Origin of the sequence: Streptomyces sp. NPDC059003 (assembly GCF_042740445.1) — a bacterium.
Taxonomy (GTDB): Bacteria; Actinomycetota; Actinomycetes; order Streptomycetales; family Streptomycetaceae; genus Streptomyces.
Map to the genome: position 1 here is coordinate 1 of NZ_JBHYJH010000036.1, position 57671 is coordinate 57671.

Genomic DNA, 57671 nt, shown 5'->3' on the forward strand with positions numbered 1-57671 from the left:
GACCCGCCCCGCCCGCGACGCCACCGGCGGGGGCGTCAGCCGATGGCCGCCCACTGCTTCCAGTAGGGCGCCTCGCCGAACTGCTTGCGGCCCGCGAAGGTGCCTGTGCCCGAACCCGGGTTCAGCCACAGGCGGTTGGAGGTGTCGCGGGACACCAGGTCGTGCTTGCCGTCGCCGTCGACGTCACCGGCGCCGATGACGTCCTTGTAGGAGGCGCCCCAGTCCTTGAAGACCCGGACGCGGTCCCCCAGCCGACCCGTGCGGGTGCCGTTGAACCGCCACAGACTGCCGGACCCGTCGAGGGCGAGGACGTCGCCGATGCCGTCGCCGTTGAGGTCGCCCGCGCCGATGAGGCGCTTGTACCCGGTCATGCCGGAGCGGATCTTCACCCGCGGCGCGAAGCCGTCCTTGTCCTTGTAGGCGTACAGGTAGACGTCGCCGGTGGCCTTGTCGCGGGCCAGGAAGTCCGGGCGGCCGTTGCCCGTCTGGTCGCCGCTCGCCAGGATCGTGTCGTACTTGGACCAGTCGCGCGCCAGCTTCCTGTACGGGGACTCCGGGGTCGGCATGCCGCCGAGGACCGGCGTGTACAGGCGGGTCTCGCCGTCGGGCAGCCGCAGGATCAGGTCGTTGACGCGGTCGCCGTCGAAGTCGCCGAACGGCACGACCCGGGTCTTCACCGGCCAGTCCCTGAGCTGGAAGGGGCGCTGCGCGCCGTCCTGCGTGAACAGGTTCAGGGCGCCGGTCGTGGAGATGCCGACGAGGTCGCCGCGGGTGTCGTGGGAGTAGTCGTGCCACTTGGGCAGGGCGCGCTCGGCGGCGGTCGCGGTGAACGAGGTGCGGGTGCGCCAGTCGTCGGACACCTGCGTCCAGGCCGTCGTCGGGCGGCCCCGGCCGTCGAGGGCGATCCGGCCGTAGCTCGCGGTGCCCTTCGTCGGCGCGTTCAGGGTCCCCGGCCGGGCGATGCCGTTCGCGGCGACGGTCGTCGTGACGAAGTCGACGCGGCTCTTCTGCCCCAGCTCGTAACGGTTCTGCGCGTACCCGACGACCACCTCTCCCGCCGGGCTCTGCGCGGCGCTCAGGGAGCCGTCCGCTGCGGAGCGCGCCAGCTCGCGGGCGGGGCCCCAGGCCCCGTCGGCGGCGGGCCGCCGGGCGACGGCGATCCGGCCGCCGGTCTGCCAACCGACTGCCGTGACGTCGCCGTTCGGGGCCGTCAGGAGCTCCGCGGGAGCGGACTTGCCCGCGCCGATCCCGGTCTTCTGGGTCGGCCCCCACTGGGCCACGCCGGCGGGCTTCCAGGCGTACACGCCGTCGGAGAGCAGGTGGAACCCGCCCTTCGGGTGCGCGGCGAAGCTGACGTTCTTGGGCTTGTCGCCGAGCAGCGGCAGGTCGCGCGGCGCGGTCCAGGAATCGGCGCCCGCGGCCTTCTCCAGGTACTTGTAGTGCCACTTGTACGCGGTCGGGTCCGGGTCGACGCCGTCGCCCTGGTAGTCGCTGTTGCCGCCCCAGAGCACGCCGACGGTGCCGTCCTCGGCCACGGCGACGCGCAGGTCGTACAGCCGGTAGTCGTAGGTGTGGTCGTCGCGGACGATCGGCTCGGGGAGCTGGTCGAGGGTGACGAGCCGGGACCAGCCGACGTCCGGGCTCAGGCGCTCCCTGACGGTCAGCTTGCGGTCCTTGTCCATCCAGGCGAGGACCTGGTGGCCCGAGGCGTCGGCGGCGAGCGTGGGGCGGTGGAACGCCTCGCCCTTGGCGACCTCCTCCGCGGGCCCGAAGGCGGTGCCGTCCGGCGCGAGGCGCGCCAGGCTCAGCGTGTTCAGCTGTCCGCTGCCGAGCTGCGTCGACGACAGGAGCGAGACCGCGCCGTCGTCGGTGCGCTGCAGCCAGGCTCCGGACACGGGCTTCGCGGGCCCCCACGTGGCGCTGCCCGCGGGCCGCACCGCGAGGACCCGCTCGTCGCCCCGGTCGAACAGGCCGGCCACGGTGCCGTCGCGGTTCGCCTTCAGGTCGACGACGTCGGTGACGCCGGGCAGTTCCTTCGGCGCGGTCCACGGGCCGTGCCCGGCCGGGGCCGCCTGGGCGGCGGCCGGGGCCTTGGCCGCCGGGAGCGCCTGCGCGTCCGGCGCGACGACGGCGAGCGCGAGCACGGGTATGAACGCGCTCCCCACGAGCGCGCGTGACGGCACGTTCGACTGCTTGATCTTCGACTGCTTGATCATGGGAAAAAGTCCCCCCCGGGATGTGAATGCCATGAAAACAGGCGAAGCGTATATCAGCCAAGATCACGGTGCTCAGTGGGTTTCGTCCCCGGTCGGCTCGGGTGCCGACGCCCGCAGCACCCACAGGCGGTGCCCCCAGCCGACGCCCTCGCACGACGCGGTCGTCAGGCCCGCCCGGGCGGCGAGCGCGGTGACCTCGTCCGCCGTCCGCAGGCCCGAGCCGAAGGCGCACTTCAGGCGCAGATGGCGGAGGACGGCGCCGGGGTCCGCGGCCGGGCCGCCGTCGGCGTCGGCGTCGCCGACATGCGTGCCGTCGCTGACGTACTCGACCAGGAGCAGGGCGCCCGTGCCCCGCACCGCCAGGGTCGTCGCCGCCTCCGCGAGGGCGCCCACCGCCTCGTCGTCCGAAAGGCGGTCCAGGAAGCGGGCGAGGAGCAGCAGGCCGCCGTCGCCGCGCGGGCACCGCTCCAGCTGCGGGAGCACTTCGACGCGCGGCAGGACGTCGGCGTCGAGGATCTCCTCCTCGACCACCCGCCACTCCGACGGCAGCACCTCGATCCGCGCGTGGAGCGCCGGGAACTCCTTGACCAGCGCGTTGACGAGGGTGGCGGCGCCGTGCCCACCGGCGGTCAGATACGGCACCGTGGACCAGTCGTAGCCCGCGACGAGGCCCGGGGCGACCCAGCGCGCCTCGTCCTCGACCAGCGCGCGGGCCGGTCCGCCGAGCCGGGACGCCTGGGCGAGGGACTCGCCCAGGGGCCTGGCGGCGGCGCCGGTGCGCGCCGTGTGGGGCAGGTTCGTCAGGGCCAGGTCGAGCGCGGCCTGGACGCCCATCAGGTCGTACTCGGCGGCGGAGTGGCCGTCCTCGACGAGCTCGTCGCCGACGGCCGCGAGCCGGTAGCCCTTGTCGGCGTCGTACGCGAAGACGTCCAGGGACACCAGGTAGGACAGCAGCGCCGAGAGGGTGCGGGGGTCGCAGTCGGCGCAGCGCGCCAGTTCGCCGGGGTCGCTGACGCCGCCGTAGACGAGGTCGACCAGGCCGAGCGTGGCGGCGGCGCGGATCGCGAACGCCGGTCCCACGTCGGTGAGTCGGTGCAGCCGCTCGTGCGCGTCCGGCTGTGCCGTGTGCGTGCCCGCGGGCCCCGCCGTCTGCGGTGCGGGCTCCGCGCGGCGCCAGTAGCCGGTGATGTGGGTCTGCTCGCGGGGCACTCCGCGGTCGACGGTGAGATGGCGCCGGATGCCCTTGAGCGTCCGGGTCTCGCCCGCCGCCCACACGAACACCGTGCCGGGCAGCCAGGTCATCTTCCGTACGGCCTGCTCCAGGAGGTCGGTGGTGCCGGGCGCGGCGCCGTCGCGGGAGAGCCAGGTGATCTCCGCGTCCGCGCGCGTCTTCAGGTCCTGGCGGTGGCTGTCCTCGCCGACCTCGACGAACACGCGCGCCGTGGTGCCCTCGGGCATCTCCGCGAGCCAGCGGCCGATCGCGGGCAGCGCCGTCTCGTCGCCGACGACGAGCAGCCAGTCGGCGCCCTCCGGGTGGCCGCCCGACGACTTCGGCCCGGCGATCCAGGCGGTGTCGCCCGGTGCGGCGTGCTCGGCCCAGGAGGAGGCGACGCCGCCCTCGTGGCGTACGAAGTCGAAGTCGACCTCGCCGTGCTCGCCCGCGTCCGGGTCGAAGCGGACCGGCGTGTAGTCCTTGCCGAGGGGGCGGGCGTGCTCGGGCCACTCGAGGTTCGTGGCGTTCTGCCGGGGCAGCACGATGTCGCGGTCGCCGTCGGCGAAGAAGAACTTCACGTGGTCGTCGAAGCCCTCGGTGCGCAGGGCGGGCAGGTCGAGGCCGTCCCGGTGGAAGGCGCGCAGCTGCGCGCCGCCGAGGGTCACGCGCCGCATGCCCGGGGTCACGTCGGCGACGCGCAGCACGCTCAGCTCCCTGAGCACGATGGGGAAGGTGACGAGCGGTCGGGGGTTTCGGCTGGACATCGCTGGGGCTCCTCGTGCTGGCGCGTACGTCGTCTCGTACGGGCTTGTGGTACGTCGTCTCGTACGGGTTCTGGTACGGGGTTCCGTACGGGTTCTGGTACGGGGTTCCGTACGGGTTCCTGGTAGGGGGTGCCGCACGGGGCGTCGCGCGGCTCGCCTCGGGCTTCGGCAGGGCGGGGACGCGTACGGCAGGGCCCGTCACGCTAGGCGCGGCGCGGGGCGTGCGATCCAACCAGCCGGCCACGGCGGTGCCACCCGCCGGTCCGTCACGGCGGCCCGGCGGGTGGCGCCTTGCGCCCGGGCCGTGACCGGCCGCGCGGTTGGACCGCGCGGGCCGCCCGCTTCGACGGCGTCCGCGCGGCCGCTCCTACGGTGACGCCGGTGATCTCCCCTCCTCCCGGCTCCCCCGCCCCGCCGCCCCCCGACCTCGCCGCACGCCTGCTGCGGGACTGTCTGCGCCAGGAGCGCCCGCAGCTCGTCCGCTCCGTGGCCTGGGCCGTGCTCAGGCAGTGCGCGTTCCTGGCGCTCCCGTGGGTGCTCGGGCGTGCGGTGGACTCCGGGGTGCGGGGCGGCGACCCCGCCGTGGCGGCCGCCTGGGCGGGCGCGTTCGTGGTGGTCGCGGCCGTCGAGTACGCGGGGATGCGCGGCTGGCAGCTGTGGGCCGCCGTCGCCCGGGCCCGCACCGGGGTCCGGCTGCGGGCCCGGCTGCTGCGGGCGGTCCTCGCCGTCGACACCGCCACGATGCGGGGCGCGGCGGGCGGGTTCGGCGACCTCACCACCCGGGCCACGCGTGATGTCGACGCCGTGCTCGTCTGGGTGCACGGCCTGACGGCCTGGGTGGTCATCGCCGTCACCGGGCTCGTCCTCACCCCGGCCATGGCGGGCCTCGACCCGCTGCTCCTGCTCGTGGCGGCGCTCACCCTGCCGGTGCTCCTGCTGGTCAGCCGGGTCTTCCCGCCGCTGTACGGGCGGCGGGCCGCGGAGCTCTCCCGTGCGCACGCCGGGCGCGCGGCGGCCGTACAGCAGTTGCTGTCCGCCCTGCTGCCGCTGCGCGGCGTCGGCGCGGACCGGCTCATGGTCGAACGGCACCGGCGCCACAGCGCCGCCGTCACCCGGCACACCCTGCGCCTCGCGGTGGTCGGCGCGGCCTGGGAGGCGGTGGCGTACGTCGTCCCCCTGCTCGCCGTCACCGCGGGCCTCCTCGTCGGCGGCCACGCGGTACTCGACGGCCGGATCACGGTCGGCCAACTCACCACGTTCGTCCTGTGGATGAGCACGGTCGCCCACGCCACCGCCGTACTGACGGCCCGCCTCGGCGACCACACGGAGGCCCGAGTCGCCGCCGAGCGCATCGCCGGGGTCCTTCATCTGGCGGGGGTGCGTGGTGACTCGGCGGGGTGGGGTGGCGAGCGGGAGGGTGATGTGGGGGCGCGGGGTGCGGTGGGGCGGGGTGTTGCGGCGGGACACGGTGGCGCGGTCGGGTCACCTCACGTGGCGGGGCAACGCGCTGCGGCCGGAGCGCGGCCCGTGGCAGGGCAGCGGGACATGGCCGAGCCGAGTGACGTGGGCGGGGCTCGGGGCGTGACGGGGCGATGGGGTGCGGCGGAGCACCATGAGGTGGCCGGGCAGCGGGGCACGGCGAGGCATCACGCCGTGGCCGGGCCACGTGACAAGGTGGAGCCGCGCGACGCAGCCGGGCAGCACAGCATGACGGAGCAACACGACGTGCCGCAGCCGTGCAAGGCGGCCGAACCCCAAGACGCGGCCGAGCCCCACGGCCTCGCCGAGCCCCACGACATGGCAGAGCCACACCACGCCGCCGTTCGACGCGGCGTGGCAGCGTCGCGCGACGCGGCCGGGCCGTGGGACGGGGCCGAGGGGCGGGGCATGGACGGGTCGCGTGGCCCGGTAGGGGCGTGTGTTGTGGCGGGGCACCGGCACGTGGGCGGGCTGTGGCGGCGTGGCGGCGCGGAGCGGCGTGACGCGGTGGAGCCCCGGGGGCCCGGGGGTCTGCCGCGGTACGGCGTGCTGCGGGTCCGGGGGCTCGCGGTGCGTCGTGTGGGGCGGTCGGTCATCGGGCCGTTGGATCTCACGGCCGCGCCGGGTGAGTGGGTGGCGCTCACCGGGGCCACCGGTTCCGGCAAGAGCACGCTGCTGCGCGCCATGGCGCAGCTCGTGCCCGCGTCCGGGACCGTCGAGTTCGGCGGCGGTGATCCGGAGGACGTACACCGTGCCGTGGGCCTCGTCACCGAGAACCCGCTGCTCCTGCACGGGACCATCACCGAGAACCTGCTCCTGTCGGGCGACCACGGCGCCGCGGACCTGGCGTGGGCGGGCCGGGTCGCCGGACTCGACCTCGCGCTGGCCCCGCTCGCCGACGGGCTCGACACGCAGGTCGGCGAGGGCGGGCGCGCCCTGTCCGGCGGGCAGCGCCAACTCGTCACCCTGGCCCGTACGTTGCTGCGCGACTGCGCCGTGCTGCTGCTCGACGACGTCACGTCCGCCCTCGACTCCGCGACCGAGGCGCAGGTGCTGGCGCGGCTGCGCGCCGCCACCGCCGACCGTGTCGTGGTCCTCGCCACCCACTCCCCCGCCGCCCGCGCCCTTGCCGACCACGAGGTGACCCTGCATGCCTGAGCCCGCGCCGACCGTGCGCCTGCTCGACGAACTGCCCGCGCAGCGCGCCGTGTTCCGCCGCGCCGCCCCCTTCCTGCGCGGCCACCGCGCGGCCCTCGGCGTGACCGCGGCCCTCAACCTCGCGGGCGCGGGGCTCGCCGTCGGCGTGACGGCCGCGACGGGCCGGGTCGTGGACGCGGCGGCCGGAGGGGACCGGGAGGCGCTGGTGCGCCGGGTCCTGGCCGTGCTGCTGCTCGTCGCCGTCGGCGGCGTCCTGACCTTCCTGTCGCGCTCCTGTCTGGTCCGGGTCGGCGGGCGCGCGCTCGCGGGCCTGCGGGAGCGGGCCGCGGCGGCGGTCGGCGGCGCGCCGCTGCGGTTCGTGGAGGCCCATCGCGGCGGCGAGTTGCTGCGCCGCCTCACCGGCGAGATCAACGGCCTCGCCGCGTTCGTCGGCGGCACGCTGCCCGACCTGGCGACGGCCGTGACGGTGCTCGCCTGCACCGTTGTGATGCTGGCCGCGCACTCGCTGCCGCTGACCCTCGCGTTCCTGCTCGCGTTCGCGCCGCCCGCCGTCCTGGTGGTGCGCGACTTCCGCAGGCGCGCGGGGCCCGCGTACGGCGAGGTGGCCGCGGCCGAGGCGGCGGTGGCGGCGCGGTTCGCCGAGTCCCTGCCCGCGCAGGAGCAGCTGCGCACCAGCGGCGCCGTACCGCGCTGGCTCGACCGGTTCGACGCCGACAACGAACGGCTGCTCCGCGCGGAGCGCGCGAAGGCCCGCGCCGAGCTGCGCCTGAACCGGCTCGCCCTGGTCCAGGGGGCCTGCGTGGCCGTCCTGCTGGTGGCGGGGGCGGCGCTCGTGGGCCGCGGGGTTCTGAGCGTCGGGGTGACCGTCGTGTTCCTGATGGCCACGCGGGACGTCTTCCGGCGCTTCGAGGGTCTCGCGGGGGCCGTCGGCGAGGCGCGCGAGGCCCATGTCCGCCTCGCCCGGGTCCTCGACCTCCTGGGGGCGGCGGGGTCACCGGCCGGTGACGGGGGCGGCGCGCCGCTGCCCGAGCGCGGCGAGCTGACGCTGCGCGGCGTCGGATTCTCGTACGGGCCCGGACTCGGCGACGTCGTGGCGGACCTGTCCCTGACCGTCGAGCGCGGGGACCGCCTGGTGATCGCGGGCCCGACGGGTTCGGGCAAGTCGACGCTCGGCAAGCTCGTCGCCGGGCTCTACGCCCCCGACCGCGGGACGGTCGCGTTCGCGGGGCACGACCTCGCGGCGGTGGCGCAGGCCCGGGTGCGGGAGCGGATCGTGCTCGTGCCGCAGGACGTGGTCCTGGTCGACGGCACGCTCCTTCAGAACCTGACGATGGTGAGCACGGGCGCGGGCCGCCGCGAGGCCGAGCGCGCCGTCGCCCGGCTCGGCCTCACGGCGTGGGTGTCCTCGCTGCCCGACGGCCTGGACACCCGGGTGGGCACGTACGGACTCTCCGCCGGGGAGCGGCAGTTGGCGGCGCTCGTACGGGCCGTGCTCGCCCGCCCCGCGGTCCTCGTCCTCGACGAGGCGACGGCGGGGGTGGACCGGGCGACCGCCGCGCGGATCGAGGCGGCGCTCTCCACCGCGGCCGGGGACGCGGCACTCGTGGTGATCGCGCACCGCAAGGAGACCATCGCTCGCGCGCGCCGTGTCCTCACCCTGCCCTCGGGAGAGATGGCCCTCCGGTCCTCCGATGACCGGGACGGCCGGCGGGCTACTTGCCCTTGAGCGCCTTGGCGAGCAGCGGCGTGAGCTTCTCGACCACCCACGGCGCGCTCAGCGCGTTCGGGTAGGCGATGGCGGAGGCCAGGCCGTTGTCGGACGGCACCACCGCGAAGTGGCCGCCGCGCACGGCCTTCAGGGACCGGAAGAGCTTGTTGCCGCTGAGCTCCGACCTGCTGATGACGCCCTCGTCGCCGAAGGGGTACGTCATGAGGAGCACGTCCGCCTCCAGCTGGTCCAGGTTCTCCAGGCTCACGCCGTTGCGGTCGGGCGCGTAGTTCTTCGCCTTGGCGCTCTTGCGCAGGCCGAGCTCCTCGAAGACACCCGGATCCTGGTCGGCGTACGACATGTAGCTGATCTGCTCCGGGTGCACCACGGCGTACGTGTACGTGGCGCCCCTGAGCTCGGAGAACGCGGCGGCGTGGGTCGCCGTGACCTTCCGGTTGTGGGCGATGACCCCCTCCGCCTCGGCACTCAGGCCGAGGGCCCTGGCGGCGGTCTTCAGGCGGTCCTGCCAGGTCATGGTGTTGGTCTGCTTCTTGTCGGTGAAGGTGACGACGGGCGCGATCGGGGTGAGCTTGTCGTAGTCGGTGTCCATCTCCCAGGTGTTCACGCCGAGGATGACGTCGGGCTCCTCGGCGGCGATGGCCTCGTAGTCGGTGCCGTCCGTGTCGTCGTACGTCTTCAGCTTCTTCGCGCCCAGCTTGTCGAGGGCGCGGCGCTTGTACGCGGCCATCTTCTTGCCGTCCTCCACGTCCGGGGTGATCACCGGCACGATGCCGAGCGCGAGGGCGATGGCGGTGTCGCCGTCGGACACGGTCGCCACCTTGACGGGCCGCTTCGGCACCTTCGTCGTGCCCCAGGCGTTGGCGAGGGAGACGGGGAAGCCGCCGGAACTCCCCTTGTCCGAGGCGCCCTTGGCGTCGTCACCCCCGCCCGGGGCGCTGCAGGCGGTGACGAGGCCGAGGCAGACGGCGGCGGCCAGGAACAGGCGGGCGGCACGGCGGTGGCGTACGGGGCGGGTCTTCACGGGCTGGGTTCTCCTCATGACTTCAGTGGTCCTCGGGGACAGTCGGGAGCGTGCGGCGGCCCAGCGGGAAGATCTGGGGGCGCGCGGTGCGGGGATGGGGGACGACGAGGCAGTCGAGGCCGAACACGTCGCGGACGGTGCGCTCGGTGAGGACCTCGTCGGGCGGGCCCTGGCGGACGATCCGGCCGTCGCGCATCGCGACGATCGTGTCGGCGTACAGGGCGGCCTGGTTGAGGTCGTGCGAGACCAGGACGATCGTCTTGCCCGACGCGTCGTTGAGCTCGGCGAGCAGGTCCATGACCTCGATCTGGTGGGCGACGTCCAGATAGGTGGTGGGCTCGTCGAGCAGCAGCGTCGGGGTGTCCTGCGCCAACGCCAGGGCGATCCACACGCGTTGGCGCTGGCCGCCGGAGAGCTGGTCGACGGGCCTGTCGATGAGGTCGGCGGTGCCGGTGGCCGTCAGGGCGTCGACGATGGCGGCCTCGTCGCCGGCCGCCCGGCGCCGCCCGAACCGCTGGTGCGGATGGCGGCCCCGCCACACGAGGTCGCCGACGGTGATGCTCTCCGGCGCGACGGGGGTCTGCGGCAGGATGCCGAGCCTCCGGGCGACCTCCCGGGTCGGCAGGGCGTGCAGGTCCGCGCCGTCGAGCAGGACCGCGCCGGACGCGAGCGGGAGGAGGCGGGCGAGGGACTTCAGGAGCGTGGACTTGCCGCAGGCGTTGGGGCCGACGAGGGCGGTGATCGCGCCGGTCTCGATGCCGAGGGACAGGCCGTCGATGATCCGGGTCCTGCCGTAACCGGCGCTGACGGTGCGCGCTTCGAGGCTCAACTGCCGGTTAGCCACGTCCTGTTGGGGATCGCCGCGCGGGTCGCGCCGGTCGGGTGCGGTGAGTGTCTTGCGTGGTGTCACGAGGTGGCTCCCTGTCCGCGCCGAAGGATCAGCCGGACGAAGTAGGGCGCGCCGATGAGCGCGGTGAGGACGCCGGTGGGGACCGGGCTGACGACCGGCGCGTGCTGGGCGAGGACGTCCGCGCCGAGGACGAGGACCGCGCCGACGGGCGGGGCCAGGGCGAGCGCGCGTTCAACGCCGGCGACACGGGCCGCGATCGGCCCGCTGACCAGCGACACGAAGCCGATGGGCCCGACGACGCTGGTCGCGAGGGCGGCCGCGGCGGCGCCGACGAGGAGCGCCGCGACCCGGGTGCGGCCCACGCGGGTGCCGAGCCCGGTGGCGAGCTGGTCCCCGAGGGTGAGCCCGGACAGGGACCGGCCGAGCGCCAGGGCCCCGGCCGCGCAGACGGCGAGGGCCAGGGCGAGGATCCGTACGCCTTCCCAGGTCGCGCCGTTGACGCTGCCGACGAGCCAGCGCAGCACCAGGGCCATGCTGTGCTGGTCGGCGAGGCTGAACAGATAGTTCGTGTACGCGGTGCAGAGTCCGCTCATGCCGATGCCGACGAGCACGAGGCGGTACGTGTCGACGCCCTGCCGCCAGCTCAGGGCCTGCACGACCGCGACGAGCAGGAAGGAGCCCGCGAGCGCCGCGACCGCGGCGAGCGGGGCGGAGCCGGACGGGATCGCCGGGAAGAGGACGAGGACCGTGGCGGCCCCGGCGCCCGCGCCCGCGGAGATCCCGACGATGTCGGGCGTGGCCAGCGGATTGCGGATGAGGCGCTGGTAGAGCGCGCCGGACAGGCCGAAGAGGGCGCCGGAGAGCAGCGCGGCCAGGGCGCGGGGAAGCCGGATGCGGAAGATGGTGTAGTCGGCGAGCCCGGTGCGCAGGCCGAACGCGGCGGGCAGCACGTCGGAGGGGTCGACGCGGCGCAGCCCGGTCAGGACGGAGGCGGCGAGCAGGGCGAGCAGGGCCGCGCCGAGGACGGTGGCGGTGAGGGCGGTGCGCCGGTTGCGGGCGCGGCGGTTCGCGCGCAGGCGGGCGAGCGTCGTGGCGCGTGCGGCGGGTCCCGGCTGCGGGGCGGGCGGGACGGGTGCGCCGCGTTCCCCATGCTTGCCGGGGTCATCGAGTCGGCCGTGGGCATCAGGTCGGCCGTGTTCCCCGAGCCGGCCGTGGTCGCCGAACTGGCCGTCGTGGACGTCGAGCATCTGCGGAACCCCTCAGACCCGCGCCAGGTCGCCGCGGCGGGCGAGCCATACGAAGAAAGGGGTGCCGACGACGGCGGTCATCACGGAGACCTGCACCTCGCCGTGGGCGAGGACCAGGCGTCCCGCGGTGTCGGCGGCGAGCAGCAGGACGGCGCCCAGGACCATGGCGAGGGGCAGCGACCAGCGGTGGTCGGCGCCCACCAGCATGCGGGCGCAGTGCGCGGCGACCAGGCCGACGAACGCCACCGGGCCGACCGCGGCGGTGGCGGTGGCGCACAGCAGCACCGCGACGGCGGCGCTCGCGAGCCGGGCCCGCTCCACCTTGACGCCGAGCCCGCGGGCCGTCTCGTCGCCCATGCCGAGGATGTTGAGGGTGCGGCCGAGCGGCAGCGCGAGCAGCAGCCCGACGGCCGCGAACGGCGTGATGTCGTCCAGGGCCCGGGAGCGCCCGGCGAGCTGGCCGACCGACCAGAAGCGCAGATGGGCGTAGACGGCCTCGTCGCGTACGACGAGGAGGGTGCTCAGGGACGCGAGGACGGCGGCGACGGCGACCCCGGCGAGGACCAGGCCGATCGTGGAGCTGCCCGCGTTGGTGCGGGTGCCGATCAGGTAGACCAGGACCGCGGTGACCGCCGACCCCGCGAGGGCCAGCCAGAAGTACCCGCTCACGCCGGTGACGTCCAGGAAGAGGATGCCGAGGACGACCGCGAAGGCGGCGCCCTGCTGCACGCCGAGGACGCCCGGGTCGGACAGCGGGTTGAGGGTGAGGGCCTGCATGATCAGGCCGGAGCCGCCGAGCGCCGCGCCGACGAGGAGGCCGAGGAAGGTGCGCGGGATGCGTTCCGTCCACAGGACGTCGGAGTCGTAGCCGTCGCCGCCCGCGTGCAGCAGGATGCGCACGACGTCCAGCGGTGAGATGTCGCGCGCGCCGAGCCCGACGCTGGCGACGACCGCGGCGGCGAGGGCGAGTCCGGCGAGGGCCAACGCCGTCGCGCCGCGCGAGGAGCGGGTCCTCGCGAGCGGCGCTGACGGTGCCGACTCCACCGGCGGGGACGTGTCAATCATGGCGGTTCTGGGCTCCTCACCTGGGAAAATTCCGGGTTAGGCTACCCTTACTGACCGCGCGGACAGTCCAATGACGGAGGCGCGCCGCTCACAATCAGGGGTCAACCGCGACCCCGGGGGAGGTTTGCCATGACCGTGACCACCACCGCCTCGTGGGACCGGGCCTGCGCGGCCCGGAACGCCGAGGGGCAGGACCTGGTGACCGGCGAACAGGTCCTCGCCGACGACGAGTTCATCGCCGCGGGCGGGCACCCCCCGCACGTGCACGACTTCCACCAGTTCCTGTACGTCCCGCTCGGCCGGGTCGTGATCACCGCGGGCGGCCGCGAGCACGCGCTCTCGGCGTCCGTCGCGCTGTGGCTGCCCGCCGGGGTGGTGCACAGCGGCCGCTTCGAGCCCGATTCGATCGTCGTCCCTGAGACCTTCGACGCGGCCCGCCACCACCTGCCGTACCGGGACGCCACCACCGTCAACGTCACCGACGCCCAACGGCGGCTGCTGCTCGGCCGGATCCGCAGCTCGGAGGCGGCGCACGACGATCCGGCCGTGTTCGCCGCGCTGTGCGCCGGGCACCAGGACAGCCTGCCGCTGCCCCGGCCCACGAGCCGGGCCGCCGCGGCGGTGGCCCAGGAGCTGAGCCGGGCGCCGCACGACCAGCGGACGGCGACCCAGTGGGCGCGGGACCTCTACACCAGCTCGACGAGCCTGCGCCGGGCGTTCCGCGCCGAGACGGGGCTCGCCTTCTCCGAGTGGCGCACCCGGCTCCGCCTGAACCACTCGCTCGACCTGCTCCGCCAGGGGCACATGGTGAGCACGGTGGCCACCCGCGTGGGCTTCGTGAGCGCGAACGGCTACATCCTGGCGTTCCGCCGCTACTTCGACCGGACGCCGGGGGCGTACATGAAGGAGACGGCCGGCGTGCGGGGGACGGCCGCGTAACTTCCTTCCGCCGCGCGGCACTTCGGCCGCGCGGCGCCCGCCCATCGCGCGGCGCCCCCACGCGCGCAGCACCCCCACCCGCACGACGGCGGCACCCCACCCCCTCCGACACCCCACACTCCCCACCCACCTCAATGCCCCGCGCATTCAGGCCAATTGGGCACAACTCAACACACACAGGCACCTTGACACCTCCGATTGGTATAGGCCAATATCCGCCTCGTTCGCTCCGCCTCAGCCGCGGTCGGCCGAGCCGCCGCGCCCCGCCCCTCCGGAGGTCCTCATGGCAAGCACCAGCCACCCGCAGCTCACCCGCCTTGCCAACTCCGTGCTCCAGCCGGGGTTCGTGGGCACCACCGCGCCGGACTGGGTGCGCCGCAGGATCGCCGACGGGCTCGCCTCCGTCGTCCTCTTCGGGCGCAACATCGAGAGCCCCGAGCAGGTCGCCGCGCTCACCGCGGCCCTGCGCGCCGAGAACCCCGACCTGATCGTCGCCATCGACGAGGAGGCGGGCGACGTGACCCGCATCGACGCGCGCACCGGCGCGTCCTGGCCGGGCAACCTCGCCCTCGGGGCCATCGACGACGCCGCCCTGACCGAGCGGGTGGCCCGCGACATCGGCCGCCAGCTGCGCGAGATCGGCGTCTCGCTTGACTACGCCCCGAGCGCCGACGTGAACTCCAACCCGATGAACCCGGTGATCGGCGTCCGCTCCTTCGGCGCGCACACGGACGTGGTCGCACGGCAGACCGCCGCCTGGGTCCGCGGCCTGCAGTCCGCCGGAGTGGCCGCCTGCGCCAAGCACTTCCCCGGCCACGGCGACACCAACGTGGACTCCCACCACGGCCTGCCGCGGTTCACCGCCGACGCCGACGAGATCGCGCGCACCGCCCTGCCGCCGTTCACGGCCGCCATGGAGGCGGGCGTACGCGCCGTCATGACCGCCCACATGCTCGTCCCCGCGCACGACGGCGAGCTGCCCGCGACGCTCAGCCGCCCGATCGTGCACGACCTGCTGCGCGGTGAGCTCGGCTTCACCGGGCTCGTCGTCACCGACGGTATCGAGATGGGCGCCGTGAGCGGCCCCTACGGCATCGACGGCGCCACCGTCCGGGCGGTCGCCGCCGGGGTGGACGCGGTGTGCGTCGGCGGTGAGAACGCCGAGGAGTCCACCACCGTCGACCTCGCCGACGCCCTCGTGCGCGCGGTCGTCGACGGCACGCTGCCCGAGGAGCGCCTCGCCGACGCCGCCACGCGCGTACGGGAGTTCGCCGCCTGGTCCTCCACCCTCACGCGCCAGCCCGAGCCCGCGGCGGACCCCTCCGACATCGGCCTGGTCGCCGCCCGCCGCGCCGTCCGCGTCCACCGGGCGGGCACCGGCGCCGACCTGCCGCTCACCGCCGACCCGCACGTCGTCGAGCTGTCCGCGACGATGAGCCTCGCCGTCGACGGCGCCACCCCCTGGGGCGTGGCCGAGCCGCTGCGCGCCCTGCGCCCCGGCACGACGTCCGTGCGCGTCTCCGAGTCCGACCTCACCGCCGAGCCCGGCCTGCTGGACCGGGTCGCCCTCGCGCCCGCGACCGGCCGCCAGCTGGTCGTCGTCGTGCGGGACGCGGCCCGGCAACCCTGGATGTCCCAGGCCCTCGCGGGCCTGGTGCGCCGCCGCCCGGACGCGCTGGTCGTCGAGATGGGCGTCCCGGCGGGCGAGCACGTGGGCGCGATCCACCTCACCACGTACGGCGCGACCCGCGTCTCCGGAATCGCCGCCGCGGAGGTCCTCGTCGGCACCGCCTGAGCACGGCCCGCGCGGGCACGCGGCACCACGGCCAGGGGCGGCCGTCACGGAGCCGCGTCGCCCGCTGACACACCGCGACGCACCCGCGCGGTGCGGCGCGACACGCCAACACTCCGGAGTTGGACACGAGTTGACTTCACTGTTGGTCTAGTCCATCTTGGTTGAAACCGAACCTGGTCTAGTCCACCGGGAGTTCATCCCGACGCGCGCCCATCCCGATCCGCCGCCCGCTCCGCACGCGAGGCCACCACCGTGGCCCGTGCGGAGCGCGCGGCCCGGTCCCACCCGCTCCCGTACCGCCACCCGCACCGCACCCTCACCCTCGTGCCGATTCCGGCCCGCGACGACGGCAGCCCCACGCCGTGCTCGTCGCCGCCTCCCCTCCGAGGCCTCCCCCCACGCGCGGACCTGCGATGCAGCGGTCGCTCCTGCCCACCCACCTCACGACCGTCCACAGCGCACCCGAGCCCTGGAGGAGCCCCGTGTCCACCCCACCCAGCCCGCCCGCACCCCCCTACCTGTACCGCGCCGCTTGTGAGCTCCCCTACTTCAGCGCGGACGGCGACACGTACCTGGCGCAGTTCCCGCTGAAGGACATCGAGAAGTCCCGGCCCCTGCGGGTCCTGACCGACGAGCAGTTCGCCTCCTGGCAGGCGTACGGCTACGTCGTGGTCAAGGAGGCGATACCCGCCGACCACGCCCGCCGCCTCCTCGACTTCACCTGGGAGTTCCAGGGCCTCGACCGGGAGCGCCCCGACACCTGGTACGAGGAGCGGGAGTTCCGTACGGATCTGGAGCGGGACCTGTACGTCTACGGGTTCGTCGAGGCGTACCACCACCAGCTGATCTGGGACAGCCGCCAGACGCAGCGCGTCTACGACGCGTTCGTGGACGTCTGGGACTGCGAGGAGCTGTGGGTGACCCTGGACCGGCTCAACCTCAACCCGCCGAACGTCAGGAACCGGTCGCGCTCGCTGATCGAGCCCACCGACGAGGGCTTCGACATCGAGCTGCACTGGGACGTCGACTCCACGCGCAGCGTCCTGCCGCAGCGGGTCCAGGGCATCATCGCGCTGCACGACACCGAGGCGGAGCTCGGCGGCTTCCAGTGCTCCCCCGAGCTGTTCCACCGCTTCGACCGGTGGAAGCTCGACCAGCCCGCCGACCGCGACCCGGTGCGCCCGAACACCGACCGGGCCGAGTTCCCCGTGGTCCGGCCCGAGCTCGAAGCGGGCGACCTGCTGATCTGGAACGGCATGCTGGCGCACGGCGTGGCGCCCAACACCTCGGCGGACGGCGTCCGTTCGGTGCAGTACCTGTCGATGATGCCCGCCCTCGAGGAGCACCACGCGCTGCGCAAGTCGCGCGTCGAGTCCTGGCGCCACCTCTCGACGCCCGACTGGAACGTGACCCTGGTCGGCGACGCCCGCAAGCACGAGTCCGAGCGCTACGGCACGGCCACGCTCACCGAGCTCGGCGAGAAGCTGCTCGGCCTGAAGTCCTGGCACACGGAAGCCGCCGAGCGGTGAGCCGGGCGGACGCGATGCGCAGGATCTGCCTGACCCTGCCCACCAACAGGGCGTGCGCCCCCATGGTCTCGGCCCTCGGCCGGGAGGCGCTGTACGCGGCCCGGCACTTCGACGTCGAGGTGCACCTGCTCATCCTCGACTCCTCGGCGCCGGCCGACTTCGCCGAGCACGCCCGCGCCGCGCGCGCGGTCCAGGGGGCGCCGAACGTGGTCGTCCACCACTTCGACGAGGACCGGCAGCGGGACGTCCTGCGGCAGGTGGTCCACCGGGCCGACGTCCTCAAGCCGGACCTCGTGCTCGACCTGATGCTGCCGTCGGCGCTGTCCTACGGCGCCTGCACCAACCGGGCGTTCCTCATCGCGGCGGCGCTCGGCTGCGCGTCGGTGCACCGCAGGGACTCGGACAGCGCGTACCAGGAGCTCGACGGCGAGCCCGTGTACCCGATCCACCACGAGCTGATGTCGCTCGGCAAGCGGGCGGCCGACGCGGCGCCCGGTGTGACCGAGACCGTCCTCGACCCGGCGCACGACGACAAGCCGGTCGTCCTGGTCGGCAGCTCCTTCATCGGCGAACTGTCCGTGGACATCTCCGAGATCCAGGAGCTCGACCGCGAGGTCTACTACGACGTGGTCAGCCTCTGGGCGCCCCCGCACTGGCCGGAGGCGAAGAAGCGGGACCTGGTCGACGAGTCGTTCAAGGGCGCGGGCCTCGACCCGTTCACCGCGGACCAGGCGGTCCTCACCCGTGTCGACCCGATGCGGATCGACATGTGCAACATCGCCTTCCACCGCGTGCACGAACTGATCCCGCTGCCGCCCGCGACCGACACCATCGGCAGCGACTACTTCCTCATGCACGTGGTGTACGACGCAACGCTGCCGGGCGTCCTGCACAACCGCAACATCGTGAACTTCTACACCGGCGAGCGCAGGACCGACGCCGGCTTCGTCGCGTACCAGAACCGGTTCACGAAGTTCTTCCTCTCCATGCTGTATCTGAACTTCGTCTACGAGGAGATGGAGCGCGCCGGGGCGGAGCTGCTCGACGAGCGCCACGACGTCCGCGCCGCGCGGATCGCCCGGCTCGTCCGGGACAGCACGCGCCTGGACACCGCCGAGAACGAGCAGCGCCTCGACGTCCTGGAGCGCTCCTACCGCAGGCTCGGCGGCAAGTACGCCGCGTTCGCCGACGCCCTCGGTCCCCGCAGACGGCGGCTCATCGACGAGGCGCGCCAGGACATGGAGGACTTCGCGCTGCTCATCGAGGTCTGGGCGGCGCTCATCGAGGCCGCGGGCGCGGGCCTGCCGGCCACGACAGCCGTGTCTTCGCGTCTCCGGTAACGGAACAGGGCATTCAATCATGTACGTCACGCCACACCTGCGGGCTGCCCTGGAGGCCGCCACGGAGGACCGACTCGTCTACGACCTGCTCGGCATCGAGGAGCGCTACGACTCGCTCCTGCGCGAACTGCCGGGTGTCGCCGTCCGGTTCGCGATGAAGGCCTGCCCGGTGGCCGAGGTGCTCAGCTGCCTCGCCGAGCGCGGCTGCGGCTTCGACGCGGCCAGCCCGCACGAGATCGCGACGGCCCTCGCCACCGGCGCGCCGGCCAGCAGGATCCACTACGGCAACACCATCAAGTCCGACCAGCACATCGCCGAGGCGTACCGCCGCGGCATCCGGGACTTCGCGACCGACAGCGTCGAGGACGTACGGGCCGTCGCGGCCCTCGCGCCCGGGTCCCGCGTGTTCTGCCGCCTCGCCACCGACGGGGACGGCGCCCTGTGGGGGCTCAGCCACAAGTTCGGCTGCTCCCCCGCCGACGCGCTCCTCGTCCTGGGGACCGCCCGCTCCCTGGGCCTGACCCCGTCGGGCCTGTCCGTGCACGTCGGCTCCCAGCAGATGACGGCCGGCGCCTGGCGCGCCGCCCTCGACCGGATGGCCGACGTGCTCGTGGCCCTCGGCCGGCGCGGCATCCACCTGGACCACATCAACCTGGGCGGCGGCCTGCCCGCCCTCGGCTACCGCGACCGGCACGGCAGGCCGCTCGACCCGCCCCTCGACAAGATCTTCGCGGTGATCCGCGAGGGCATGCAGCGGCTCAGGGCGGTGTCGGCGACCGAGCTGGACTTCGTCGTCGAGCCGGGCCGGTACCTGGTCGCCGACCACGGCGCGGTGCGGGCCCATGTGTCACGCCTGTCCGCGCGGCGGGGACCCGACGGGGAGCGCCGGCACTGGCTGTACCTCAGCTGCGGCAAGTTCAACGGCCTGTACGAGATGGACGCGCTCCAGTACACGCTGGTGTTCCCCTCGCACCGCGGCACCGACTACGTGCCCGCCGTCGTCGCGGGGCCCACCTGCGACAGCGACGACGCGTACAGCCACGAGGGCAGCTTGGTCCACGTGCCCAGGGCGGCCGCGTCCGGCGACCCGGTGTGGATCCTCTCCTGCGGGGCGTACGCCACCAGTTACACCACCCAGGGCTTCAACGGCTTCGGTCCGCTGCCGTACACGTGGATACGCGGCGAGCGGGACCGGACGCCCGCCGCACCGGGAGGGGTGCGGTAGATGGGCGACACCATGCGCCCGCGGCCCGACGTGCGGATCCGGTCGATCGCCGACGGCGACTGGGACGGCATCGCGGCCCTGGAGGCCGAGGTGTACACCCGCCTCGGCCTGTCCGAGGGGCGGGCGGCCCTGGAGTCCCGTGCCCGCGCCTCGCCCGGCACGTGCTTCGTCCTGGCCAGCGGGCGGCGGACGGCGGGCTACGTCCTGGCGCTGCCCTACCCGCCGTTCCAGAGCCCCGATCTGGCGCGGACGGAGCGGGCCGCCCACTCCTCGCGGAATCTGCATCTGCACGACCTCGTCGTCGCCGAGGACTTCCGCGGCCGGGGCCTGGCCCGGCGCCTCCTGCGCCACCTCACGGCGACCGCGCGGGCGGGCGCCTACGAGCGGATGTCCCTGGTCGCCATCGGGGGCAGCGAGACCTTCTGGTCGGCGCAGGGATTCCAGGGCCACCGGGAGGTTCCCCTCCCGGACGGCTACGGCACGGACGCGCTGTACATGAGCGCGCCGGTGCCGGAACGACACAGCGGCGCCGGAAAGACAGAGCCGGAAAGACGAAGAGGCTGAAGACCTGATGCACACCTTGCGTGCCCGCGATGAGTTCCGCCGAGCACAGCTCGCCATCGCGGCGTTGTTCTGCGTCCTGGGATTCCAGTACGCCACCTGGGCCGCGCGGCTCCCCGCGCTGAAGTCGCGGCACGACCTGAGCGAGGCCGAGGTCGGGCTGCTCCTCATGGCGGCCGGCGTCGGCGCCGCGGCGTCGTTCCCGCTCGTCGCCGCCCTGACGCGGCGCTGGGGGTCGCGGCGCCTCGCGTTCGTCTCGGCCCTGTTCCTCGGCCTGCTCCTTCTCGCCCTGGCCGCGGCGCCGAACTACCCGATCGCGCTGGCCGTCATGTGCGCCGACGGCGTGGGCGTGGGCTGTCTGAACGTCGCCATGAACGCGCAGGGCGCCGCCCTCGAATCCCGGCACGGGCGCACCGCCATGGCCAAGCTGCACGCCACGTTCAGCGCCGGGTCGCTGGGTGCCGCGCTGCTCGCCTCCGGCACGAGCGCGCTGACGTCGTCCGTGGCGCTGCACTTCGGCGTGGCGACGGTCCTCATTCTGCTGCTCGCGATGTACGCGGAGCCGGCGCTCCTGACGGAGGAACAGCCCACGGACTCAGCCGCCGAGAAGTCGGCCGAGGAGTCCGCCGATCAGTCCGCGGGGAAGAAGCGGCGCACATGGGCCCTGCCCGCCGCCGTGACGCTCTGGATGGGCGGCGCCATGGTGTTCGGCACCGTCGCGGAGGGCGCCATGAACGACTGGTCGGCGCTGTACATGAAGGACGTCGCCGACGCCTCGGCGCGGGTGGCGCCCCTGGGCATCGCCGTCGTCTCCGTGATGATGGTGCTCGCGCGGCTCTTCGCCGACGGCTGGCGCACCCGCTGGGGCGACGGCCGCGTGGTGCGCGCCGGCAGCGTCCTGGCCGCCGCGGGCCTGGCCTGCGCGCTCCTCGCGGGCGGGGTCGTACCGGCCCTGATCGGCTTCGCGTTCATGGGGCTCGGCCTCGCGGCCGTCACCCCGTGCGTGTACGTGGCGGCGGCCGGGCAGGGGTCGGACGCGCTCGCTCTGGTCGCCGCGATGGGCACGACGGGTCTGCTGGCCGGGCCGCCGGTCATCGGGTTCATCGCGAGCGGCAGCAGCCTGGTCTGGGGCATGGCCGCCGTCGCCGGGTCGGCCCTCCTCGTCTCCCTGTGCGCCACCCGCATCCGCTGGCCGCAGGCGGCCGCCGCGGAGGAGGCGAAGGTGTGAGCCGTACAAGAGCGGCGTGAGACGCACAGGAACAACGTGAGGCGTACGAGCGCGAGGTGAGCGGCTCACAAGCAGCTCACAGCATCAGGCAACCCCTGAACGTCAGTTCACATCCTCTTTACAGGGGCCCGTGACGCACCGGGGCCCACGGGGGAACTGACGACTAGGAGAAGTGTCTTGATCCGTGTCCCGCGCTTGGCGACTGCCGCATCCGTGGCACTCGCACTGGCGGTGGGGTTGCCGGAGCTGGCGCACGCGGCGCCCGGACGGCCGCACGCACAGCCCGCCGACGACCTCATATCCACCACCCCTGTGGGGAGCCCCGACGACCGGCTTCCCAAGGGGTGGGACCTCACCGGCGACGGCCCCGACCAGCATCTGGTCTGGCGCGCGCCCGAGCAGGTGCCGATGGGCGACGCCCGCGTCGAGTTCTACGCGGGTGACCGCCTCATCGGCCGGCCCACGGCGACCGACGACCAGCGCACGTTCCGGCTCCGGCTCGACGGCAACGGCGTGCGCGCGCTGGACGACCTGAAGGACCTTCAGGCGGTGGCGGGGGGACGCCGCCTCGACAAGCCCGAGCCCGCCGCGCCGTCCCGGGCCGCCGCGCCCGCCCCCGCGCAGGCGCCCGCGGCCGATGTCGACCCGGGCAAACCGGGTGCGTACCGCACCGTCAAGGGCGAGTACGACCTGCCGGGGGTCAAGCTGCCCGGCTTCCCCAAGAAGGTCGAGATGCGGGCCACGGTGGTGGGTCCCGTCAACGCGCCCGGGAAGCGGCCCCTCGCCCTGTTCCTGCACGGCCGCCACCTCACGTGCTACAAGCCCGGCGGCGACGCGGACGGCGGCTGGCCCTGCAAGTCGGGCATGAAGCCGATCCCGAGCTACCAGGGCTATCTGCACGACCAGAAGCTCCTGGCCTCGCAGGGCTATGTGACGGTGTCGATCTCCGCCAACGGCATCAACGCCCAGGACGACTCCGCCGCCGACGGCGGCGCGCAGGCCCGCTCGTCCCTGGTGCGCCAGCACCTGGGCCGCTTCGCCGACTGGTCCGCCGACCCGGCGCAGGCCCCGGCCGCCGTGCGCGCCACCGCTCCGGCCGACCTGTCGCGCGTCCTGCTCGTGGGCCACTCCCGGGGCGGCGACGGCGTCAACCGCGCCGCGCTCGACAGCCGTTACAAGACGCCCGCCGACCAGGAGGGCTACCCCGGTAAGACGCGCTGGCAGATCCGCGGCACCGTCCTGATCGGCCCCACGGTCTTCGGGCACAACCCCGACCCGGACGTGCCGTCCATGACGATCCTGCCGGGCTGCGACGGCGACGTCTCCGACCTCCAGGGCCAGCTCTACGTGGACAACACCCGCGGTGTGGGCAACGGCTCGGCCCTGCACAGCGCGGTCTTCATGAACGGCGCCAACCACAACTTCTTCAACACCGAGTGGACGCCGGGGCAGGCGAAGGCGCCGGCCAGCGACGACTTCTACGGCGGCGGCCCGCGGCCCGACCCGGTGTGCTCGCCCGGCCACGGCCCCCGGCTCAAGGCCAAGCAGCAGCAGAAGGCGGGCTCCACCTACATCGCGGCCGCGGCCCGGCTCTTCGTCGAGGGTGACGACAAGGTGCGCCCGCTGCTCGACGGCTCCGGCAAGAGCGCGCCGTCGGCGAACCCGGCGCGGGTGCTCAGCCACGCCGTCGGCGGCAACCGCACGCCCGCCGTGATCCCGGACCCCTCGCTCAAGGTGACCGGCGGCAAGCTGTGCGACCAGACCGACGACCGCACGGCCGCCGGCTGCCTCAAGACCGGCAAGACGGGCTGGTCCCCGCACAACGCGCGCTTCCGGGTGGAGCCCGACCCCGGTCGGCACGCCCTGGTCATGCGCTGGACGCGGGCGGGCGCCACGATGTCCGTCACGCCCAAGAGCCCGGTCTCCCTTGCGGACGCCGAGTCGCTCGCGCTGCGCGTGATCGTGCCGCCCAACAGCACCGGCACCAAGCTGGACGTGACGGCCGTCGACGCCTCGGGCCACCGCGCGAAGCTCGGCGGGGCGACGCTCAACGGCCTTCCGGGCAGCGAATCCACGGCCTCGTACTGGGGCCAGGAGGTGCGCGTGCCGCTGGCGGCCGCCACCCGCGCGGGGCTCGACCTCAAGCAGATCACGTCCCTGGAGCTGACCTCGCGCAGCCGGTCGGGGAAGGCCTGGCTGGTCGACGCCTGGGGCTGGCGCCCCGGCACGCCGGAGGTCCGTCCTTCGGCCCTGGCGCGCGTCGACATCGGGCAACTGACGGTCAAGGAAGGCGACTCCGGGGTCCGGACGTACCGTGCTCCGGTCCGCGTGAGCGGCGAGGGCCCCGGCAAGGTGCGCCTGTTCGTGCCGAGCGCGGACCCCGAGAAGTTCACGGTCAAGACGGTCACGGTGCGCCCCGGTGACACCTCGCTCGATGTGCCGTTCAAGGTCAAGGGCAACAAGCGCTACGGCTATCGGATCGTGCACGACGTGTTCGCCAAGACGGTCGGCAACGCGGTCGTCGGCGCCTACAACGGCGGGGTCGTCGTGGAGGAGGACGACCCGATGCCGAAGGTGACCGTGAAGCCGGTCGCCGACAAGGTCACCGAGGGCAAGCCGCTCAAGTGGCGCGTCTCGCTGTCGGAGGCCGCCGGCGTCGAGATGGTGGTCGCGTTCCGCTTCGAGCGCGTCAGCGGCGGCAAGGAGCTGTCCACCAAGGACGTCGACAAGCGGTGGCTCAAGAAGGAGCTCTTCGCCAAGCCGAACCCGGAGCGCCCGCTGTCCAAGGCGTCGCCGGACCCGTACATGTCGGTGACCGTCAAGGCGGGCAAGCGGAGCGTCGACTTCAGTATCCCCACCGTCAAGGACCGGGTCCGTGAGGGCACGGAGTCGGTGCGGCTGCGGCAGTACACCTACGACAACGACGACTGGGAGGAACACCGGGGTCCGGTGTTCACCGGCCGGGTGCGCAACGCGTCGTAGCGACAACGGGCGTACGGGCTCGTAGCGACAACGGGCGCACAAGCTAGTAGCCACTGCGGGCGTACGTGACAGGGCGGGCGGTTCCGTACGGGGCCGCCCGCCCTCGCGCGTGGGGCGCCGCTCAGTCCCAGGGGTTGGCCGGCTGGTCGTTGATGGCCGTCCAGAAGCGCGTGCCCACGGGCACGTCGCCGTAGGCCCAGAAGCTCCAGCCGCCGGAACTCCCCAGGTCCGGACCGTACTTGCCGTCGTGGAACTCGGCCATGCGCCAGCCCGCGCCGAAGGTGTTCGCGCAGACGCCGTCCGCGGCGGCGCGGCTGGTGAGCCGGGTCCCGCGCACCGGGTTGCTGGCGGCGACGGTGCCCTGGGACCAGCCCGCGTAGAAGTCCGGCGTGATGCCCGCGGGGACGGCGCTGCCGTCGACCTTCAGACACAGGACGGGCAGGGCGGTGCTCGTGGCGGTGTCGCCCTGGTACGGGTTGCTCAGCGGGCCGCCGCCGACGCGCACGGTGCCGCTCGGCCCGTCGGCGAGGAACGTCCACGTCATGGCTTTGGTGTTGGTGGCGCCCGCGGGGGCCGCGGCCGCCGGGGTCACGGTTCCTGCCGCGACGGCCAGGGCGGCGACGGCGGCGGACGCCAGGGACAGGGACAACTTGAGGGACGGCTTGAGGGACGACGTGATCGAGCGCAAGGCTTTCTCCTCACGGCTGACGCTGGATGAATCCCTTGAAGTAGTCGTGGATTCTTCACGTCCTTCACACCGCCTCCAAGAGGCATAACCAGACATCCACGCCCCATGGGCACCGCGGCGGAAAGGCCGGAAGCAGCGCCTGAATCCGCCCCTCCGGAAGACAGCGGAATCGATGGGCATGACCCCGGGGCCAACGGGTACCAGAGACGTGGACCCCACCGCGCTCCCCCGTCGCGGTGGGGTCTCCGCATTCCTGATTCCGGAAGCGGACCATAACGGTCTTTGTTCGCAAGACTTTCGCGGGAAATGGGTCAGAACCGAACTATTCCTCGGCCGTTGACACCTCGGTCCGATCACGCGCACATTGTCCAGACGATACGGTCCGGCCTCACGAACACTAAAACGATGTGATCGTCATGGTGTTACGGAACGAGTACTGGAGCGAAAGTAAGTCCTCCGTTTCCTTGTCGTTAACCGGCTCGGGAAAGGGGGACTTCGCCACACTGGTCGACATACTGCGCTGGCGGGCGTGCGAGCGCCCCGAGCGGCGCACGTGCACGTTCCTCGTGGACGGCGAGCGCCGCGAGGAGAGCGTCACCGACGGGGAACTGGACGCCCGAGCGCGGGCCGTCGCCTGTGCGCTGCGCGAGCGCGGGCTGCGCGGCGAGCGGGTGCTGCTGCTCCACCCTCCGGGCATCGAGCTGATCACCGCGCTCTTCGGGTGCCTGTACGCCGGTGCCGTCGCCGTCCCCGCCTATCCGCCGGATCCGGGGCGGCTCGACCGCACCCTGCCCCGGCTCCTCTCCATGGTCGACGACGCACGGCCGGGCGCGCTGCTCACGACGTCGGAGCTCGCGGAGTACAGCGGCCCTGCCTTCGCCGCCGTCCCGCGGCTCGGCGCCCTGCCCCGGCTCACGACCGACGGCGTCGACCCCGCGGGGGCCGCGGCCTGGCGCGATCCGGGTCCGCGCCCGGACGACCTGGCGCTGCTGCAGTACACCTCGGGCTCCACCAAGGCGCCGCGCGGCGTGATGCTCACGCACGCCAACCTGACCCACAACCTGGAGTGCGACCGGACGTACCTCGGGATCACGCCCGAAAGCCACGCGGTCATCTGGCTGCCGCCGTACCACGACATGGGCCTGATCGCCGGCATCTTCGAGTGGTTCTACGCCGGCACCACGGCCACCCTGATGTCGCCCCTGGCGTTCCTGCAGCGGCCCGCGCGCTGGCTGCGCGCCGTCTCGCGGACGCGGGCCTCGCTCAGCGGCGGGCCCAACTTCGCCTACGACCTGTGCACCCGCAAGATATCGCCCGACGAAATCGCCGGGGTGGACCTCAGCACCTGGACGTTCGCCTGGAACGGCGCCGAGACCGTGCGCCCCGAAACACTGGCGCGGTTCGCCGGGAAATTCCGGAGCCATGGCTTCCGTGCCGAGGCGTTCCGGCCGTGCTACGGCCTCGCGGAGGCGACGCTCATGGTGAGCGGCTGGGCGCCGCGGGCGGCGGGCGACCGGATTCCGGTCGCGCCCGGGGGCTTCATGAGCTGCGGGCGCCCGGTCGGCGGGCAGCGGGTCGTCATCGTGGACCCGGAGCTCCGCACGCCGCGCGCGCCCGGCGAGGTCGGTGAGATCTGGGTGGCGGGGCCGAGCGTGGCCGACGGGTACTGGGGCCGCCCCGAGGAGACCGCCGCGACCTTCGGCGCGACGCTGGCCGACGGCGACGGGCCGTTCCTGCGCACCGGCGACCTCGGTTTCCTCCGGGCCGGCGAGCTCTATGTCACCTGCCGGATGAAGGACCTGATCATCGTCCGGGGCCGCAACATCCACCCGCAGGACGTGGAGCTGACGGCCGAGACCAGCCACCCCGCGCTGCGGCCGGGGTCGGGGGCCGCGTTCGGGGTCGACCTGGACGGCGCCGAACGCCTCGTCGTGGTGCAGGAGATGCGCCCGGACCGCGCCGGAACGCCCGCCGAGGCCGCCGACGCGATCCGCCGCGCCGTCGCCGCCGCGCACGACGTGCGGCCGTACGCCGTCGTCCTGATCGAGCCGCGCTCCGTCCCGAAGACATCGAGCGGCAAGATCCAGCGCGGCCGGACGCGGGACGCGTACCTCGCGGGGACGCTCCCGGTCCTGACCGAGCTGCGCGACACCGCCGGGCCGGAGCGGTCGGTGGCGCCGGTGGTGCCGGGCCGGGAGCGCATGAGCAGGCAGGCCATCGAGGACTGGCTCGTCACCGAGACGGCCCGCGAGGCCGGGGTCGCGCCGGAGCGGATCGACGTGGCCGCGCCCTTCACCGACCACGGCCTCGACTCCGTGCAGGGCGTCGCGCTGGCCGGTGGCCTCGGGACGCTCCTCGGCATCGAACTGCCGGAAACCCTCGTATGGGATCACCCCAGCATCGCGGCGCTCGCCGAGCACCTCGCGCTGCTCGCCGCGGACCTGCCCGGCCGTTGTCCCCCTTCCTCGGGCGCCCTAGGGAGCTGAGAGTCGCATGGAGCCTGTCGCGATCATCGGGATCGGATGCCGTTTCCCCGGTGCCAACGGTCCCGACGAGTTCTGGCGGCTCCTGCGCGACGGGGTCGACGCGATCACGGAAGTGCCGCCCGACCGCTGGCACGCCGACGACTTCTACGACCCCGACGGGACGGCCCCCGGCAGGACCAACACGCGCTGGGGCGGCTTCCTGCGCGACGTCGACCGCTTCGACCGCGAGTTCTTCGGCATCGCGCCGCGCGAGGCGAGCGCCGTCGACCCGCAGCAGCGGCTGCTGCTCGAAGTCACCTGGGAGGCCTTCGAGGACGCGGGCCAGGTGCCCAGCGCCCTCGCCGGCAGCGACACCGCCGTGTGCGTCGGCATCAGCACCTACGACTACGCCCTGCTCCAGGCGCCCCGCCTCGGCGGCGTCGACGCCTACTGGGGCACGGGCAACGCCCTCAGCATCGCCGCGAACCGCATCTCGTACGTGTTCGACCTGCGGGGCCCGAGCCTCGCCGTCGACACCGCCTGCTCGTCGTCCCTCGTGGCCGCCCACTTGGCGTGCCGGAGCCTGTGGAACGGCGACGCGGAACTCGCCGTGGCCGGTGGCGTCAACGTGATCCTGTCCCCCGCCGCCGCGATCAACTTCACCAAGGCCGGGGTCATGGCGCCCGACGGGCGGTGCAAGACGTTCGACGCCCGGGCCGACGGCTATGTACGCGGCGAGGGCGCGGGCGTCGTCGTCCTGAAGCCGCTGCGGCGGGCCCTCGCCGACGGCGACCCGGTGCGGGCCGTGATCCGGGGCAGCGCGGTCGCGCACGACGGCCGCACCAACGGCCTGATGGCCCCCCACCGACCGTCGCAGGAGGCCCTGCTGCGCGCGGCGTACCGGCACAGCGGCGTCGCCACCGAGGACGTCGACTACGTGGAGGCGCACGGCACCGGCACGCTCCTCGGGGACCAGATGGAGGCTCAGGCCCTGGGCAACGTCCTCGGGCACGGCCGCCCGCAGGACCGCCCGTGCGTCGTCGGCGCGCTCAAGTCGAACATCGGCCACCTGGAGGCCGCCGCCGGTGTCGCGGGCCTGATCAAGACGGCGCTGATGCTCGAACACCGGCAGATCCCGCCGAGCCTGCACGTCGAGCACCCCAGTCCGCGCATCGACTTCGACGGTCTGCGGCTGCGGGTGGCGCGGGCGAACGAGCCCTGGCCGCGGCGCGAAGGGCCCGCGCGGGCCGGTGTCAGCTCGTTCGGGTTCGGCGGTGCGAACGCGCACCTCGTCCTCGAAGAGGCGCCGCCCGTCGCCCCGGAACGCAACCGCCCGCCGTCGTCCCCGGAGCCGACCCGGCTGCTCCCCGTCTCGGCCCGGAGCCCCGAGGCGCTGCGGCAGGCGGCGGAACGGCTCCTGGACGTGCTCTCCCCTGGCGGCTCACCTGAATCTGATGGTGACGCACCCGACCTCGACGCGCTCGCCTACACCGCCGGTGTCCGCCGGGCCCAGCACCGGCACCGCCTCGCGCTCGTCGCCGCCGACCGGGAAGGGGCGGCCGACCGGATCCGCGCCTTCCTGGCGGGTGGGCGGCCGGCCGGGACGGCCGTGGGCGACGCCGGTCCGCGGCGCAGGCGCCGGCTGGTCTTCGTCTGCCCGGGGCAGGGCCCGCGCTGGTGGCCGCTGCCCCGGGCCCTGCGCGCGGAACCTGCGCTGCTCGCCACGTTGGAGGAGTGCGACCGCCTCGTGCGGGCGCGGGCCGACTGGTCGCTGCTCGACCAGCTCTGGGGCGACGCGGCGGCGTGCCGACTCGACGAGCCGGACGTCTGCCAGCCCGCGCTGTTCGCGCTGCACGTCGCCCTCGCGAACCTGTGGCGGTCCTGGGGCATCACGCCGGACGCCGTGGTGGGCCACAGCATGGGCGAGGTCGCCGCCGCGCACATCGCGGGGGCGCTCGGCCTGGACGACGCCCTGGACGTCATCCGCCACCGGGGCCGCCTGATCGGCACCGTCGCGGGCAGCGGCCGCATGGCGGTCGTCGAGCTGTCCGCCGATGCCACCGGCGAGGCCCTGCGCGGCTACGAGGGCCGGCTCTCGCTCGCCGCGGTCAACGCGCCGACGTCGAGCGTGATTTCCGGGGACGCGGCGGCGGTCGACGAGGTCGTCGGCCGGCTCAGCGGCGACGGCGTCTTCTGCCGCGTCCTCGAATCCGTCGGCTTCGCCTCCCACAGCCCGCACATGGAACCGCTCAGGGCCGAGCTCGCCCAGGCCCTGCGCGACGTGAAGCCGGCCCCGACACAGGTGCCGATGTACTCCACGGTGACCGGCACGGTCGCGGACGGCGGCACCCTCGACGGCGGCTACTGGGCCCGGAACCTGCGCGCGCCGGTGCTGTTCGACACCGCCGTCGCGGGGCTGCTCGACGCCGACCACGACGTGTTCGTCGAGCTGTCGCCGCACCCCATGCTGCTCCCCGCCCTCACCCAGCGGGCGCGCGGGCGCGCACGGGAGGCGGTGGTCCTGGCCTCGCTCCGCCGCGACGCGCCGCCGCGCGACACCCTGCTGGCCTCGCTCGGCACGCTGTACGCGACGGGCTTCGACCCCGCGTGGCACTCCCTGCACCCCGCGCCCCGCCGCCCCGTCCGCCTGCCGTCCTACCCCTGGCAGCGCGAGCGCTGCTGGTTCGACCCGCAACGCGGCTTGCCCTCCGCCTACTTGGCCGCGGAGACCGGGAGGCGGCCCGAAGGGCACCCCCTCCTCGGCCGTCACGTGGAGCTCGCGGACCCGGAGGGCGGCCACGTCTGGCAGGGCGCCCTGGCCGCCGACGCCCCGGCGTTCCTCGACGGTCATCGCGTGGACGGCACCGTGGTGGTACCGGCCGCCGCCTGGCTCGCGGCGGCCCGTGCCGCCGCGACACAGGCGTACGGCGATCCGGTGACCGTACTCACCTCGGTCACGTTCTCCCGCATGCTCACGCTGGACGACGCGGCCACGGTCGCGACCCAGGTCCGGCTCTCCCCGACGGACGCGGACGGCGCGGCCTTCCACGCCTACGCCCGCCCCATGCAGGACGTGAACGGCCCGGATGCCACCCGCGACCGGCCGGCGTGGACGCCGTGTGTGACGGGCGACCTCACACCCGGCGCGGCGGCCGAGCACTCCCCGCACGACGACCTCGACGTCGTCCGCGGGCGGTGCGGCAAGCCCGTCGCCGTCGCGGACCACTATCGCGCGCTGCGGGCGCGGGGACTCGACTACGGCCCCGCCTTCCAGGCCGTCGAGCAGCTGTGGCGGGGCGAGCGGGAGGCCGTCGCCGCGCTCGCCGCGCCGCCCGAACTCGTCCCCGACCTGGCCTTGTACGACCTCCATCCGGCGCTCATCGACGCCGCCCTGCAAGTCCTCACGGCCGCCGATCCCGACGACGTCGACGGCGGGGACTCCCGTCCGTACGTGCCGGTCGGAATCGACCGCGTCGTGCTGTGTCCCGGCGGTCCCGGCGCCGGCGCGCGGGACCGGCTCTGGGCGCACGCCCGCGTGCGGCCGGACGACGGGGCCGCGTCCTCCGAGCCGGTCGGTGACGTCTGGCTGGCCGACGGCGACGGCCGGACCGTCGCGGTGCTGGAGGGCGTGCACGCGCGGCGACTCGACGGCACGGGCGTCCGGGCGCCGCGGGCGGCCGGGCTCGATCGTGCGCTGTACGAGGTGCGGTGGCGGCGGCAGGACCGCCCGGCTCAGGGAACGATCACCGTCGATGGGGGCTGGCTGCTGTTCGCCGACAGCCGCGGCGTGGCGGCGGGCCTCGCGGCGCGTCTCACCGAGGGCGGCGCCCGGACCCTCCTGGTGAGCCCCGGTGACGACTACGACGAATCGCGGCGGGACCAGGTCAGGATCCGTCCTGATCACGGTGCCGACGTGCGCCGTGCGGTGGCTGCGGCGCGGGCACGGCTCGGGCCGGTGCGCGGCGTCGTCCACCTCGCGAGCCTGGACGCTCCCTCGCCCGAACGGTCCGGTTCCAACGGTCTCCGCGCCGCACAGACCTGTGGCGTGGTCGGCGTCCTCCACCTGATCCACGCACTCACCGAGAGCGCCCCCGCCGATGCGCCCGCTACCCCTCGTACGCCCGATGCACCTCGTACTCCTGACGCACCGCCGCCGCGGCTGTGGCTGGTGACCAGCGGCGTCCAGCGCGTCGGCGCCTCCCCCGCCCCCGTGTCCGTGGCCCAGGCGCCGGTCTGGGGCCTGGGCGGCGTGGCCGCGTACGAACACCCGGAGCTGCGCCCGGTGCTGGTGGACCTCGACCCGGAGCCGGGCCCGGCGACGGTGGCGTGGCTCGCGGACGAGCTGTGCGCCGCCGCGGGCACGGAGGACGCCGAGAACCAGCTGGCCTGCCGCGGCGGCGAGCGCTACGTCGCCCGCCTCGCGCCCGCCGATCCCCCCGGCCCCGTACCCGCCGACGCCCTGCGCCAGGACGCGAGTTACCTCGTCACCGGCGGCATGGGAGCCGTCGGCCTGCACCTGGCCGAGTGGCTCGTCGGGCACGGCGCGCGCCATCTCGTGCTGGTCGGCCGACGCGGCCCGGACGCCGACGCCGAACAGCGCCTGCGGTCCTTGCGCGACGCGGGCGCCGAGGTCCGCGTGGCCCGCGCCGACGTGGCCGACGAGGAGGCGCTCGCCCGCGCCCTCACGGAGGCGACGGCGTCCCTGCCACCGCTGCGCGGGGTCGTCCACGCGGCCGGTGTGCTCGACGACGCCACCCTGCGCACGCTCGACACGGAGCGGCTGCTGGCCGTACTCGGCCCCAAGGTCGCCGGTGCGTGGAACGTGCACCGCCACACGGCCCACCTGCCGCTCGACTTCTTCGTCCTGTTCTCGTCTGCGGCCGCGCTCCTCGGGTCGCCGGGGCAGGGCAACTACGCCGCGGCCAACGCGTTCCTGGACGCCCTGGCCTCCTTGCGCGGGTCGCAGGGGCGGCCGGGCCTGAGCGTCGCCTGGGGCCCGTGGGCGGGCACGGGGCTGTCGGTCCGGGCCGGGGGCGTCGACCGGCTGCTCGCGCTCGCGGGCGTCCAGGGCATCGAACCGGCCGACGGCGTCGAGATGTTCGGCCGGCTCATCGGCTTGGCGGTGCCGCGGGTCGCGGTGGTCGACGTCGACTGGCGCCGCTGGGCGCGGTCCGCACCGGCCGCCGCGAGGTCGCCGCTCGTCGCCGAGCTGACCGCGGCCGACGACGGCACAGCACCGCACGACAAGGGCGGCGGCCTCACCGTCGACGAGCTGCTGGCCGCGGATCCGGCCGACCGGCACCGGCTCCTCGAGTCCTACCTCCACGTCGAGATCGCGCGGGCGCTCGGCCTGCCGCGCGAGCAGCTCGACGTCGACCAGCCGCTGAACGGCGTCGGCCTGGACTCGCTGGTCGCGGTCGGCGTGAAGAACCAGATCGAGGTGGACCTCGGCATGTCGCTGCCGCTGGCCGACGCGCTGGAGGGCTCCAGCCTGCGCGAGGTCGCCGCCCGCATGCTCGCCGACGCCGCGGCCGCCCCCGCTCGGCGGCGCGACGGCGGCCCGCGCGAGGGAGACGGAGAGGACGGAGACGACTGGGAAGAGTTCGACGTTCTTTGACGACGCCTAAGGGGAATTCATGGACCACGCAAAGGGGCTGCTCGCGGATCTCTCCCGACGCGGGGTGGATCTGTGGGTCGACGGCGACGACCTCCGATGTCGCGCCCCCAGGAACGCCCTGACGGACGACTTGCGCAAGGCGCTGCAGGAACACAAGCAAGAGCTCATCACGGAACTGCGCAGGCGCTCCGGCACACAGCCGACGGCCATCGGCCGCATCGACCCCGCGCCGGACGACCTCCATCTGCCCTTCCCGCTCTCGGACATGCAGCAGGCCCTGTGGGCCGGACAGCGCGACGCGTTCGAGATCGGCAACCTGTCGGGCAACGGCTACGTCGAGCTCGACGTGGTGGCGCTCGACCAAGACCGGTTCGCCCACGCGTGGCACCAGGTGATCCAGCGCCACGACATGCTGCGCGGCATCGTCCTGCCGGACGGGCAGAACCAGATCCTGCGGGACGTACCGGAGTACCGGATCGAGGAGCTCGACCTGCGCGGCCGCCCCGCCGCGGCGGTGACGGCACGGCTCGAAGAGCTCCGCAGGACCATGCCGCAGGAGATGTTCACCCCGCACGAGTGGCCGCTGTTCCGGCTGCGGGCGACCCGCATCGACGACGACCGCACACGGCTGCACCTCGCGTCGAGCCTGCTCGCCGCCGACTCGCTGAGCCTGCAGATCCTCATGAAGGACCTCGCCCTGCTCTACAGCGGCGAGCGGCTCGCGCCCCTGGACCTGTCGCTGCGCGACTACCTCGTGGCCAAGACCGCGCTGAAGGGCACGCCCGTCCACGAGCGGGCGCTCGACTACTGGCGGCGCCTGCTTCCGACCCTGCCGCCGCCGCCCGAACTGCCGATCGACATCCCCCGCTCCACCGCGCGCATGCCGTCGGTGGCGCTCAGCGCCCGGCTGCTCGACCCCGGGCCGTGGGCCCGGATGAAGGCCCGCGCGCAGGACGAGGGCCTGATGGTGGGCGCGCTGCTGCTCGCCGCGTTCGGCGACGTGATCGCGACCTGGAGCAAGACCGCGGACTTCAGCCTCAACGCCCCCTTCTGGGACCGGCTTCCGGTCCATGAGGAGGTGGACCGGATCGTCGGCAGCTTCGCCCTGCCCAACCACCTCGCTGTGCGGGCGGCGCCGGGCTCCTCGTTCCTGGAGCGCGCCCGGCGCCTGCAGCGCCAGCTCCTGGAGAACCTGGAGCACTGCCGGTACGTCAGCGGCGTCCAGGTCATGCGCGAGCTGGCGAAGGCGCACGGCGGCACTCCGCGCCGCAACACGTACGTGGTGTTCAACAGCGTCGAGATGAGCGGCGTCGACCTCTCCGCGCTCGGCACGGTCGGCTACACCGTCAGCCAGACCCCGCAGGTGTATCTGGAGGCGCGCAGCGCCGAGCGGAACGGCGCGCTCGAATTCACCTGGGACATCCTGGAACCGGTGTTCCCGCCCGGTCTCGCCGAGGACATGCTGGACGCCTTCGGGCGGCACGTGCGGCGGCTCGCCGAGGACCCGGACGCCTGGGAGGAGCGCAGCCGGCGGCACCTCGTGCCGGCGGCCCAACTCGCGCAGCACCAGCGGGTGAACGCCACCGAAGCCCCCGTACCCGCCGGACTTCTGCACGACCCGTTCCTCGCTCAGGCGGCGCGGCAGCCCGAGCACCCGGCGGTCGTGTCGACGGCCGGGACCCTCACCTACGGAGAGCTCGACCTGCGCTCCACACGCGTCGGCCGCTGGCTGCGCGACCACGGCGCCGCGCCCGGCACCCTCGTCGGCGTGGCGATGGAGAAGGGCTGGGAGCAGGTCGTCGCCGTGCTCGGCGTGCTCAAGTCGGGCGCGGCCTATCTGCCGCTCGACGCGACCCTGCCCCGGGAGCGCCTGCACCGCCTCCTGGCCGACGCCGAAGCGGCGGTCGTGCTCACGCAGGAGGCCGTCGACGAGCGCCTCGACTGGCCCGACGGCGTGCGCCGCCTGCGCGTCGACACCGAAGCCCTCGCCGACGTCGCCACGGACCCCCTCGATCCGGTCCAGGGCGAGGACGACCTGGCGTACGTCATCTACACCTCGGGCTCGACGGGCCGCCCCAAGGGAGTGATGATCTCCCACCGCAGCGCCCTCAACACACTGGTCGACGTCAACCGGCGCTTCGGCATCGGCCCCGGCGACAGCGTCCTCGGCCTGTCGGCGCTGAGCTTCGACCTCTCCGTCTACGACGTGTTCGGGACGCTCGCGGCCGGCGCGACGCTGGTGCTCCCCGACGAGTCGGGGCTGCTCGACCCCGCCCACTGGATCGAGATGATGCGGCTCGGGCGCGTCACCGTGTGGGACTCCGTGCCGGGGTTCCTGCGGATGCTGGTCGAGTACGCCGAGGGCGTCGGCGCGTCCGTGCCCGGCACGCTCCGCCTCGCGCTGCTGAGCGGCGACTGGATCCCGGTGACGCTGCCCGACCGGCTGCGGCGCCTGGTGCCCGCGGTGCGGGTGATCAGTCTCGGCGGCGCCACCGAGGCGTCGGTCTGGTCGATCCTGCATCCGGTCGGCGAGGTGGACCCGGGCTGCGCGAGCATCCCCTACGGCACACCCATGGTCAATCAGCGCATCCACGTCCTGGACCACGAGCTCGAACCGCGTCCGGTCCGGGTGCCGGGCGACCTGTACATCGGGGGCGTGGGCCTGGCGAAGGGCTACTGGCGCGACGAGGAGGCGACCCGCGCCGCCTTCGTCACCCACCCCAGGACGGGCGAGCGCCTCTACCGGACCGGTGATCTCGGACGCCATCTGCCCGACGGCGCCATCGAACTACTAGGGAGAGAGGACTTCCAGGTGAAGATCGGCGGCTATCGAATCGAGCTCGGCGAGATCGAGAAGACCCTGCGGGAGCACGCGGCGGTCCGCGACGCGGTCGCCCTCGCGGTCGACGAGGACGGCGACCGCAAGCGGCTCGTGGCCTATGTGGTCGCGGCGGACGAGGGGCGGCCCGCGACGGGCGAGCTGCGCACCTTCGTACGCGACAAGCTGCCCGAGTACATGGTCCCCAAGACCGTGGTCCTGCTCGACCAGCTGCCGCTCACCGCGAACGGCAAGGTCGACCGCGCGGCCCTGGCCGCCCGCGAGCTGCCCGCGCCCGCCGCGAGCCGGGGCCCGGTGGCGCCGCGCACGCCGCTGGAGGTGCAGCTGGCGCAGATGTGGACCGAGGTGCTCGGGATCAGCGAACTGAGCGTGTACGACAGCTTCTTCGACCTGAGCGACGACTCGCTGCAGGCGGTGAACCTGGTGTCGAAGATCTCGGAGGCGGTCGGGCGGCAGCTCGGCGTGCGGTTCCTGTTCGCCCATCCGACCATCGCCGAGCTGTCGGCGGCCCTGGACCGGCCCGCGGCCGACGACCGGGGCGCGGCCGTCGCGGCCGGTGCCGGTACGGCGAGCGAGGAGGGCTCGTACGGCGGGGTCTCCTTCGAACAGCGCGACCTGCTCACCCTGTTCGCCTCCGGCAAGCTGGAGCCGGTGGACGGCGCGGCCATCCTGGCGCTGCCGTCCGGCCTGTTCGAGCGGGCGGGCCTGGATCCGACGCAGAGCAAGGCCGCGATCGACGCGCTCGGCGGTCTGCCCATGCTGATGGGCGTCATCACGACGCAGCTCGGCCGGATCGCCGCGATCATGATTCCGCGCCTCGACACGGCGGAGCTGTATCTGGACCGGGAGGGCCTGGTCGGCACGATCCTCGAAGGGCTCGAACTCTCCAGCAGGCTCGGGGCGGACACCGCGTCGCTCAGCGGCCTGCTGGTGTCGGCGACGGACTACGGCAAGTCGGTCGCGGCCGCCCTGGACGGCCGCGCGGACCTCCCCCGGGTGACCAGCGGCCACGACACCACCGCGGCGTCGGTGCTCCTGGTCGTGGAGACCGCCCTGCGCAGGGGCGGGCGCCGGTTCGACGACGAGGTCCTGTGCTGCCTGGGCGTCGGCTCCGTCGGCCGGGCGTCCCTGGAGCTCATGCTCGGGCATCTGCCGCACCCCCGCGGGCTGCTGCTGTGCGACCCGTACGCGCAGGTCGGCTCGGTCGAGCAGGTCGCCGACGACGTCCGCACCCGGCTCGGCTACCGCGGCGACATCCGGGTCATCGGCGGCACGTCCAAGCTGCCGGACGAGTTCTACGAGGCGACGCTGATCAGCGCGGACACCAACGCGCCCGACATCGTCGACGTCGCGCGGCTGCGGCCGGGCACCATCCTGGTCGACGACTCGATCCCGCCGTGCTACGACCGCGACGACGCGCTCGCCCGGGTCGAGGAGCGGGCCGACCTGCTTTTCGCCCAGGGCGACGTGGTGCGCGCCGCCAAGCCGATGGGCAAGCTGCTCCACTGGCCGCCGATGATGGTCGACATGTTCGGCAAGGAGGGCATCGACGAGTTCGTGAACATGACGCCCGACGCGTCGAGCCCGGTGGACATCACGAGCTCCGTCCTGTCCTCGCTGCTCGCGGGCCGGGTCGAGGGCATCGCGCCCACGGTGGGCCCGGCCGATCCCGGCCGGTGCGAGAAGCACATCGAGACCCTGCGCGGGCTCGGCTTCGAGGGCGGTCCGCCGCAGTGCGACGGCATCTTCCTCAGCGAGCAGGCGGTCGTCCGCTTCCGGGAGCGGTTCGGGACCGCTGCCGGGGACGCACGCCCGCCGACGACCTGAGCGCCATGGAGCCCTCATGGATGGTGTGCCCGCGTCCGAACCCGGGCGCGGGCCTGCGGCTCGTGTGCCTGCCGTACTCGGGCGGGCGGGCCTCGGCCTTCAACGCGCTGGCGGCGGACCTGCCCGGCACGGTGGAGCTGTCCGCGCTCGAACTGCCGGGGCACGGCCGTCGGTTGCGCGAGGTGCCGTGCACCCGGCTCCGGCCGCTGGTCGAGCAGGTCACGGAGGTCGTCGCCGACGGGGTCCGGGAGCCGTTCGCGCTGCTCGGGTACAGCATGGGGGCGCTGCTCGGCTACGAGGTCACGCGCGAACTCGCCCGGCGCGGACTGCCGGGCCCGCGCGCCCTGTTCGTGGCCGCGTCCCGGGCGCCCCACCTGCCGCCGCCGGACCCGCCGCTGCACGACCTGCCACGGGCGGTCCTGGTCGCACAGCTCCTGAGCCTGGACGGCGCACGCAACGAACTGCTCAGGAACGAGGAGCTCGTCGACGTGATGCTGCCCGTCCTGCGCGCGGACCTGGCCGCCGTCGAGACGTACGCCCATGAGCCGGGCCGGCCGCTCGGCTGCCCGGTCGTGGCCTTCGGCGGCAGCACGGACGCGACGCTCGCGCGCGCCGACCTGGAGGCGTGGGGCGACCACACCACCGGTGGCTTCACGGCCACCTTCCTGGCCGGTGGCCACTTCTTCCTCGACACGGCGCGGGCCGCGTTCGCGCGGGCCCTGACCGTCGAACTGGAGCGGCTCATGGGCGACTCGGGGAGCCGCGCGGACGAATCGGCGCAGTACGAGAAGGGCACGAAGGAGGGGAATGGCGTCCACCACGACCCGGGATGAGCGCGTCGCCGCCCTGCGCGCGGGCCTCGAACGGGACATCAGGCCGCTCGGCGAGCGGTACACGGACGACCGGCTGCCGCGCGAGCTCCTTCCGGAGCTCGTCGGGACCTTGCGCGGGCACGGCTACGCGACCGACCCGGACCCGTCGGACCCGATCGGCGAGGCCCTGTCGAGCGAGGAGCTCGCCCGGGTCTTCCCCTCGCTCGAAGGCTGTCTGCTGATCTCGCAGGCGTGCGCCCGCTACCTCGCGCAGGCGGGCCCGCAGGACCTGCGCGCGCGGGCGGTGCCGCGGCTCCTCTCCGGGGACGCCATCGGATGCGTGGCCTCCACCGAGCCGCACCACGGGTCGAACAACGCGGCCCTGGAGACCCGCGCGGTCCTGCGGGGCGACAGTTACGTCGTCAACGGCTGCAAGCGCTGGATCTCCAACGGCGCCCTCGCCGACTACGCGGTGGTCCTGTGCCGGGTCGGCGTGGAGAACGGCCAGCAGGAGATCAGGCCGGTCGTCATCGAGCGCGCGCGGTCGCCGTACCGCACCAGGGACCTGCCCAAGCTCGGCCTCAAGGCGTTCGTGACGTCCGAGCTGGTCTTCGAGAACTGCCGGGTGCCGCGCGAGAACTGCCTGGGTGCCGAAGGGTCGCTGAAGGCGGCCTCGCTCAAGAACCTGCAGCTCATCTCCCAGGGGTTGCAGTGGTCGCGGTGCCGGATGGCGGTCCTTTCGGTGGGGATCGCGCGGGCGGCGCTGGAGGCCGCCGTGGACTACGCCCGCAAGCGCCGTCAGTTCGGCCGTCCGATCGGCGAGTTCCAGCTCATCCAGGACAAGATCGCCACCATGGCCACGGAGATCGACGCCGCGCGCCTGCTCGTCCACCGGGCCCTGGCCGCCGTCCAGGAGGACCGGCGCTGCGACCGCGAGGCGTCGATGGCCAAGGCGTACGCGACGGAGATGGCGGTGCGGGTGGCGTCCGACGCGATCCAGATCCACGGCGCGAACGGCCTGTCGCCCGACTACCCGCTCGAACGCCACTTCCGGGACGCGCGGGCGCTGACGATCGCCGAGGGGACCACCGAGATACACAAGCTCGTGGTGGCCCGGTCCGTCCTCGGCCTTTCCGCATTCCGATGAGGAATCCGGCGACGAATCCGACGAGGAATCCGACTGGGGAGTCCGTCTGGGGAAGCCGGGGGATTCCTGTGAGGGGGCACGTCATGGAGGAAGCGCATTCCGGCACGGCCCGCCGGTACACCCGGCTCCTGGACGCGGAGGAGGCGCTGCGCGCCGGCGTCGAGCGCTGGGCCGACGAGGAGCTGCGGCCGCGGGTGGCCGGGATGGACCGCGCCGCCCGCATGCCGCGCGAGCTGATCGACGAGCTGTTCGCCCTCGGGGTGATGGGCATCCAGATCCCGGCCCGCCAGGGCGGCCGGGGCGGCTCGCTGTTCATGAGCGCCCTGGCCATCGCCGAACTCGCCCGGGTCGACCCGTCGGTCGCGGTGTGTGTCGACGTACAGAACGTCCTGGTCGACAACGCGCTGCTGCGCTGGGGCAGCCCCGCACAGCAGGAGCGGTATCTGCCGCTGCTCGCGCGTGAACTCGTCGGCGCCTACGCCCTGTCGGAGCCCGAGGCCGGGAGCGACGCCTTCGCCCTGCGCACCCGCGCCCGGCGCGACGGCAAGGACTATCTGCTGAGCGGCCGCAAGGTGTGGATCACCAACGCGCGGGAGGCCGGGCTCTTCGTCGTCTTCGCCAACGCCGCGCCCGAGCACGGCGCCCACGGCATCACGGCGTTCCTGGTGCCGCGGGACACGCCGGGCCTGACCGTCGGGCCGAGCCAGGACAAGCTGGGGATCCGCGCGAGCTCCGCGTGCGAGCTCCGCTTCGAGGACGCGCGCGTCTCGCGGGACGACCTGCTCGGGGAGGAGGGGGACGGCTACGACATCGCCGTCGACACGCTCAATCTCGGCCGCGTCGGCATCGGCGCGCAGATGGTGGGGCTCGCCACCGGCGCACTCGAAGCGGCCGCCGGATACGCGAAACAGCGCCGGCAGTTCGGGCAGCCCATCGCCGACTTCCAGGGGGTGCAGCTGCCGCTCGGACGGCTCGCGGCGGAGCTGGAGGCGGCGCGCCTGCTGGTGTACGACACGGCGCGCCTCGCCGACAGCGGGCGGTACGTTCCCGAGCTGCTCGCGCGGTCCGCGATGGCGAAGTACGTCGCCGCGCAGGTGGCCGAGCGTGCGGCGTCCCAGGCCGTGCAGACCTTCGGCGGCAATGGGTACAGCACCGCGCACCCCGTCGAGAAGTTCCACCGGGACGCCCTGATCGGCCAGATCTATGAGGGCACCTCGAACATTCTCCTGCGTACCATCGCCCGTACGGTGCTTCTGGACTGACGGGACACCTCCACTGACGGGACACCCCACTGACGGGACACCCTCATGGAAACCCTGCTTGGACGCTGGCGCGGTCATCCGACGGCGGTCCTCGTGACGCTGTGCCTCGGCTTCTTCATGACGCTGCTCGACACGTCGATCGTCAACGTGGCGATCCCGCACATGGTGGACGGCCTCGACGCGACGTTCGACCAGGTCCTGTGGGTGCTGAACGCGTACGTGCTCGTCTTCGCGGTCCTGGTGCTGCTGTGCGGTCGCCTCGGCGACCTGTTCGGGCCGCGCGCCATGCTGGTCGTCGGGATGACGGTGTTCACGCTCGCGTCGCTGCTGTGCGGGCTCGCCCAGAGCGCGGAGGTGCTCATCGCCGCCCGCGCGGTGCAGGGTCTTGGCGCGGCCTGCATGGCGCCGCAGACCCTCGCGCTGCTCACCGCGACGTTCCCGCCCGAGCGGCGCGGCGCGGCGTTCGGGGTCTGGAGCGCCATCGGCGGCGTCGCGCCGGTCGCGGGGCCGATCGTCGGCGGCGCCCTGGTCAACGAGGCCTCCTGGCGGTGGATCTTCCTCATCAACCTGCCCCTGGGCGTCCTGATCGTCGCGATGGCGCTGGCGCTCGTGCCCGAGGTCGAGGAGCGCCGCCGCAGCGCCCTCGACGTGCGCGGGGTGGTCCTTTCGACGCTCGGTCTGCTCCTGATCACCTACGGCCTGATCGAGGGCCAGAAGTACGACTGGGGCCAGGTCCGGTCGTTCGTCGGCATTCCGCTGATCATCGGCGTCGGAGTGGCGCTCGTCGCGGTGTTCGTGCTCGACCAGTGGCGCCGTCAGGACCGCCAACCGCTGTTGCCGTTCGCACTGTTCAGCGACCGCGGGTTCAGCACGATGATGTTCGTGACCGCTGCCGTGCTCTTCTCGGTCGCGGCCCTGCTGCTTCCGCTCACCATCTATCTGCAGTCGGCGCTCGGGCTCTCCGCGCTCGGCGCCGGGCTCGTGCTCGCGCCGCCCATGGTCGTGCAGTTCGTGCTCGCGCCGGTCGCCGGGCGGCAGACCGACCGGATCGGCGGGAAGTTCATCCTGTTCGCCGGGCTGCTCCTGTTCGCGGCGGGCCTCGGGCTCGTGGCCGCGACGGCACGGCACGACTCCCACTGGTCGGCGCTGATGCCGGGGCTCCTGGTCGCGGGCGCGGGGATGGGCGCGGTGTTCGCCACGATGAACGCGATGGCGATGAAGGACGTGCCGCCCAAGCTGGCCGGTGCGGCCTCCGGGGTCGTCAGCGCGGCCCGCCAGCTGGGCATGGTCTTCGGCGGTGCCGCGGTCGGCGCCCTGCTGCAGAACCGGCTGGCCACCGAGCTGTCCGAGGAAGCCGGGCGCAACGCGGCACGGCTGCCCCCGCAGGCGCGCGAGCCGTTCGTGCGGGGCTTCGAGTCGGCGACCGAGGACGGCCTCGAGGTCGGCGCCCAGCAGTCGGCCCGTCTCGTACGGCCGCCGTCCGGGCTGCCCCGTGAGGCGCTCGCCGACTTCGAGGCCGCCGCCACGGACGTCTTCACGCACGCCTTCACCACGGCGATGCGGGTGTCGATGGCGCTGCCCCTGGCCGTGCTCGTCGTCGCCGCGCTCACCTGTCTGCTGCTGCGGAAGCCCGCGCGGACACCCGCCGCCGCCCCGAGCCGGGAGGCGGACCAGGAGGTGTCGCCACCGGCCGACTGACGTGCCAACGTGGCAGTGGCGTGCCGACGTGGCAGTGCACGGGCGGTGGCAGTGGACGGGCGTACGGGCGTCACGCGGCCGGAGGCGCCTCGACCGGCGCCTGTGTCGGCGGCGCCGCCCGGCCCGGCCGCACCGTGTGCAGCAGGATCCGGGGCCGCAGCAGGCTCATCGGCGAGTGCTCCAGGTTGAGGACCCGCAGCAGGGCCTGGTTGACGAACCGGTCGTACGTCCCGGTGCGCATCACCCGGTCCAGGTACGGCCGCATCACGCGGTTGCGCAGGGGCGGGCGCTGTCCGTCGCGGAGCGCCACGTACCGCAGGTCCTCGCCGCTGGCGACGAGCCAGGCGTCCGCGCTGGCCCGCACGATCCGGGCCTGGAGGCGCCGGGTGAGGTCGGCGCCCGGCGGGCGCCTGAGCTCCGCGTGCAGGGCCAGCGCGCCGATCGCGGCCACCGACATCCCTTGCGCGTACACCGGGTTGAGGGTGCAGACGGCGTCGCCGACGACGACGAAGTGGTGCGGCCTGCGGGACAGTTGGTCGAACCGGCGGCGGTAGGTTCGGGACACCTTGAATCCGCGGACGGGCGACAGCGGCTCCGCGGTCCGCAGGGCCTCGTGCAGGAGCGGGCTACGCAGGGTGGCGGCGAAGTCGAGGAATCCGTCGTCGTCGGTGGGCGGCCGGTCGCCGAGGCGTCCGACGAGGCTGACGAGCCAGCGGTCGCCGTCCACCGCGGCGATCATCCCGCTGCGGGTGTGGTCGGGGGGCTGGGCTTGCAGGAGCATGAGGCGCCAGTCCGCGCCGTCCGGAGGCCGGGCGTAGAAGCGGCTCGCGTAGCCGACGTCGCACGCGATGGATTCCTCCGCGGGCGTGGGGCAGCCGAGTTCCGTCAGCCACTGGCAGCAGTGGGACTGCCGGCCGGTGGCGTCGACGGCGAGATCGGTCGCGACGGTCCGCTCGGACTCCGGCTGCCCGCGCCGGCGGACCCGCACACCGGTGACGGCGGCGCCGTCCGGCTCCGCGACGAGGCCCGTGATCTCGGTCTCGGCCTGCAGTTCGATCCGTGGATGGTCGAGCACCCGCTGCCGTACGGTCCATTCGACGAGGTCCCGCGAGAGCGAGACGATCGACATGCCGGGCCTGAAGCGCCGCGACCAGCCCGCCGCCGTGAGCCAGAGGGCGTCCCCCGGCCAGTCGAGGGGCACGGCCCCGGCCTTGAGGAGTTCGGCCCGGATGCCGGGGAACAGGGTCTCGACCGCGGCGAGGCCACGGCCGAGCAGCACATGGGTGTGGGGCGACTGCGGCACGCCGCCGCGGAACTCGGGCCGGTCGGCGAGCCGGTCCCGGTCGAGGACGGTCACGTGCTCGTAGTGGTCGGCAAGGACCCGCGCGGTCAGCAGGCCCGCCATTCCCGCTCCGGCGATCAGGGCATGGCCACGGCGTGCGGTGGGGGCGGCGTGAGCGGTCACCTCGGGCTCCGGCTTGTCTGGGGGTCGGCCTGGAGTTTCGGGGGCGCCCACTCAGTCTCTTGGGGCGGTTGCGAGACCGTCAAGGCGGCTGTCAAGCCAACGCGGGGCCGCGCGCGGACGCGCGCCCCCGCGACAGCGAGGTGCCCCCGGACGGCCGGGATTCCCCTTCCTGGAGGGCCGTTTCGCGCGTACGGTCAGGCCTCGTTCCGCGCGCGGTACCGTACCGTCCTGTTCCCTACTGTCCTGTTCCGAGTAGTCCGAGTAGTCCGAGTAGTCCGAGTAGCCGGGATGTGAGGCAGATGCCCGAGCGGCCCAGGGCCGTGAAGCGGGCGGTCGTCCTGGCCGCCGTCCGCCAGTTCGGCAACCCGCGGGGCGTGGCCGGGCGGATCGCCGGCTGGGTGATGGCGCACCGCTCCTCCAACCGTCGGCGCAACAGCTGGGTCGTCTCGCTGCTCGACGTGCGGCCCACCGACCGGGTCCTTGAGGTCGGCTTCGGCCCCGGCGTGGCCATCGCCGAGCTGAGCCGCCGGGTCGGCCCCGAAGGACACGTCCACGGCATCGACCGGTCCGACGTGATGCTCCGGCAGGCGACCAGCCGCAACGCCGCCGCCATCCGGGCCGGACGGGTCACGCTCACCCGGGCCACGGTCGAGGAGCTGCCGCCCGCCGTCGACGGCCCGTTCGACGCCGTACTCGCCGTCAACTCCCTGGCGTTCTGGACGACACCGGGCAAGGACCTGGAGGAGCTGCGCCGGCGCCTCGCACCCGGCGGCCGCATCGCCATCGCGTCGCAGCCGCGCCACGCCGGGGTCACCAGGGACCCCGAGCTCGCCGCCCGCGAGAACGTGGAGCTGCTGCGGTCCGCGGGCTTCACGGACACCCGAGCGGAGAGCCTCCCCCTCGACCCGCCCGTGGTGTGCGTCCTCGGCTTCACCGAGGCCTCGTCAGACCGTTCGCAGGACCGGTGACGTGCGGCGCCGCCGGTGCGACCACACCACCGCCAGGCCGGTCATGAACGCGAGCACATGGCCGACGGCCGAGCAGTCGCCGTCGCCGATCCCGTCAAGCAGTCCGGGCGCGGCCACCCCCAGCAGCACCAGCCACAGCAACCGCGTCCACACCGCCCGAGCGCAGCAGACCGCCACCGCCATGGCGGCGACCACCAGGTAGGACGGGCCGGTGTCGAGCAGGTGCGCGTCCGACGCGGGAAGCGAGCCGTGCCGGATCCGCCACCACACCATCGTCTCGGTCACCGCGGTCACCCCCACGTGCACGAGTGCGAGGACGGCCACGGCGCGACGCGCGCCGAGCAGCGAGACGACCGCGTACGTCGACAGGGCGAGCAGCGGCCAGACCCATGCGGAGTCCTGCGGGACGAACGCCGACGCCACCAGGGCCTCGACCGGATGCCCCGCGGGCCACGGGTGCAGGTTCGCCAGGTTGGTCGACGACCACGCGAGGAGCCGGTCGAGCCGGTCCGGCGACAGCGTCCCCTCGACGGGAACGGCGACGGCGAGCGCCGCGACGTACCAGGACGCCGGATTCCGCGCCAGGTCGCGCGGCAGTCCCCGGGCCATCAGCCGGCCCGCAGGTTGCTGATGAACTCCTGGGCGAGGTCCAGGAATTCACCCGGCGACGAGGCGGTCAGCTGGGCGTCGACGAAGACCTCGTCCGCGCCCGCGTCGACGGCGGACCGCAGGTAGTCGCAGACCTGTCCGACCGTCCCGCGCGCGAACGTCTGCGCCGGATCGGCCGGGGACGCGGTGATCGTCGGGTTCGCCCGGACGACCATGCGCAGCCGCGAAGGAGCGCGCCCCGCCTGTTCGGCCGCCCGAAGTGCCTGGCCCCACAGGCCGGTCAGGTAGGGCAGCGGCATCGCGGCCGCCAGCCAGCCGTCGCCACGGCGTCCGACCCGTTCGAGGCTCGCCGGGCTGAATCCGCCGAGGAGGACCGGGGGCCGTGGACGCTGTGCGGGTTTGGGGAGGATCCGGGACGCCGGGACGTTCCACAGCCGTCCCTGATGCCGCACCGTCTCCGATGTCCAGACCGTCTCCAGGACGTCGAGCGTCTCCTCCAGGCGGTCACCACGGCGTTCCCACGGCACGCCGACGGCGGTGTACTCGTCGCGCAGCCAGCCCAGGCCGATGCCGACGTCGAGGCGCCCCTTGCTCGTGAGGTCGAGGGTGGTGAGGGTCCGGGCGAGCAGCACGGGCGACTGCCAGAGGGCGTTGAGCGTGCTGCTGCCGAGGCGTACCCGTTCGGTGGCGGTGGCGGCCAGGGTCAGCGCGACCAGCGGGTCCAGGTGGGTGACGTACTGCTCGGGCATGGTGCCGTCGCCGCCCGGGTAGGGGTCGCTGGGCTCGACCGGGCCGAGGATGCGGTCCCCGACCCAGAGGCTGTCGTAGCCCATGTACTCGAGCGCCCGGCTGAGGCGGGGGACGAGTTCCGGATCGGCGAAGGCGCCGAACTGAGGGACGGAGAATCCGACGCGCATCAGGCGGCACCGTTCCTGTCGGTGCCTCGGATCCGGCGCGTCTCCCTGCTGTACTGGCGCCGCCCGACCAGGTGCCACGCAAGGCGGGCCGACCCCGGCAGGCGGCGCAGGAACTCCGTGCGCTCGTCCTCGGAGGCGTCCTCCAGGATCGCGCCCAGAGCGATCATGATCCGGTTGCGCGGTGTCCCGGCGAGACCGCGCTCGCCCACCGCCCGCCACTCCTCCTCGGTCACGTACCGCGCCACCAGCGGCATCACGTCGCGCTCCTCCTCGTCCAAGTGGGCGCAGAGCGTGCGATGGTGCCCGTACAGCGCTTCGGCCAGCTCGTCGCGCTCCGCGTCGGGTGCGCCCGGCGCCCAGCGTGCCAGCAGCAGCTCCACCTGCTCCAGGCTCGCGCTGAGCTCACGGTGCTGGGCCTCCATGCGCAGGACGAGTTCGGCGTCCAGGTCGACCCGGGCCAGGAGGCGTGGCCACAGCAGTTCGTCCTCGCCGGTGTGGTGCTGGTGCAGACCGGCGGCGTAGCCGCGCCAGGCCTCCGCGAGGACGGCGGCGCGTCCGCTGTCTCCGGGTCGTACGTCCTGGACCAGCTCGGCCAGCACGCGCGACTCGCGGCGGAAGACCCGATGGATCATCACCATCTCGCGGGTGTACGGGTGGGGGACGGTCTCGGCCGTCGGGTTCGTCGTCATGGCGGCGAGCCTCGCCGACGCCGCTGGCAGTCGGCTTGCAAGCGGCTTGCAGGGGCCCCGCACCGGCTCTGACCTCCCCGTCCGTGCCTGACGTCGGCCTGCCTAGGATGGCGTCGACATGGTGAAGATATGTGTGCTCGGTCCGCTCACGGTCGAGGTCGACGGCGAGCGGGCCGAGCTGGGCGGACCGCTGCCGCGCGGGGTGCTCGCGCTGCTCCTGGCCGCCCGGGGCGCCGTCGTCCCCGCGGAACGGCTGATCGAGCACCTCTGGCGGGGCAGCCCGCCGCCCAGCGCCGCCGCCTCCTTGCAGGCGTACGTCGCGCGGCTGCGCCGGGCACTTGAGCCCGCCCGTCCGCCACGCACCACGGCACGGCTGCTCGTCAGCGCACCCCCCGGCTATGCACTGCGCCTTCCGGACACCGAACACACCGTCGACGCCTGGCACTTCGAATCCTGCCTCGGGACCGCCCGAGCGCTGCTGCCGACCCGGCCGCCGGAGACGGTCCGGCTGGTCGAGGAGGCGCTCGGGCTCTGGTCGGGCCCCGCCTACGCCGAGTTCGCCGACGAGACCTGGGCCGCGGACGAGAGCGCGCGCCTGGGCGAGCTGCGTTACGCCGCGCGGGAGATCCTGGCGGCGGCGCGGCTCCGCAGCGCCGAGCCGGGCGCGGCCGTCGCCGACGCCGAAGCGCTCACCCGGGAGCAGCCGCTGCGCGAGGAGGGCTGGCGCCTGCTGGCCCTCGCGCTGTGGGGCAGCGGGCGCCAGGGCGACGCGCTGGCCGCGCTGCGCCGGGCCCGGGCCCGGCTCGGCGCGGAGCTGGGCATCGATCCGGGTCCGCCGCTCGTGGAGCTGGAGCAGGCGGTGCTGCACCAGCGGCACGACGTGCTGCGCCGGGCCACACGGCCCGCGTCACCCGAGCCGTCGGGCCTGTCCCTGGCGCTCCCTTCCGCGGCACAGCCGTCACCGCCGTCACCGTCCCTGACGCCCACGCCCCCGTCAGCCACGCCGCCGCCGTCAGCGCCTTCACCGGCACTGCCGCCGACCTCGTCACCAGCACCGCCGCCGTCGGCCTCGTCACCTGCACTGCCGCCGTCGGCCTCGTCACCAGCACCGCCGCCGACGCCGCTGTCGCCCACCCCCGCGCGGCTGGCCGCAGGACCGCTCATCGGCCGGGACGGCGAACTGGCCAAGCTGAGCGACGCGGCGGCCCGCACACGCCTCGGCGCGGCGCAGCTCGTCCTGCTCTCCGGCGAGGCCGGGATCGGCAAGTCCAGCCTCCTGGAGCAGCTGGAGCTCCAACTCCCGCAGCAGGGCTGGCTCGTGGCCACCGGTCACTGCCCCGAGACCGAGGGCGCCCCGCCCGGCTGGGCCTGGCTCGACCTCGTCCACACCCTGGCCGCGGCGGCGCCACCCGGTCCGTACGCCGCCGACCTCGCCCCGTTGCTGACTCCGGGCGCCGACCGGGCGACCGTCCCCGACGGCGGTCCCGCGCAGCGCTTCCGTCTGCACCGGGCCCTGCTCGCATGGCTGGAGAGCGTCGCCGCGCACCGTCCGCTCGCCCTCCTCCTGGACGATCTGCACCGGGCGGACCAGGAGACCGTCGAACTCTTCGTCCTGTGCGCCGAGCGGCTCCGGCGCTCCCCCGTCCTGCTGATCGCCGCCTACCGCCTTGACGACGGCGACCTGACCGGCCCGCTCTCGCGTCTGGCGCGCTGCTCTCCGTCCCGGCTCGCCCTGCGCGGACTGCCGCCGTCCCAGGCACAGCGGCTCCTGGAACGGGACTGTCCGGTACCGGTCAGTGACCGGGCCGCGGCCGCCCTGGTCGAGCGCACCGGCGGCAACCCCTTCTACGTGCGCGAGAGCTCGCGTCTCCTTGCCGCCGAGGGCGAGCAGGCGGCGCTCGCCCAGGTCCCGCAGAGCGTGCTCGACGTGGTGCGGCGCCGGATCAGCCGCCTGGAACCGGCCGATACGACGGTCCTTCGCCTGATGGCGGTGGCCGGCCGGGAGGCCCGGGTCGACGTCCTGGTCGCGGCGGCCGACACCGACGAGGGCGGCGTACTGGACGCGCTGGACGCGGGAGTCGGCGCCGGACTGCTCGGTGAACCGCGACCCGGCCTGGTCCGGTTCTGCCACGCCCTCGTCCGCGACGCCCTGGAGGCCGACCTGACCCGGCTGCGCCGCGCCCGTATGCACTCCCGGCTCGGCCGCGGCCTGGTGGCGCTCGGCTCCGACGACCTCTCGGCCCTGGCTCACCACTTCCTGCGGGCCTCCGCGGTCACGCCTGCCGATGCGGTGGCGGCGGTGGCGTACGCCCGACGGGCCGCCGACCAGGCCGTCCACCGCTACGCCCCGCGCACCGGCGAACTCCTCCTCGAAGAGGCCCTGGAGTGCCTGGACCGCCACCGGACGGCCTTCGCCGATGCCGACACCATCGCCCTGGAGGTGGCGCTCCTCGGCCGCCTCGTGCACTGCCGCATCCGGCTCGGCGCGATCACCGGCGCCCAACAGGCCCGCGCCCGGGCCGTGGAGCTGGCCCGCGCGCACGGCCGTGACGACCTGATGGTCGAGGCGTACAGCGCGTGGACGGAGCCGACCTCCTGGCTCACCTCGCACTACGGCGTCACCGATGCCGTGGCGGTGGCCGACCTGGTCCGGCTGCTCGACCGTCCCTCCATGGCACCCGCCACCCGCTGTCTCCTCCTGGACCAGCTCGCCGTGACCCGGAACGGCGCGGACCACGACGACCGCCGGACGGCCCGGCAGGCCCTGGCCCTCGCCCGCGACCTCGCCGAACCGCGGCTGCTCGCGCAGAGTCTCGCCACCCTCATCCGGCTGACCGACTTCGAACTCGACGCCGGTGCGCGCCTGGAGCTGACCGAGGAGCTGACCGCGCTCGCCCGGGAGCACGACCTGCCCGAGCACCTCTGGCTCGCCGAGTACGCCGCCGCGAGCGTCGCCGCGGTGCGCGACGGTGCCGCCGCGGTGTGGCGCAGGCTCGAGGGCGCCGACGACATCGCCCGCGCCTACGGCCTCGGCGGGGCCGGTGCGGTCGGCATGCTGCGGCACGTCATGCTGGCCATGGCGCGGGGCCGGTACGCGGCGGCCGAGCAGGCGATGGCCGAGGCGGCCGCGGCCCTGCGGGACCAAGGAGCGCTCGCGCCGGACGCCTTGGGCGACTTCACCCTCCTGTGCGTCAGGCTGCAGCAGGGCCGCCTGGCCGAGGTCCTGCCCCGGGCGCTGGCCCTGCACGAGCGGTACCGGCCCCTGCACGGCGGCATCACGGCCCTGGCCCTGCTGGCCGCGGGCGAGCCGGACCGGGCCCGCGACGTGTTCGCCCGCCGTGCCCCGGTCCGCCGCGACTACTGCTTCTCCCTCTTCGCGACCCTGGACGCCATGGCCGCGGTCGCCCTCGGGGACCGCGAGGCGGCCGCCGAGATCCACCGGGAGCTCCTCCCGCTCCGGGACGTGGTGGCCGGGGCCGCCAGTCTCTGCGTCGCGCTGCGCCCGGTCGCCCAGTCGCTCGGCGAACTCGCCCTGCTCCTGGGCCGCCCGCAGGAGGCGTCGGGCCACTTCGCCCTCGCCGAGCGCATCGCGGACGGCTGGAACTCACCCCACTGGGCCGCCGCCGCACGCGCCGCACGCACGGACCTGACGGTCTCCTCGCCCTCTGCATGATCGCCGGGGCCTGCTGCTGCAAAGTCGATCATGCGGTGCCGCCGCGGAGCACGATCCACGCAAACCCCGTATGCCACCCGAGACCCTGGCGAAACCGCCGGTAACCACCGCGGGCGGGCCGCCCTCCGCGTCTTAATTGCAGAGAGAAATTAGTGCCGATGCCATGGCAATTCCTTGCCCTCAGCAAGAGGCAAAAGTCATGCCGAGCCGGAAGTTACGGTTCCCCTCATTCGAAGATTCAAATAAGGCAACGAGGCGCGCCGAGGCGACTCGTTTTCGCAGCAGAACCGCCCCGTGGCACACCCCGACAAGCACCCTCAACCACCCGTCACCATCGACGAACTCGCAGCTCAGGGCGGCAATAAGCGCAACGCGGCGCGCCGTGCCGCCGCGATGCCACGCCCATTGGATTCAACGCTGGACAGTCATCGAATCCATGACACAAACTTGCAGAACTTGCCTTTCCCACCATGCTGGAGGCAGGCAAGTTTCATGATCGAATGGAACCGAGGGGGAACGCCACAGGTGTTGGGGGAACGCAGCAACATACTGGAACAGCTCGACGATCTACTGATCCGGTCCAGGCAGGGCAGGGGGGCCATTGCCGCCATCACCGGTTCGACGGGGATGGGCAAGACCACGGTGCTCAACGCCCTTGCGGAGCGCGCCGCATCGGCGGGCGACGCGGTGCTGAGCGTGGTGAGTTCGCCCCAGGAACGCCATGTCCCCTACAGCGCGCTGGCCCAGCTCGCGCACGCGATCGACGCGCATTTACCCGCCGCGTCCGTCACCGTGGGACCGGGCGCCGGAGGCCTGGCCACCGCCCGCCCCGGCGGGGCCGCCGATCCGGCCGCCGGTCTCGCCCTGCCCGCCGCCCAGGACGACCCCCTGGCCGTCACCCTGCAGACCCACCAGGTCATCGCCGAACTGGCGGCCCGGCGCCCGGTCCTGATCGCGGTGGACGACATCCAGCACACGGACCTGGCCACCCTCGCCTGCCTGCGCTACCTGGCGCAGCGCCTGAACCAGCTCCCCCTCGTGCTCGTGTTCACGCACGGCGCCCTCGTCGACGAGGAGCCGCCCCGCATCCTGCACGACCTCCTGTACCGGACCAGCGTGCGGCGCTTCGACCTGCCACCGCTGTCGTCCAGGGGCGTCAGGGAGCTGGCCGGAACCCTCACCTCGCCCCTCCCCCCGGACTGGCTCGTCGCCGAGATCCGCCGGCTGAGCGGCGGCAATCCCCTGTTCGCCCAGGCCCTCATCGAGGACCACAGGCTGCACGCGGCGCCCGATCCCGCCGCGCGCCCCGCCGCCCCGGAGGGCGACGACCCCGATGCCGGGGCGGCCCTCGGGAAGGAGCTGCCGATCGGGCCCGCCTACCGCCAGGCGGTCCTCGCGTACCTGCACCGGCTCGGCCCGCGCGCGGTCCATCTCGCCCGGTGCGTCGCGCTGTTGGACGAGGCGGCGACGCCGCTGCTCCTGAGCCGGTTCAGCGGCATCGACACCGAACTCCTGAAGCGTTATGTCCGGGTGTTCACCAGCATCGGCGTGCTCGACGGCGCGCGGCTGCGGCACGCGGGCGTACGGCAGGCGGTCCTCGGCGAGATGCCCCACGACAGGGTGACGCACCTGCGGTACCGCGCCGCCCGGCTGCTGCGGGACAACGGGGCGCCGCCGCAGGCCGTCGCCGGACACCTGCTCGGCGTCGGTCCGCTGTACGAGGACTGGGTGATGCCGGTGCTGCGGGAGGCCGCGCGCCAGTCCCTGGCCGACGGTGACGCACCGCAGACCGTCAAGTACCTGGAGCTGGCCCGCGAGTGCTCCCTGGACGAGACCCAGCGCCTGTCGGTGAAGTCGCAGTACGCGTACGGCCAGTGGGTGCTCAGCCCCGCCGACTCCGCCCTGCACTTCCTCGGCCTCAAGGACCCGATCCTGGAGGGGAAGCTGACGGGCCCCGACGGGCTGTGGATCGCCGAGGGCATGCTGTTCAACCTCAACTTCGACGAGGCCGTGGAGGTCATCGACCATCTCAACGGCGGCGACGAGGAGCTGGCGACCGCGCTGCACAGCACCCGGATGCTCATGGCCGCGGAGGTCCCCGGCGTGCTCGAACGGCTGAGCCGTCCGCTCGTCGCCACGACCGCCCCGGCGACGTCCCACTCCGAGCTGCGGTCCAGACACGCCCTCGCCCTCGTCCTGGAGCGGGGAGCCGACGACTACGCCATCGCCCTGGCCGAGCAGGTGTTCCAGGGCAGCCATGATCCGAGCTCGAAGCTCAGCGGCTTGCCGAAGGCCCTGATCGCCCTGTGCTACGCGGACCGGATCGACGCCGCCGACCAGTGGTACGACCACGTCACGGCCGACATGGGCGGACCCGACGCCACCGGCTGGCGGGCCCAGCTGGAGGGCGTCGGCGCGCTCATCTCGCTGCGGCGCGGCCGGCTCACCGACGCCGTGCGCCGGGCGGAGACGGCGTACGCCCGGCTCTCCGGGCCGCGGTGGAACGTCAGCAGCGCGCTGGCCCTCGCCGTCCTCATCGAGGCCCACACCCTCAAGGGCGACCACCAGGCCACGGCCGCCTACCTGGTGGCCGACCCGCCGCCCGAGCTGTTCCTCACGCGCGCGGGCGTGCACTACCTGTACGCGCGCGGCCGTCACTACCTCGCGACCGGCAACACGCACCTGGCGCTGTCCGACTTCCAGGAGTGCGGCAGGCTGATGCGGCAGTGGAACCAGGACACGCCCGCCGTGGCGCCCTGGCGGCTCGGTGAGGCCGAGGCGTGGCTGCGGCTCGGCGACCGGGACCGGGCGGCGCGCCTCGTCGAGGAGCAGCTCGCGCTGCCGGACACCGGGCTCACCCGGGCCCGCGGGATGGCCCTGCACGTCCTTGCACTCGTCCGGGACACCAGCGAGCAGCCCCCGGTCCTGCGGGAGGCGTTCCGGCTCCTCGAGGCCTGCGGCGCGCGGTACGACGCGGCCGCCGTCCTGGCCGATCTGAGCCGCGCCTACCAGCAGTTGGGCGACAAGCGGGCGCGGCCGACCGCGCGGCGGGCCTGGCGGCTCGCCAAGAGCTGCCAGGCGGAGCCCCTGTGCCAGGCACTGCTGCCCACCTCCACGCCCCAGAGCGCCGGCGCGGGCGAGGGCGCGGATTCCCGCGGCGGCGACCGCAGCGGCCAGGACACCTTCGGCAACCTCAGCGAATCCGAGCGGCGCGTCGCCCTCCTCGCCACCCAGGGGTACGCCAACCGCGAGATCGCGGAGAAGCTGTTCATCACGGTCAGCACCGTGGAACAGCACCTGACCCGCGTCTACCGCAAGATGGGCATCAGAAACCGCGAGCAGCTCCTCCAGGGAGCCCACGCCGTCAGCTACGAATCCGCCTGACCTGGCCCTCAGCACTCCTCCAGCGGTTCTCCAGCACGCCGCGAGCCGCGCCGTCCGCCGCCTCCGTCCCCCGTCCGCTCGTCCTGTCCGCCTGTCCTGTCACTGTCCCGTCGCTGTCCCGTCCGCTTGTCCTGTCAGACAGGACAGGCGGACGTCGCGTTTGGCGCCCGGCTCGCCCGGGGCGGGGGCACTCGCGCCGCCCTCACCCGCCCACGAGAGTCCCGGAATGAGCCATTCCGGGATCGTCCTAGGGGGCTCTACGGGTAGCTGGGGGCGGATGCCGGAGCCGACGATCGTCCTCTTAGGACGAACGCCGGCCCGGCGTTTTCGTAGCGCGCACTGAGGGAGGCACTCGCCACCATGACGAGTGATCTTGTTCACGGTACCGATGCCATAGCGATCACCGGCATGTCATGCCGCCTCCCCCAGGCACCTGACGCCGGCGCCTTCTGGGAGCTGTTGCGCGCGGGGCGCAGCGCGATCAGCGAGGTGCCGCCGGACCGCTGGGACCCCGAGGAGGTGCTGCCCGACGCACCGGAGCGCCACCGCGCCGGGCTGCGGCACGGCGGGTTCCTCGACCGGGTGGACGCGTTCGACGCCGCGTTCTTCGGCATCTCGCCGCGCGAGGCCGTGGCGATCGACCCGCAGCAGCGGCTCTTCGCCGAACTGGCCTGGGAGGCCCTGGAGGACGCGGGCATCGTCCCGGAGTCGCTGCGCTCCACCGCGACCGGCGTCATCGTCGGGGCGATCGCCGGTGACTACGCGGCCCTGGCCCAGCGCGGCGGCGCGATCACCCAGCACTCGCTGCCGGGCCTGAACCGCGGCGTCATCGCCAACCGGGTGTCGTACGCGCTCGGCCTGCGCGGCCCGAGCCTCGCGGTCGACTCGGCGCAGTCGTCGTCCCTCGTCGCGGTGCACCTGGCCGTGGACAGCCTGCGCAAGGGCGAGTGCACCCTGGCGCTGGCGGGCGGTGTGGCGCTCAACTTCGCGCCGGAGAGCGCCGAGGTCGCCGGGCGGTTCGGCGGGCTCTCGCCGGACGGACGCTGCTTCACCTTCGACGCGCGGGCCAATGGCTACGTACGCGGTGAGGGCGGCGGCGTCGTCGTCCTGAAGCCGCTGGCGCACGCGGTGCGCGACGGGGACACGGTCTACGGGGTCATCCTCGGCAGCGCGGTCAACAACGACGGCGCGACCGAGGGGCTCACCGTGCCCAGCGCCGAGGCCCAGGCGACGGTGCTGCGGCAGGCGTGCGAGGACGCGGGCGTGGACCCCGCCCAGGTGCGCTACGTGGAGCTGCACGGCACGGGCACCCCGACCGGCGATCCCCTGGAGGCGTCCGGCGTGGGCGCCGCGTACGGCAGCGCGCGGCCCGCGGGCTCACCCGTGCTCGTCGGCTCGGCCAAGACCAACGTCGGGCACCTGGAGGGCGCGGCGGGCATCGTCGGCCTGATCAAGACGGCGCTGAGCATCCGGCACCGGGAGCTACCGGCGAGCCTCAACTACGAGGCGCCGAACCCGCGCATCGACCCCGAGGCGCTGAACCTGCGCGTCCAGACCGCGACCGGGCCCTGGCCGGACGCGCCGCTCCTCGCCGGGGTCAGCTCCTTCGGCGTGGGCGGCACGAACTGCCACGTCGTGCTCGCGGAGGCGCCCGGGCCGACCGCGCCCGATTCCGCCACACCCGATTCCGCCACACCCGGGGCGGCCACGCCCGACGCGGACGTGCCGCGGGACGCCGAGCCGGAGGTACCGCTGGCCCCGTGGCTGGTGTCCGGGCGTACGCAGGCGGCCCTGCGCGCGCAGGCGGAGCGGCTGCGGGAACGGCTGTCGGCGGACACCGACGCGTTCGACGCCGGCTGGTCCCTCGCGGGCACCCGCACCCACTTCGAGCACCGCGCCGTCGCCCTCGGGCTCGACCACGACGCGCAGCTGGAGGCGCTCAGCACCGGCGACGAGATGCCGGGCCTCATCACGGGGGTCACCGGCGACCACGGGAAGGTCGCCCTCGTCTTCCCGGGCCAGGGCTCGCAGTGGGAGGGCATGGCGCGCGAACTCCTGCGCACCTCGGCGGTGTTCCGCGCCTCGATCGAGGCGTGCCACGAGGCCCTCGCCCCGTACGTCGACTGGTCGCTGCTCGACACGCTCAGGGCCGAGCCGGGCGCCCCGTCCCTCGACCGCGCGGACGTCGTCCAGCCCGTGCTGTTCGCGGTGATGGTCTCGCTCGCCCGGGTGTGGGAGTCCCTCGGCGTGCGGCCGGACGCGGTGGTCGGGCACTCGCAGGGCGAGGTCGCCGCGGCCCACATCGCGGGCGCGCTCGACCTGGCGGACGCCGCACGGATCGTGGCGCTCCGCAGCCGTACGATCATGACCCTCGCGGGGACCGGAGCCCTGGCGTCGGTGCCGCTGCCCGCGGACCGCGTCGCCGAGTACCTCGCTCCCCTCGGCGACGGGCTGAGCATCGCCGCGGTCAACGGGCCCAAGTCCACCATCGTGGCGGGAACCCCCGACGACGTGGCCGCTCTCCTCGCCCGCTGCGAGGCGGACGGGGTCCGCGCGAAGGCCGTCCCCGCCGTGGACTTCGCCTCGCACTCGCCGCACATGGAGCCCCTCCGCGACCAGCTCATCGAGCAGCTCGCCGGGGTGACGCCGCGCTCGTCCGCCATCGCGTTCTACTCGACGGTGACCGGGCGCGCCATCGACACGGCGGGCCTGGACGCCGCGTACTGGTACACCAACCTGCGTCAGCCCGTCCTGTTCGAGGCGACGCTCAGGACGATGGCGGAGGACGGCTTCGGCACGTTCGTGGAGTCGAGCCCGCACCCCGTGCTCACGCTCGGGCTGCGGGAGACGCTGCCGGACGCGGTGGTGGTGGGCTCGCTGCGGCGCGACGAGGCGCCGTGGCCGCACCTGTTGACCTCCCTGGCGGAGCTCCATGTGCGCGGCCTGACCGTGGACTGGTCCGCCGTCTTCACGGGGCGGACGCCGCGTCGCGTGGCGCTGCCCACGTACGCGTTCCAGCGCGAGCGCTACTGGCCGGAGGTCTCCACCGCGTACGAGCCCGTGGAGCGGGCGGCGGTCGCGGACCGGTCGGCACAGCCGCAGGAGGCCCCCGCGGCGCACTCCACGTGGGCGGGCCGGCTCGCCGCGCTGCCCGAGGACGAGCGGCACCGCGAGGCGCTGAAGCTGGTGCGGCTGCGCACCGCGATCGTGCTCGGTCATCTCAGCACGGACACGGTGAGCGTCGACAGCGCGTTCCGCGAGCTGGGGATG

Annotated in this window: 32 protein-coding genes (1 of these 32 running past the window's edge); 21 read left to right on the plus strand and 11 right to left on the minus strand. The window is 73.9% G+C overall.

Translation table 11 applies throughout. From position 1 onward, the window contains the following. Positions 1-35 precede the first annotated feature (35 nt). Positions 36-2216 carry an FG-GAP repeat domain-containing protein gene (locus tag ACFWZ5_RS15955; protein WP_384805113.1) on the minus strand — a complete coding sequence of 727 codons (2181 nt, stop codon included), beginning with the start codon at positions 2214-2216 and terminating at the stop codon, positions 36-38. A 72-nt stretch (positions 2217-2288) separates the two neighbouring features. Next, complete coding sequence (locus tag ACFWZ5_RS15960; protein WP_384805115.1) at positions 2289-4193, minus strand: SIP domain-containing protein; 1905 nt, start codon at positions 4191-4193, stop codon at positions 2289-2291. Between the two features lie 381 nt (positions 4194-4574). Here ACFWZ5_RS15960 and ACFWZ5_RS15965 point away from each other — a divergent pair, with 381 nt between their 5' ends. Then, positions 4575-6830 carry an ATP-binding cassette domain-containing protein gene (locus ACFWZ5_RS15965; protein WP_384805117.1) on the plus strand — a complete coding sequence of 752 codons (2256 nt, stop codon included), beginning with the start codon at positions 4575-4577 and terminating at the stop codon, positions 6828-6830. Beyond that, positions 6823-8556: an ABC transporter ATP-binding protein gene (locus ACFWZ5_RS15970; RefSeq protein WP_384890774.1), complete on the plus strand. Its 1734-nt coding sequence runs from the start codon at positions 6823-6825 to the stop codon at positions 8554-8556. Before ACFWZ5_RS15965 ends, ACFWZ5_RS15970 begins: the two co-directional genes overlap by 8 nt. Here the strand turns inward: ACFWZ5_RS15970 and ACFWZ5_RS15975 are convergent. From ACFWZ5_RS15975 to ACFWZ5_RS15990, 4 genes are all read right to left on the minus strand, one after another. Continuing rightward, positions 8543-9580, minus strand: coding sequence for an ABC transporter substrate-binding protein (locus ACFWZ5_RS15975; RefSeq protein ID WP_384890777.1), 1038 nt, complete (start codon positions 9578-9580; stop codon positions 8543-8545). The genes ACFWZ5_RS15970 and ACFWZ5_RS15975 overlap by 14 nt on opposite strands. A gap of 22 nt (positions 9581-9602) precedes the next feature. Continuing rightward, a complete protein-coding gene (locus ACFWZ5_RS15980; RefSeq protein WP_384798099.1) occupies positions 9603-10424 on the minus strand; it encodes an ABC transporter ATP-binding protein in 822 nt (273 codons plus the stop codon). A 62-nt stretch (positions 10425-10486) separates the two neighbouring features. Then, the gene (locus ACFWZ5_RS15985) at positions 10487-11677 is read right to left on the minus strand and encodes a FecCD family ABC transporter permease (protein ID WP_384798063.1); all 1191 of its coding nucleotides are present in this window, start codon (positions 11675-11677) and stop codon (positions 10487-10489) included. 12 nt (positions 11678-11689) lie between these two features. Then, entirely contained in the window at positions 11690-12742 is a 1053-nt protein-coding gene (locus ACFWZ5_RS15990) for a FecCD family ABC transporter permease (RefSeq protein ID WP_384798066.1), read from the minus strand. A 129-nt stretch (positions 12743-12871) separates the two neighbouring features. On the opposite strand from ACFWZ5_RS15990, the gene ACFWZ5_RS15995 reads away from it, so the two are divergent. From ACFWZ5_RS15995 to ACFWZ5_RS16030, 8 genes are all read left to right on the plus strand, one after another. Then, positions 12872-13681, plus strand: a complete 810-nt coding sequence (locus ACFWZ5_RS15995; RefSeq protein WP_384798069.1) for an AraC family transcriptional regulator — start codon at positions 12872-12874, stop codon at positions 13679-13681. 283 nt (positions 13682-13964) lie between these two features. After that, on the plus strand, positions 13965-15476 hold the full coding sequence (locus ACFWZ5_RS16000; RefSeq protein ID WP_384798072.1) for a glycoside hydrolase family 3 protein: 1512 nt from the start codon (positions 13965-13967) through the stop codon (positions 15474-15476). A gap of 482 nt (positions 15477-15958) precedes the next feature. Then, positions 15959-17005: a phytanoyl-CoA dioxygenase family protein gene (locus ACFWZ5_RS16005; protein ID WP_384798075.1), complete on the plus strand. Its 1047-nt coding sequence runs from the start codon at positions 15959-15961 to the stop codon at positions 17003-17005. Positions 17006-17019: 14 nt separating this feature from the next. Further along, positions 17020-18345, plus strand: coding sequence for a DUF6271 family protein (locus ACFWZ5_RS16010; protein WP_384798102.1), 1326 nt, complete (start codon positions 17020-17022; stop codon positions 18343-18345). Between the two features lie 19 nt (positions 18346-18364). Next, positions 18365-19570 carry a type III PLP-dependent enzyme gene (locus tag ACFWZ5_RS16015; RefSeq protein WP_384798078.1) on the plus strand — a complete coding sequence of 402 codons (1206 nt, stop codon included), beginning with the start codon at positions 18365-18367 and terminating at the stop codon, positions 19568-19570. Continuing rightward, positions 19571-20134, plus strand: a complete 564-nt coding sequence (locus ACFWZ5_RS16020; protein ID WP_384798081.1) for a GNAT family N-acetyltransferase — start codon at positions 19571-19573, stop codon at positions 20132-20134. Positions 20135-20141: 7 nt separating this feature from the next. Continuing rightward, entirely contained in the window at positions 20142-21359 is a 1218-nt protein-coding gene (locus ACFWZ5_RS16025) for an MFS transporter (RefSeq protein WP_384798084.1), read from the plus strand. 177 nt (positions 21360-21536) lie between these two features. Continuing rightward, positions 21537-24341 carry a hypothetical protein gene (locus tag ACFWZ5_RS16030; RefSeq protein ID WP_384798087.1) on the plus strand — a complete coding sequence of 935 codons (2805 nt, stop codon included), beginning with the start codon at positions 21537-21539 and terminating at the stop codon, positions 24339-24341. A 121-nt stretch (positions 24342-24462) separates the two neighbouring features. Here ACFWZ5_RS16030 and ACFWZ5_RS16035 read toward each other — a convergent pair whose 3' ends face one another. Next, a complete protein-coding gene (locus ACFWZ5_RS16035; protein ID WP_384798090.1) occupies positions 24463-25029 on the minus strand; it encodes a hypothetical protein in 567 nt (188 codons plus the stop codon). A 416-nt stretch (positions 25030-25445) separates the two neighbouring features. On the opposite strand from ACFWZ5_RS16035, the gene ACFWZ5_RS16040 reads away from it, so the two are divergent. The 7 genes from ACFWZ5_RS16040 (at position 25446) to ACFWZ5_RS16070 (ending at position 42696) form a co-directional block, all read left to right on the plus strand. Beyond that, positions 25446-27515, plus strand: coding sequence for an AMP-binding protein (locus ACFWZ5_RS16040; RefSeq protein ID WP_384798093.1), 2070 nt, complete (start codon positions 25446-25448; stop codon positions 27513-27515). 7 nt (positions 27516-27522) lie between these two features. Next, the gene (locus ACFWZ5_RS16045) at positions 27523-33111 is read left to right on the plus strand and encodes a type I polyketide synthase (RefSeq protein WP_384890780.1); all 5589 of its coding nucleotides are present in this window, start codon (positions 27523-27525) and stop codon (positions 33109-33111) included. Positions 33112-33130: 19 nt separating this feature from the next. Further along, positions 33131-37777, plus strand: coding sequence for an amino acid adenylation domain-containing protein (locus tag ACFWZ5_RS16050; protein WP_384797057.1), 4647 nt, complete (start codon positions 33131-33133; stop codon positions 37775-37777). Positions 37778-37797: 20 nt separating this feature from the next. Then, the gene (locus ACFWZ5_RS16055; RefSeq protein WP_384797055.1) at positions 37798-38610 is read left to right on the plus strand and encodes a thioesterase II family protein; all 813 of its coding nucleotides are present in this window, start codon (positions 37798-37800) and stop codon (positions 38608-38610) included. Next, the gene (locus ACFWZ5_RS16060; RefSeq protein WP_384797052.1) at positions 38585-39736 is read left to right on the plus strand and encodes an acyl-CoA dehydrogenase family protein; all 1152 of its coding nucleotides are present in this window, start codon (positions 38585-38587) and stop codon (positions 39734-39736) included. Before ACFWZ5_RS16055 ends, ACFWZ5_RS16060 begins: the two co-directional genes overlap by 26 nt. Before the next feature lie 83 nt (positions 39737-39819). Then, positions 39820-40998 carry an acyl-CoA dehydrogenase family protein gene (locus tag ACFWZ5_RS16065; protein WP_384797049.1) on the plus strand — a complete coding sequence of 393 codons (1179 nt, stop codon included), beginning with the start codon at positions 39820-39822 and terminating at the stop codon, positions 40996-40998. A 45-nt stretch (positions 40999-41043) separates the two neighbouring features. Next, positions 41044-42696, plus strand: a complete 1653-nt coding sequence (locus tag ACFWZ5_RS16070) for a DHA2 family efflux MFS transporter permease subunit (RefSeq protein ID WP_384797046.1) — start codon at positions 41044-41046, stop codon at positions 42694-42696. A gap of 70 nt (positions 42697-42766) precedes the next feature. Here ACFWZ5_RS16070 and ACFWZ5_RS16075 read toward each other — a convergent pair whose 3' ends face one another. After that, positions 42767-44161, minus strand: a complete 1395-nt coding sequence (locus ACFWZ5_RS16075; RefSeq protein WP_384797043.1) for an FAD-dependent oxidoreductase — start codon at positions 44159-44161, stop codon at positions 42767-42769. A gap of 299 nt (positions 44162-44460) precedes the next feature. Between ACFWZ5_RS16075 and ACFWZ5_RS16080 the strand changes: the two genes are divergently transcribed. Then, complete coding sequence (locus tag ACFWZ5_RS16080; RefSeq protein WP_384797040.1) at positions 44461-45129, plus strand: class I SAM-dependent methyltransferase; 669 nt, start codon at positions 44461-44463, stop codon at positions 45127-45129. On the opposite strand, the gene ACFWZ5_RS16085 is transcribed toward ACFWZ5_RS16080, so the two are convergent. Genes ACFWZ5_RS16085 through ACFWZ5_RS16095 form a run of 3 tightly spaced genes read right to left on the minus strand, consistent with a single transcriptional unit; the run spans position 45106 to position 47344 of the window. Then, entirely contained in the window at positions 45106-45738 is a 633-nt protein-coding gene (locus ACFWZ5_RS16085) for a rhomboid-like protein (protein ID WP_384797037.1), read from the minus strand. The two genes, ACFWZ5_RS16080 and ACFWZ5_RS16085, sit on opposite strands and share 24 nt — an antisense overlap. Beyond that, entirely contained in the window at positions 45738-46655 is a 918-nt protein-coding gene (locus ACFWZ5_RS16090) for a TIGR03619 family F420-dependent LLM class oxidoreductase (protein ID WP_384797034.1), read from the minus strand. Before ACFWZ5_RS16090 ends, ACFWZ5_RS16085 begins: the two co-directional genes overlap by 1 nt. After that, the gene (locus ACFWZ5_RS16095; RefSeq protein ID WP_384797031.1) at positions 46655-47344 is read right to left on the minus strand and encodes a hemerythrin domain-containing protein; all 690 of its coding nucleotides are present in this window, start codon (positions 47342-47344) and stop codon (positions 46655-46657) included. The genes ACFWZ5_RS16090 and ACFWZ5_RS16095 overlap by 1 nt, the downstream gene beginning before the upstream one ends. A 118-nt stretch (positions 47345-47462) precedes the next feature. Between ACFWZ5_RS16095 and ACFWZ5_RS16100 the strand changes: the two genes are divergently transcribed. The 3 genes from ACFWZ5_RS16100 to ACFWZ5_RS16110 all read left to right on the plus strand — a co-directional run. After that, positions 47463-51017 (plus strand): ATP-binding protein, encoded by a 3555-nt coding sequence (locus ACFWZ5_RS16100; protein ID WP_384797028.1) that lies wholly within the window; start codon positions 47463-47465, stop codon positions 51015-51017. 492 nt (positions 51018-51509) lie between these two features. After that, positions 51510-54401, plus strand: a complete 2892-nt coding sequence (locus ACFWZ5_RS16105) for an AAA family ATPase (protein WP_384797025.1) — start codon at positions 51510-51512, stop codon at positions 54399-54401. A 360-nt stretch (positions 54402-54761) separates the two neighbouring features. Next, the coding region annotated (locus ACFWZ5_RS16110; protein ID WP_384890783.1) for a type I polyketide synthase crosses the window boundary (this coding region is incomplete at its 3' end): on the plus strand, positions 54762-57671 show 2910 of its 9788 nt. The annotated region continues 6878 nt past the right edge of the window.

Coding starts and splice junctions, on each gene's coding strand:
- ACFWZ5_RS16020 (WP_384798081.1), top strand. CDS start 19,571: ATGGGCGACACCATGCGCCCGCGGCCCGACGTGCGGATCCGGTCGATC.
- ACFWZ5_RS16040 (WP_384798093.1), top strand. CDS start 25,446: ATGGTGTTACGGAACGAGTACTGGAGCGAAAGTAAGTCCTCCGTTTCC.
- ACFWZ5_RS16025 (WP_384798084.1), top strand. CDS start 20,142: ATGCACACCTTGCGTGCCCGCGATGAGTTCCGCCGAGCACAGCTCGCC.
- ACFWZ5_RS16095 (WP_384797031.1), bottom strand. CDS start 47,344: ATGACGACGAACCCGACGGCCGAGACCGTCCCCCACCCGTACACCCGC.
- ACFWZ5_RS16010 (WP_384798102.1), top strand. CDS start 17,020: ATGCGCAGGATCTGCCTGACCCTGCCCACCAACAGGGCGTGCGCCCCC.
- ACFWZ5_RS16090 (WP_384797034.1), bottom strand. CDS start 46,655: ATGCGCGTCGGATTCTCCGTCCCTCAGTTCGGCGCCTTCGCCGATCCG.
- ACFWZ5_RS16085 (WP_384797037.1), bottom strand. CDS start 45,738: ATGGCCCGGGGACTGCCGCGCGACCTGGCGCGGAATCCGGCGTCCTGG.
- ACFWZ5_RS16055 (WP_384797055.1), top strand. CDS start 37,798: ATGGTGTGCCCGCGTCCGAACCCGGGCGCGGGCCTGCGGCTCGTGTGC.
- ACFWZ5_RS15970 (WP_384890774.1), top strand. CDS start 6,823: ATGCCTGAGCCCGCGCCGACCGTGCGCCTGCTCGACGAACTGCCCGCG.
- ACFWZ5_RS15960 (WP_384805115.1), bottom strand. CDS start 4,193: ATGTCCAGCCGAAACCCCCGACCGCTCGTCACCTTCCCCATCGTGCTC.
- ACFWZ5_RS16065 (WP_384797049.1), top strand. CDS start 39,820: ATGGAGGAAGCGCATTCCGGCACGGCCCGCCGGTACACCCGGCTCCTG.
- ACFWZ5_RS16045 (WP_384890780.1), top strand. CDS start 27,523: ATGGAGCCTGTCGCGATCATCGGGATCGGATGCCGTTTCCCCGGTGCC.
- ACFWZ5_RS15955 (WP_384805113.1), bottom strand. CDS start 2,216: ATGATCAAGCAGTCGAAGATCAAGCAGTCGAACGTGCCGTCACGCGCG.
- ACFWZ5_RS16000 (WP_384798072.1), top strand. CDS start 13,965: ATGGCAAGCACCAGCCACCCGCAGCTCACCCGCCTTGCCAACTCCGTG.
- ACFWZ5_RS16105 (WP_384797025.1), top strand. CDS start 51,510: ATGATCGAATGGAACCGAGGGGGAACGCCACAGGTGTTGGGGGAACGC.
- ACFWZ5_RS15995 (WP_384798069.1), top strand. CDS start 12,872: ATGACCGTGACCACCACCGCCTCGTGGGACCGGGCCTGCGCGGCCCGG.
- ACFWZ5_RS16070 (WP_384797046.1), top strand. CDS start 41,044: ATGGAAACCCTGCTTGGACGCTGGCGCGGTCATCCGACGGCGGTCCTC.
- ACFWZ5_RS16080 (WP_384797040.1), top strand. CDS start 44,461: ATGCCCGAGCGGCCCAGGGCCGTGAAGCGGGCGGTCGTCCTGGCCGCC.
- ACFWZ5_RS15985 (WP_384798063.1), bottom strand. CDS start 11,677: ATGCTCGACGTCCACGACGGCCAGTTCGGCGACCACGGCCGGCTCGGG.
- ACFWZ5_RS15990 (WP_384798066.1), bottom strand. CDS start 12,742: ATGATTGACACGTCCCCGCCGGTGGAGTCGGCACCGTCAGCGCCGCTC.
- ACFWZ5_RS16060 (WP_384797052.1), top strand. CDS start 38,585: ATGGCGTCCACCACGACCCGGGATGAGCGCGTCGCCGCCCTGCGCGCG.
- ACFWZ5_RS16050 (WP_384797057.1), top strand. CDS start 33,131: ATGGACCACGCAAAGGGGCTGCTCGCGGATCTCTCCCGACGCGGGGTG.
- ACFWZ5_RS16015 (WP_384798078.1), top strand. CDS start 18,365: ATGTACGTCACGCCACACCTGCGGGCTGCCCTGGAGGCCGCCACGGAG.
- ACFWZ5_RS16100 (WP_384797028.1), top strand. CDS start 47,463: ATGGTGAAGATATGTGTGCTCGGTCCGCTCACGGTCGAGGTCGACGGC.